The sequence below is a fragment of the Amycolatopsis minnesotensis genome (assembly GCF_039529815.1).
Lineage (GTDB): Bacteria > Actinomycetota > Actinomycetes > Mycobacteriales > Pseudonocardiaceae > Amycolatopsis > Amycolatopsis minnesotensis.
This window is the reverse complement of sequence record NZ_BAAANN010000029.1, coordinates 1-55017: the sequence shown is the minus strand read 5'-3', so window position 1 is coordinate 55017 and position 55017 is coordinate 1. Positions and strand designations below refer to the sequence as shown.

The window sequence follows — 55017 nt, the reverse complement described above, 5'->3', positions numbered from 1 at the left end:
GCTTGTCCTTGTCCGCCGCGTCCGGTGCCGCGATCCACGGGAGCTGGTAGACGTTGAAGGCCATCACAGTGGTGGCGCCCGCCCCCTCCACGGGCGCCACCGGGAACGCGGCGGCCGCGCAAACCGCCGCCGCCGCGACGATGCGGAAGCGGCCCCTCATGAGACGACGAACGCGCGCGAGGTGCCGGAAAACGCCGTGATGCGGCCGTTCCACCCGTTCTTCCAGTCTCCGAAGTGGACGATCCGGTACTTGCCGATCGGGGTGTCCGGCGGTACCTGCCAGCTCACCGTCGCGATGGACGCCGAAATCCCGTCGCGGGCCCACTGGTACCGCGTGGCCCAGTCGCCGTCGTCGGCGTACCGGGACCACTTCCCGTCGACGAGCCGCTGCACCTCGAGGAAAGTGCCGCCACGGCGCGGGTTGTTCTTCGGGTGCCCGGTGGAGAACGCGACGGTGACCCGCTCGCCCCGCCGGTAGGTGCTCTTGGCGTCGGTCAGCACGTCACCGAAGGACTTGAGCAGCTGCGGCGAGTCGAACACCACGCCGGGCTGGAAGGTGACGAGCTTGCCGCGCAGGTCCCTCGGCACCGGCCCGTGCGGCACCGCCGCGCCGGTGCGCATCGCCGCCGCGAGCTTCGCGAACTCCTGCTGGTAGGCGGGCAGCGTGTACCGCCCGAACAACGTCGACGCGCCCTCGTACTGCTGCGAGTCGTACTCCTCCGGCGTGGTGACGTACTGGCTGTAGGCGTTCGAATAGCCTTGCATCAGCACGTTTTCCAGCGGCACGCCCAGTTCCGCGGCCACCGTACGCCGGATCCGCAGGCCCGCCACGATGGTGTACTCGGCGGGGCCCGCGACGAGGTGGAACTGCCCGATCCGGACGATCTGCAGCGGCAGCACCTCCGGCGCCCACGGGTACGGCTTCATCGCGCCGAAGGGCACCGCGACGGCCTTGGGCGCCTGCGCGTCGGCGAGCGCCGCCGGGATCGGCGCGTCGATCCCGCCCAGCCAGTCGATGAACGGGTTCCTGACGCCCTCCGGCAGCGGGAGGCCCGGCCCGTCCTCGGTACTGCCCGCCAGCATCGACACCCCGATAGCGGCGGTGGCCGTGCGATGCGGCTTTCCGTCCGGTGTGTACTTCGCCGCCACGTCCACAGTGGACATGTCCACATAGCACAGCCGGTGGTCGAGCGGCCCGCGCACGGTTTCGGCCGCACCGTCGAAGGCGGTCTTCGCCGCCCTGAACTGGCGCTCGCCGATGATCCTGGTGTTCTCCACCTCGTCGTTCGTCGGCCCGGTGCCCGGCTTGAGATCCAGGTTCGGGGACATGTCACCGGAGTTCGTCTGGGCGAAGCAGGCGACGAAACCGGCCTGGCCGTCGAGGTAGCGGACCCCGGCGTGGTCGTGCTCCCAGGTGTAGGCGGCGTACCCCTTGTTGTCCGAGCTGATCAGCTTGTTGCCGTTGGTCATCGAGGTGCCGTGCGTGGCGAACCAGGTGATCGCGCCGACGTCGGTGCCGCCTTGGGAAAACCGCAGCACGGTGACCGCGGGGTCGATCGAGAGCGGGAAGTGGTCCTTGTCCGGCTGGGGGTTCCGCTCGAACGCGGTGCGCGAGCGGTTCGCGCTGGCGTCGGTCAGCTCAGCTCGTCCGATGTGGATGGTGCCCGGCGCGAGCCGTTCGTGCGCCTGGGAAATCGCCGCCACAATGCCGTCCACCACACCGTCGTAGACCTGCTGCTGGAAGCCGAGGATGGACAGGTCGTACGCGGCGTAGTGCGAGTCGCCGCCGCAGGCCGAATGCGTGTGGGTGGCGTTGAGGAGCACGTTCCGCTCGGTGTAGAGATCGCCGTACTTCGCCGCGAGCGCCCGCATTACTCCCTGGTGCACCGATTGGAACAGCGCGCCCAGTTCCACGGTGACGAACGCGATCCGGGTACTCGGATCGGCGATCACGAACGCCCGCGCCCGCGTCCGCAGGTGAATGCCCGCGGTCTGCTGCTGCGGCATCGAGTAGCCCATCATGCCGTTCTCCGCGGCGGGCCCGGTGACGTCGGCGATGCCGCAGCCCACCAGGTACCCGGAGCCGTCCGCCGCGCTCGCGGACCCCGCCGCGCCGAGCGCGCTCAGCGCGAGCGGGGCGACCGCCGCCCCGGCGAGTACGTTCCTCCGGCTCACCGGCATGCCAACCTCCACAACATGAACTGGTTTCACGTTCACTGTGCCGCGAAGGCTACGTGACCCGGTTCACGCTGCCAACCCCTCGAACGGGGGGTCGGTCAGGAGAGGATTTCGGCGACCGCCGTGAGGGTGCTCGTGTCCCCGCGCAGCAGCAGGGACGTGATCACGGTTTCCTCCCACGCCGCCAGCTCGTCCTTGATCTTCTCGGCAGGCCCGATCAACGCGGTGTCCTCGACCAGGCTGGTCGGGATCGCCGCGACCGCGTCCTTCTTGTGCCCGGCCAAATAGAGCTCCTGCACGCGGTGCGCGGTCTCTTCGTAGCCGAGCCGGACGAACAGGTCGAAGTGGAAGTTGGCCTGCTTGGCGCCCATCCCGCCGATGTAGAGCGCGAGCGAGGGCCGGATGAGGTCCGCCGCCTCCTCCACGTCGTCACGCAGGATCACCGGGATGGAGGCGGGCACCTCGAAGTCCTCCAGCGTCGTGTGGCGCGCGCCCGGTCGCGCGAAGCCCTCCGCCAGCGCCTTGCGGTAGAACGCGTCGCTCTTCGGCGAGAAGAACATCGGCAGCCAGCCGTCGCAGATTTCGGCTGCCAGCGCGACGTTCTTCGGCCCTTCGGCGGCGAGGTGGATCGGCAGGTCCGCGCGCAGCGGGTGGACGGTCGGCTTGAGCGGCTTGCCCAGCCCGGCGCCACCGGGGTGCGGGAGCTGGAAGAAGTCGCCGTCCAGCGTCACCGGCGCCTCGCGCGCGAACACCTGGCGCAGGATGTCGACGTACTCGCGGGTGCGGGCGAGCGGGCGGGGGTAGGGCTGGCCGTACCAGCCCTCGACCACCTGCGGGCCCGACGCGCCGATGCCCAGCACGAAGCGGCCACCGGACAGGTGGTCGAGCGTCAGCGCGCTCATCGCGGTCGCGGTGGGCGTGCGCGCGGCCATCTGCACGATGTCGGTGCCGAGGCGGATCCTGCTCGTCGACGAACCCCACCAGGCGAGCGGCGTGAACGCGTCGGAGCCGTAGGCCTCCGCCGTCCACACCGAGTCGAAGCCGAGCCGCTCGACCTCCTTGACCGTGTCCAGCGCGCCCGGCGGCGGACCCGCGGACCAGTAGCCGAGGTGGTAGCCGAGTTTCATGCTGCTCCTCACTCGCGCGGTGAATAGTGCGTCGGGCTGTCCCGTTCCGCCGGGGGCGGCAGGTTCCGTCGTGGAGTCTGCACCAGCGGCGCGTCCGGCGGGAGTGCCCCGCGCACGCGCCGCCAGCCCGCCCGTGCCCGCGGATGGTAGCGGCGGTCGTGCGGGACGAGCCGGAACACCGCGTCGACGGCCTTGCCGAACCGGCGGTGGCGCGCCTCGTCGCGCGCGGTCCATCGGTAGCCGAGCAGTTCGCGCACCGGCTCGTCGTAGAGGCCGACGGTCAGCCACACGAAGTTGCGCGCCACCAGTACCCGGACGCGGCGCCACACGAAGTCCGGGAGCCACGGCAGGAACGGCGGCTTCGCGATCTCCCCGATTTCGAGCACGTCCCGCGTGGCCTTGTTGTCCTCCAGCACGTTCTGGCACATGTGCGCCCAGTAGGCCTGGAAGTCCTCCCAGGTCTCCGGCACCGGGCGCATGCTCATGCGGTACATCCGGTACCACTGGACGTGTTCGTCGAACAGCCTGCGCTTCTCGGCCTCCCCGATCCCGCCCATGAAGTGGTCCGCGATCAGGATCGTGCTCACGAAGAACGTCGCGTGCGCCCAGTAGAACGTGTCCGGGTCGAGCGCGTGGTACCGCCTGCCCTTGGCGTCGACGCCTTTGACGGTGTCGTGGTAGCCGCGCACTTCGAGCGCGGTCTGGGCGGCGCGCGGCCCGTCGTAGAGGACGCCGCCGATCGGGTAGAGCGACCGGAACAGCCGTTGCCAGCGTTCGGCGAAGAACCGCGAGTGCTGCTCGACACCGGCACCGAGGCCGGGGTGCATGTTCTGCATCGAGCCGGCCCACAGCGCGATCAGCAGCCCGCGCCAGTCGCCGAAGTACTTCCAGGTCAGCGAGTCGGGCCCGAGCGGCTCCGGTTCGGCACCGCGCTCGGCGTCCCTCGTGCTCAGCTCGGTCATCGGCGACCTTCCCTCAACTGACTACGACTGTTGTCAGGTTAGGATCGACCACGACCGCAGTCAACTCAAGGGATCACCTGGACATGCCGACCGGAGGCCGCACCTGGGGCGGCACCACACTCGACGACCGCAAGGCGACCCGCCGCGAACAGCTCGTCGAAGCCGCGCTCGACCTGCTCGGCACCGAGGGCAGCGCGGCGGTCAGCGTCCGCGCGGTGTGCCGCCGCGCGAAACTGACCGAGCGGTACTTCTACGAAAGCTTCGCCGACCGCGAAGAACTGGTGCTCGCGGTCTACGAATTCGTCGGCGACAGGGCGCGAAAGGCACTCGTGCACGCCGTCGCGGCGGCGCCCGCCGACGAACGGGCCAAGGCGAAGGCCGCGGTGCACGCCTTCGTCGAACTGATCGTCGACGACCCGCGCCAGGGCAGGGTGCTCCTGCTGGCGCCGCTGACCGATCCCGCGCTGAGCGAACGCGGGGTCGCGATGCTGCCCGCGTTCACCGAACTGGTCCGCGCGCAACTGTCCGAAAAGGCCGGTGCCGAAGACCGGGAGCTCACCGCGATCGCGCTCGTCGGCGCGTTGACGAACCTGTTCATCGCCTATCTGAACGGGACCGTGGCGGTGTCGCGCGAACGGCTCGTCGCACACTGCGTCCGATTGGTGCTCGGCGCCAACGCGCTCCACTCCTGACCGGCCCCACCCCGCTCGGCCGGATCGAATCCAGGCGGGCCCGGCCACTGTCAACCACCGCTCAGTTCCCCGACGGTGCCCACACCCCGGCGGCGGTGCCGTCGCGGACGTGCTCGCGGTACGCGGTGACCTTGCCGCGGATGATCCCCAGGTTCTCGTGCAGCGCCGCGATCCTCGCCTCGACGGCTCGCTCGTGTTCTTCCAGCAGCGCCAGCCGTTCCCGTTCGTTCCCCGGTCCACTTCGGACGAGCCCGGCGAACTCCTTGATGGTCGCGATCGGCATCCCCGAGTCGCGGAACCGGTTGCACAGCACGAGCCAGTCGACGTCGGCGGGATCGTAGGCCCGCTGCCCGCCCGCGGTGCGCGGGATCTCCCGGAGGAACAGGTTCTCGCGTTCGAAGAAGCGCAGCGCGTGCACGCTGAGCCCGGTCGACTCGGCGACCTCCCCGATGGACAGCCCGTTCTTCGCCATACCGCCGAGCATACCTTGACCTAGACAACGCTCTAGCTCTTAGCGTCGTGGTCATGACAGTGAAGCAGCACAGGATCGGGAGCGGGTTCGGCGCGCACAGCACGGCGGCCGAGGTGCTCCGCGGCATCGACCTCACGGGCAGGACGGCACTGGTCACCGGCGGATATTCGGGGCTGGGGCTGGAAACCACGCGCGCGCTGGCTTCGGCGGGCGTGCGCGTGATCGTGCCAGCGCGCCGGGCCGCCGTCGCCGAGGAAGCAGTCGGGGATCTCGCGGAAGTGCGCGAACTCGATCTCGCGGACCTCGCCAGCGTGCGGACCTTCGCCAGCCGCCTCCTCGACGACGGAACCGCGCTCGACATCGTCATCGCCGGCGCCGGGATCATGGCCTGTCCCGAGACGCGGGTGGGCCCGGGCTGGGAGGCGCACTTCGCGGTGAACCACCTCGGCCACTTCGCCCTGGTCAACCGGCTGCGCCCGGCGCTGACGGCGGACGCGCGCGTGGTGCCGGTCGCTTCGTCGGGGCACTTCCTCTCCGGCCTCCGCTGGGCCGACCCGCAGTTCAGGACCGGGTACGACCGGTGGCTGGCGTACGCGCAGTCCAAGACCGCGAACGCGTTGTTCGCGGTGCAGCTCGACGCGCTCGGGATACGGTCGTTCGCGGTGCACCCCGGCAGCATCCTCACCCCGCTGCAGCGGCACGTGCCGAGGGAAGAGCAGATCGCACAGGGCTGGTTCGGGCCGGACGGCGGACCGGCCGCCGGGTTCAAGACGCCGGAGCAGGGCGCCGCGACGGCGGTGTGGGCGGCGACCTCTCCCCTGCTCGACGGGATCGGCGGCCGTTACTGCCAGGACTGCGATGTCGCCGAACCCGCCACCACGGACGACATGCTCATCGGCGGGGTCAAGCCGTGGGCAGTCGACCCCGGCGGCGCGGCCCGGCTCTGGGACCTCTCGGCCGATCTCACCGGAGTCGGCTGAGCGGCGCGGCGAGCCGACCCGGTGATGGTGCACACTCGGCACCATGTGTCCCGCACAGCGGAACGACGACGGCCAGCTCACGGCGAGGGTCGCGGCGCTGCTCACCGCGTTCTCCCCCGGTGACGACGCGCTCGGCATCTCGGAACTGGCCCGCCGCAGCGGGATCCCGAAGTCGAGCGTGCACCGGCTCGTCGGCCATCTCACCACCGAGGGCCTGCTCGAACGCGACGGCACCGCGATCCGGCTCGGTCTCCGGCTGTTCGAGATCGGCCAGCTCGCGGTCCGCCAGCGCGGGCTCGTCGACGCCGCGCGCCCGTACCTGGCCGACCTGCGCGAAGCCACCCGCAACACGGTGCACCTCGCGGTGCTGGAAGGCACCGAGGTCGTCTACCTCGACGTGCTGGGCGGCCCCGACGCCCCGGCGCTGCCCTCGCGCATCGGCGGCCGTTTCCCCGCGCACGCGACCGGTGTCGGCAAGGCATTGCTCGCGCACTCGCCGGAGTCCACTGTGGACGCCGTGCTCGCCGCGGGGCTGCCCCGCGTCGGCCCGCGCACGATCATCGCGCCCGGACTGTTCCGCAAGCAGCTCGGCAAGATCCGCGCCGACGGGATCGCCTACGAGCGCGAAGAGTCCCGCGCGGGCGTGATCTGCGTGGCGAGCCCCCTGCTGAACCACGCGGGCAGCGCGGTCGCCGCGATTTCGATCACCGGCTGGAGCACCCGGATGCGTGCCGACCGGGTGGCCCCCGCCGTCCGCACCGCGGCGCTGGCCCTGTCGAGAACGCTCCTCGCCGGCCCGAAACGCTAGACTGAGGCATTCGGTTTCGAGGGGGCCAGTCATGCCGTTGTCCGCCAAGGTCCGCGACCGGTGCCGCGCCTATCTCAAGCCGGGTGAGGAAATCCGCTACGTCTTCCCCGGCACCTCGGTGCGGATCGGCGACCTGCCCGGCATGGTCCCCTTCCTCGTGGTGGTCACCGATGGCGGGATCGCCGTGCTGGGCTGCAGCGACCGGTTCCGGAAGCACCGCCCGAACTCCGTGTTCGACCGCCTCCCCCGCGACACCCGGCTCGGGCCCGTGGACATCGACGGCTCGCTCGGCCCGACGGTCGACGTCGGCGGTGTGCTGCTGGAGATCGACGAGGAGTACATCCCCGTGATCAGGGCCGCCGACCTCGAACTCGCGGGCGGCGCGAACCTTCCGCAGGACCCGCTGCCCGAGCTCTGAACCAGCTCAGCGCGATTTCGAGGCACTCACTGGGTTTCCGCTACCGAGTAGTCCGCGCTCAGCGTGACATCGCGCCAGGCGTCGAAGCTGGTTTTGAGCATGCCGAGGCGGGCGGAGGCGATGTCGTAGGCGGCCTTGCCGAGCAACAGTCGCAAAGGCGGTTCGCCCGCTTCGACCGTGGTCACGATCGCCTCCGCCGCGCGGACCGGGTCCCCCGGCTGGTGCCCGTAGGTGGCGGTGGTGGCCGCGCGCCGCGCGCCCGCGGTATCGGCGTAATCGTCGATGCGGACCGGGGACTGCCGCATCGACGGGCCGGACCAGTTGGTGCGGAAGGCGGCCGGTTCCACGATCGTCACCCCGATCCCCAGCGGGGCGGCCTCGGCGGCGAGGGACTCGGAAAGCCCTTCCACCGCGAACTTCGTGGCGTGGTAGTAGCCGGTGGCACCGAACGCGGCGAGCCCACCGAGCGAGGAGACGTTCACGACGTGCCCGGCACGCCGGGCACGCATCCCGGGCAGCACCGCGCGGGTGATGTCCACCAGTCCGAAGACGTTGGTGTCGAACAGCTTGCGAACCTCTTCGTCTTCCCCTTCCTCGACGGCGGCGAGGAAGCCGTAACCGGCGTTGTTTGACCAGCACGTCGATCCGGCCGTAGGCGGCCTCGGCGCGCTTGACCGCGGCGCGGACCTGTTCCGCATCGGTGACGTCGAGCGCCACCGCGAGCGCCCGATCGCCGTGCGCGCGGACGAGATCGGCGACCTGCCCGGGGTCGCGGGCGGTGACCACGGCGCGCCAGCCGCGGCAGAGGACGGCGGCGGCCAGTGCCCTGCCGAGTCCGGTGGAGCAGCCGGTGATGCACCACACCGGGGTCCCTTCGGTGCGCATAGGAGCGACTTCCCTTTTCCCGGTAACGAAAAGGGCGTGCTGAAGCACCGTGGCCAAAGGACACGGTTCGAAGCGCCCGGGTTCAGCCGCGGTGGTTTCGGTGCCGTTCCCCGGACCGGACGGCCTCGGGAGCGGTGAAGCTGCCCAGCAGGGCGAGTGCCTCTTCCGACGGGCTGCCCTGTTCGGCCTGGTACACGACGAGTTGCTGGCCCGGCGCGCTGTTCACGGTCAGCGACTCGTAGTGCAGGGCCAGTTCACCGACCAGCGGGTGCCGGAACCGCTTGGTCTCGTGGGTTTTCCGCCGGATGTCGTGCCGTGCCCACAGTTCACGGAACGCCTCGCTCTTCACCGACAGCTCGCCCACGGTTTCGATGAGCTGGGGGTCGTCGTGGTCGATGCCGACGGCCGCCCGCAGCCCGGCGACGGTGTTGACCGCGACCCGGTCCCAGTCGGGGTAGAAGTCCCGCGCGCTGTCGTCGAGGAAGACCAGCCGCACGAGATCGCGGCTGTGGGCGTGCCCGTCGAACAGCGCGCCGCCGAGCGCGTTGTGCGCGAGCACGGTGAGGTAGCGCCCGAGCACGACGGCGGGCGTGGCAGGCCAGCCCTCCATCATCCGCAGCAGGTTCGGGCTGACCCGCTCCGGCCGCGCGCGGCCGTGACCCGGCGCCGGGCGCGCGAGCTGGTGCAGGTGGGTCGTCGCGTCCTCTTCCAGGCGCAGCGCGCGGGCCAGCGCGTCGAGCACCTGCGCCGACGGGTTCCGCTCGCGGCCCTGTTCGAGCCGCACGTAGTAGTCGGCGCTCACCCCCGCGAGCATGGCGACCTCCTCCCGGCGGAGGCCGGGTACGCGGCGCCACCCGTCGACCGCCAGGCCGGCGTCTTCGGGGCGCACCTGCTCGCGGCGGGCGCGGAGGAACTGCCCGAGGGGGTTCTCACTGTTCATGGTTCCGAGATTAACTTCGGGCGGGCCGGTGCGGGACCGGTGAAGGTGGCCGCGGTACTCCCACGATCTCAGGCCCTGCCATCTCCGGACTGATCAGACAGTCAACTTCGATCGCAATTCCGCAGCTCACCGCCACTATCGACCGGTTATTCCGACCTTCGGGCATTGCGATAAGCGCAAACCGCGTTTACCGTCCTCTGCCATGAGCGCACCGGGCACGGAGCACGACGAACTGCGCGAGCGCGTCCGTGGCCTGATCCGCGCGATGCCGGTGGCGCAGCGGGAGTTCGCCGCCGGCATCGATCTCGACGCGACGAAACTGTCCAAAGCGCTCACCGGAACCCGGCGGTTCTCGCCCCACGAGCTGGTGCGGATCGCCGAGTACAGCGGGGTCACCGTCAACTGGCTGCTGCACGGCAGCGACGACGCGGCGACCGTGACGGCCGTGCCGCCGCCCGCGGCGCGCTCGGCCGGGCACCCGGAGGAGCCCGAACCGCGGCGGCGGATACTGGAAACGGCGTGGCAGCTCATCGCGGACCGCGGCTACCACAAGGTCCGCATCGCCGACATCGCCCGTGCGTGCGGCACCAGCCCCGCCGCCATCCACTACCACTTCCCCACCAAGGCCGACGTGCTCACCGAAGCCTTGCGGCGCAACGTGAAACTCGCGTTCGACCGCCAGGTCGCCGAGCTGCACGCGGTCGGCAGCGCGCACGAACGGCTGCTCAAGCTCGTCGAGCTGCAGCTGCCGGTCGGGCCCGTGCTGCGCGCGGAATGGTCGGTGTGGCTGCAGGTGTGGAACGAAAGCGCGCTCGACCCCAAGATGCGGGAGCTGTACTGGGACGCCTACAACCGCTGGTACCGCACCATCGCGATGACCATCGGGTCCGGGCAGGAGCAGGGCACGTTCGCGCCAGGCGATCCCGACCAGCTCACCGCGCAGCTGACCGCCCTGATCGACGGGCTCGGCATCCAGGTGCTGACCGGGAAACCGGGCAGTTCGGTCGCGACGATGCGCCGCCATCTCCGCGACTTCATCGACCGCGCCATCGTGCACGGCTTCGCGCACGGCGCCCATCCGTCCACTGAGGAGGATCGTGAAGCATGAAGTGATCGTGACCTGCGCACTCACCGGTGCCGGGGACACGACGGGCAAGAGCGGGTTCGTGCCGATCAGCCCGGCGCAGATCGCCGCTTCCGCCGTCGAAGCGGCCAACGCGGGCGCCGCCGTGGTGCACATCCACGTGCGCGACCTCGATACCGGCCAGGGCTCCCGCGACGTCGCGCTGTACCGGGAAACCGTGCGCCGCGTGCGGGACAGCGGCGTCGACGTGGTGCTCAACCTGACCGCGGGCATGGGCGGCGATCTGGTGCTCGACGAGGAAGACCCGCTCAAACCGGTCGACGGCACCGATCTCGTCAACGCGGCCGACCGGCTCCCGCATGTCGAGGAGCTGCTGCCGGATATCTGCACGCTCGACTGCGGGTCGCTGAACTTCGGTGAGGGGCACCAGCTCTACGTGTCCACTCCGGACATGCTGCGCGCCGGGGCGAAGCGGATCCAGGAGCTCGGCGTGAAACCGGAGCTGGAGATCTTCGACACCGGCCAGCTGTGGTTCGCCACCAAGATGATCGCCGAGGGCCTCATCGACGCTCCCCCGCTCTTCCAGCTGTGCATGGGAATCCCGTACGGCGCGCCCGCCGAGCCCGCGCTGCTGCAGACGATGGTGAAGATGCTGCCGGAGAACGCGCAGTGGGCGTCGTTCGCGATCGGGCGCGACCAGATGCCGTGGGTCGCGCAGTCCGCGCTGCTCGGCGGGCACGTGAGGGTCGGCCTCGAAGACAACCTGTACCTGAGCAAGGGCGTGAAGGCGACCAACGGCCAGCTCGTCGAACGGGCGGTCGGCATCCTCGAAAACCTCGGCGCCACCATCGCGACGCCGGATCAGGCCCGGACCCAGCTGAACTTGAAGGGGGCGGCCCGTGCCGAAGCGCACTGACGTGTCCGCAGTAGACACGGTGGCCTGCGTCGGTGCCGGGGTGATCGGCGGCGGCTGGGTGGCGCACTTCCTGGCCAAGGGCTTCCGGGTGCTCGCCTACGACCCGGCTCCGGACGCGGCCGGACGACTCGCGCGGATCGTCGACGCGGCCTGGCCCGCGCTGACCGCACTCGGACTGGCCGAGGGCGCGAGCCGGGACAACCTCACCGTCACCGCCACGCTCGCCGAGGCGGTCGGCCCGGCGGGCTTCGTGCAGGAGAGCGCGCCGGAAAAGCTTGACCTGAAACAGGAACTGCTCGCCGAGATCGACGCGGCCACACCGTCCGATGTGGTCATCGCCTCGTCCACATCGGGCTACGCGATGAGCGAGATGCAGGTCGCCGCGGCAGCCCCGGAACGGCTCGTGGTCGGCCACCCGTTCAACCCGCCGTACCTGATCCCGCTGGTGGAGGTCGTCGGCGGGCGGCTCACCGAGCCGTGGGCCGTCGAGGAGGCCGCCGCGTTCTACCGGCACGTCGGCAAGTCCGTGATCACCATGGCCGACGAGCTGCCCGGGTTCATCGCGAACCGGCTCCAGGAGGCGCTCTGGCGCGAGGCGCTGCACATGGTCGCCAACGGGGAGGCGACCGTCGAGCAGATCGACACCGCGATCACCGAGGGGCCCGGCCTGCGGTGGCCGGTGCACGGGCCGTGCCTCACCTTCCACCTGGCAGGCGGCGAGGGCGGGATGGCACACATGCTCGACCACTTCGGACCGTCGCTCAAGTCGCCGTGGACCCGGCTGGACGCACCCGAGCTGACCGCCGAACTCCGTGACCGGATGGTCGAGGGGTGTGAAGACGAGGCGGGCGGGCGGTCGATCGCCGGGCTGGTCGCCGAACGGGACCGCGCGATCATCGCCGTGCAGCGCGCCGTCGAAGGGGCGCGCGATGCCTGAAGCACTCGAATACCGCGACACCGTCCGTCCGGAGTGGATCGACTACAACGGGCACCTGAGCGAACCGTTCTACGTCATGGTGTTCGGGTTCGCCACCGACCACCTGATGGACGTGACCGGCCTGGACGCGGCCTACCGCACGGAAACCGGGTGCTCGCTCTACACCGTCGAAGCCCACGTGCGGTACCTGCGGGAGGTCGGGCCGGACGCGGACCTGCTCGTCGCCACCACGGTGCTTTCGGTGGGCGCGAAGAAGGTCCGGATCTGCCACGAACTCGTGGTCGGCGGTGCGGTCGTGGCGACGGAGGAACTGCTCGCACTGCACGTCGCCGAAGCACGCGCGGCGCCCTTCCCCGGCGCCGTCGCCGATCGGCTGCGCGGCTACCTGGCCCCCGCCCCCGACTACGCGGGACGCGCCATCTCCTGATCCCCCACCCTCACCGGAAGTCTCCCCCATGAACCCGGAAGCGCGATGGAGTAACGGAAACCTCAGCAGGCGGCGGTTCCTCGGCACCGCCGCGGGCGGCGCGGCGCTGCTCGGGCTGGCGCCCGCGCTGGCGGCGTGCGGCAGCGGGCCGGACGCGGCCGCGGCACCGAGCGGCCCGCCGAGGCGGGGCGGCACCCTGCGCGCCGGGATCACCGGCGGCGGCTCGTCGGACACCCTCGACCCGCACATCCCCGCCACCAACCCCGATATCGCGCGCACGGTGAACCTGTACGAGCCGCTGCTCTACCGAGGGCACGACTACCGGCCGGAAATGCTGGTGGCGCAGTCGCTCACCTCCTCGCCGGACGCGAAGACGTGGACGGCGACCCTGCGCGAAGGAGTGCGCTTCCACGACGGGAGGCCGGTCACACCCGCCGACGTGGTGGCCACCTTCCGCCGGATCACCGACCCGAACGACCCGAAGAGCGGCGCGTCGAGCCTGAGCACGCTCGCCGAGGTGGTGCCGTCGGGTGACCGGCGGGTCGAGTTCCGGCTGAAGGAACCGGCGACCGCGTTCGACGACTACCTCGGCCAGTACAACCTCGGCATCGTGCCCGCGGACTTCGACCCGGCGAAGCCGATCGGCACCGGCCCCTTCCGGGCGGGGTCGTTCACCGCGGGCTTGCAGAGTTCCTTCCACCGCAACGACCTGTACTGGCGCCGGAGCGAACCGTATCTCGACGAGCTGGTCCTGACCGACTTCACCGAGGACGACGCGCGGATCAACGCGCTGCTCTCGTCCCAAGTGGACGTCGTAGACCAGGTCCCGGTGGCGCTGATCGAGGTGCTGCGCAGCGATCCGCGGATCCGGATCCTGCGCTCGGAGACCGGGACCTGGCTGCCGTTCACGATGCGGGTGGACCGCCCGCCGTTCGACGATGTCCGCGTCCGGCAGGCGATGCGGCTCGTCGTGGACCGCGAGCAGATGATCAACCAGGTGCTCAGCGGCGAGGGCAGGGTCGGCAACGACCTCTACGCGCCGTTCGACCCCGCCTACGCCAAGGACCTGCCGCAGCGGAAGCAGGACATCGCCGAGGCGAAGCGGCTCCTCGCCGCCGCCGGGCACGCGGGCCTCGAAGTGGAGCTGGTGACCGCGCCGATCCAGGCGGGCGCGGTCGAGGCGGCACAGGTGTTCCAGCAGCAGGCGAAGGCGGCCGGGGTGACGGTGCGGCTCAACCGCGTCGACACCACCACGTTCTTCGGCGAGAACTACCTGTCGTGGGACTTCGCCCAGTCCTTCTGGTACACCCGCAACTACCTGCCGCAGGTGTCCAACGGCGCGCTGCCCGATTCGCCGTACAACGAAACCCATTGGCACGACCCGGAATTCCTCGATCTCGTCAAAACCGCGCGTGGCACGACCGACCCCGGCGAGCGCGCGAGGCTGCTCGGCAGGGCGCAGCGGATCGAGTACGAACGCGGCGGCAACATCATCTGGGGCTTCCTCAACCAGATCGACGCGCACCAGGTGTACGTCGCCGGGCTGGCACCCGACCGCACCGGGCTGCCGCTGGGCGGGTACCGGTTCTCGCAGGTGTGGCTCGGCACCGGAAGGGCGGCCTGAAATGACCCGGCTCGTCCTGAAGAGGCTGCTGGTCAGCCTCGTCGTGCTCTGGCTCGTCACCGTGCTGGTGTTCGTGGCGACGCTGCTGCTGCCGGGCGATCCCGCCCGCGCGATACTGGGCCAGCAGGCGACCCCGGAGCGGATCGCCGCGCTGCGGCACCAGCTCCACCTCGACGTGCCGGTGTGGCAGCGGTACTTCGAGTGGCTCGGTGGCGTGCTCACCGGTGATCTCGGCACCTCCACCGCGACGCAGGGCTCGGTGAACGCGCTGCTCGGCGACCGGATCATCGCCTCGCTGGTGCTGCTCGCCGCCGCGGCGGTGCTCTCCGCCCCGCTCGGGCTCGCGCTCGGCACCTGGAGCGCGATGCGCCGCGGCCGCACCGCCGACCACGCGGTCTCCGGTGTCACGCTGGTGATCGCGGCGCTGCCCGAGTTCGTCATCGGCGTCGGCCTCGTCGTGCTGCTCTCGACCACCGTGTTCAAGGTCTTCCCGTCGGTCACCCTCGCCGCGCCCGGCGAGGCGGTGTGGTCGAGACCGAGCCAGCTCGTCCTGCCGGTGCTGACGCTGGTACTGGTCGTGACCCCCTACATCACGCGCATGATGCGCGCCACGATGGGCGAGGTGCTCGACAGCGGTTACGTAGAAATGGCCCGGCTGAAGGGAATACCGGAGCGCACCGTCCTTTTGCGACACGCGCTGCCGCACGCCGTCGGCCCGGTCGCCCAGGTGGTCGCGCTGCAGCTCGCCTGGCTCGCGGGCGGTGTCGTGGTGGTGGAGTTCCTGTTCCGCTACCCCGGGGTCGGGCAGGCGCTGATCGACGCGGTCAACAAGCGGGACGTCGCGGTCGTCCAGGCGATCACGCTCATCATCGCCGCGGTGTACATCGTGGTGAACCTGCTCGCCGACGTGGTCGGCATCCTGGCCGACCCCCGGCTGCGGACGGAGGCGCGCGCATGAGTTCCCTCGATCCGGAAGCCCCGACCGGGATCGACGAGGCCCCGCCGGGGAAGCCGGCGGGCCTGCTGCGGCGAGCGTGGTCGTTCCCGCGCGCGAAGATCGGCGTCGCGCTCACCGCGCTGGTGGTGCTCACCGCCGCGGGAGGCCCGTGGCTGGGCCCGCTGCTCACCGGCTACTCCACCACGGAGTTCGCCGGGCGGCCGTTCAAGCACGAGGGCGTGCTCGGCACCGACGGCCTCGGCAGGGACGTGCTCACGAGATTCCTCAGTGGAGGGTCGACGCTGCTGCTCTACGCCGTGCTCGCGACCGCGCTCGGCGTGGTCGCGGGCACCGCGCTCGGCATGCTCGCCGGGTACACCGGCGGCAGGCTCGACGGCGTCCTCATGCGCGCCAACGACGTGCTGCTCTCGTTCCCGCAGCTGGTGTTCGCGTTGCTCGCGATCGCGATGATCGGCCCGGCGGGCTGGCTGCTCGTGGTCGTCATCGGGATCACGCACGCACCCCGCGTGGCGCGGGTGGCCAGGCAGGCGACGGTGGCGGTCCGCGGCCACGACTACGTGAAGGCCGCCCGGATGTACGCGGTGCCGCGCGGGCGGATCCTGCTGCGCGAGGTGCTGCCGAACATCACCGGCCCGCTGATGGTCGAGCTGGGCCTGCGCCTGACCTACTCGATCGGCTACATCGCGTCGCTGTCCTTCCTCGGGCTCGGCGTCCGGCCGCCCGCGGCCGACTGGGGGCTGATGATCAACGAGAACCGGATCGCGCTGGTCATCCAGCCGTGGGGCGTGCTGCTTCCGGTGGTGGCGATCGCGGTGCTGACCGTCGGCACGAACCTCATCACCGACGCGCTCGCGTCGGCCGCGACGGGAAGGGGCACCGATGACTAGCGCCGCGCTGACGGTCTCCGGGCTCGAGATCGGCACGCTCACCGGATCCCCGATCCTGCGCGGGGTCTCCTACGAGATCGCGCCGGGTGAGGTGCTCGCGCTCGTCGGTGAATCCGGGTCCGGCAAGACGACCGCGGGCCTCGCCGCGCTCGGCCACTTCCGGCGCGGCCTGGCGGCCACCGGCGGCGCCGTCACCATCGCGCCCCGCGACGGCGAACCGGTCGACGTGCTCGCACTGTCCGAACGCGACCGCCGGGCGTTGCGCGGGCACACGGTGTCCTACATCCCGCAGGACCCGGCGCTGTCGCTGAACCCCGGGCTCCGGATCGGTGTCCAGATCGCGGAGGTGCTCGAGACCCACCAGCACGGACAGTCCGAAGAGGACAGGGAGGCGCGCGTGGCCGAGGTGCTGGCCGAGGTCGGGCTGCCCGGCGACGCCGCGTACCGGAAGCGCTATCCGCACCAGCTTTCCGGCGGTCAGCAGCAGCGGGTGGGCATCGCGATGGCCTTCGCCTGCCGCCCCGCCGTGGTGGTGCTGGACGAACCGACCACCGGGCTCGACGTGACGACGCAGACGCTGGTGCTCGAAACGATCGGCTCGCTGGCCGCGGAGCACGGGGTCGCCTCGCTCTACATCACCCACGACCTCGCCGTCGTCGCGAAGATCGCGGACCGGGTCGCGGTGATGTACCGCGGCGAGATCGTCGAATCCGGGCAGGCGCGCGAAATCCTGCACCGGCCCCGCCACGCCTACACCCGGCGCCTCGTCGACGCCGTGCCCGATCTCGACGGTGGGGGAACCCCCGGCGAAGAGGGCACCGGCGCACCGCTGCTCGCCGCGAAGGGGCTCTCGGTCGCCTACGGCGGCCACGAGGTGCTGCGGGGCGTCGACATTGCGCTCGCCCCGGGCGAAAGCCTGCTGCTGCTGGGCGAATCGGGGTCGGGGAAGACCACGCTCTCGCAGTGCGTGTCCGGTCTGAACCGGCACTACGCGGGTTCGGTCGAGCTGGACGGGGTCGCGCTGGCGCGCTCGACCGCGGACCGCACCACGGAGCAGCGGCGCGACGTCCAGTACGTGTTCCAGAGCCCGTTTTCGTCGCTGAACCCGCGCCGCACCATCGCGCGGTCGGTCGAGGTGCCGCTCACGAGGCTGACCGACCTGTCGAAGGCGGGCAGGCGCGACCGGATCGAGGAGGTGCTCGACCGGGTGCGGCTGCGACCCTCGTTCGCGCACCGCCTCCCCGACCAGCTCAGCGGCGGGGAACGCCAGCGCGCCGCGATCGCCCGCGCGCTGGTCACCACGCCGAGGGTGCTGGTGTGCGACGAGGTGACCAGCGCGCTCGACGTGTCCGTCCAGGCCACGATCATCGACCTGCTGGCGGAGCTGCGCGCGGAACTCGGCATGGCGATGGTGTTCGTGACGCACAACATCGCGCTCGCACGCCACGTCGCGGACCGCGTCGCGGTGCTCAACGGCGGGACGATCGTGGAGACCGGGAAGGTCGGCGACGTACTGACCGCACCGTCCCACCCCTACACGCGCGAGCTCCTCGAGAACACCCCTAGGCTGTGAGCCGTGAAGATCCACGGCACTGTCGAACCCGGATTCGAACCCGTCCGCGAGGTGTTCGCGCAGCAACTCGCGGACTCGCTCGGCGGTGGCGCGTTCGCGGTGCTGCGCCGCGGTGTCCCGGTCGTCGACCTGTGGGCGGGGGTGGCCGATCCGCGCACCGACGCGCCGTGGCGCCGCGACACGCTGACCCCGTTGTTCTCCGGTACCAAGGGCATCGCCGCGACGGTGGTGGCCGCGCTCATCGGCCGCGGCATGCTCGACCACGACGAGCGGGTGGCCACCTACTGGCCCGAGTTCGCCGCCGCGGGCAAGGGCGACGTGCGGGTGCACCACATCATGGCGCACACCGTCGGCCTGCCCTACGTCGATCCGGAGCCCGACGGCGCGTTCGCGGTGTTCGACAACGACGCGAACGCGGCCGCGCTCGCGCGGCAGGCGCCGCTGTGGGAACCGGGGAGCAAGGTCGGCTACCACGCGCTGACCTACGGCTACCTGGTCGGCGAGCTGGTCCGGCGCGCCACCGGGCGGCGGCTCGGCACGCTGGTCCGCGAGCTGGTCACCGAGCCGTACCAGCTGGACCTGCACCTCGGCACCCCCGCCGAGCTCGACGAGCGGATCGCCCGGGTGGTCCGCTCGCCGGACTACCGGATCAGCACGTTCCTGCACGACGAGGAGCGCCGCGAGACGATCGACCGGATGTACCGGCTGCTGCTGTCCGAAGAGGACTTCCCGAACTCGCCCGAGTTCCGCAGGGCCGAGCACGCCGGCGCCACCGGGATCGGCACCGCGCGCGCGATGGCCCGCCTCTACGACCTGCTCGGCGCGGGCAGGGTGATCCCGGTGGCCGGGCTGGAGAAGGCGATGCGCACCTTCTCCGACGGCTTCGACGTGCTCAACGACCGCCCCGTCCACTTCGGACTCGGGTTCGAGCTGCCCGATGTCGTGGGCACCTACGGCCCGGTGTCCGTCGCGTTCGGGCACTCCGGCGCCGGCGGCGGGCGGCACGGGAGCTGGCCGCTGCACCACGTCGGCTTTTCGTTCGTGACCAGCGAAATGCGCTCGGAGGACCAGGACGGGCGCGCCAGGCTGCTCCTGGAAGTCCTGCACGAGCAACTGCTGGCACACTGACCGTCGCCGCCCCCGGACCGCCGGTGCCGCGCGGTCCCTGCAGGCCACCATGCGGGACAAGGTGATACTGATGCCCCGAAGGACGCCTTCGCGGCATCAGATTCCCTCAAGGGCCCCCTTCAGGGCATCCGCCCTGGAGCGGAGCAGCCCGCGAAGACCACCTTCAGGGGCCACGGCCCCCATACGCCCTCACTGTGACCTTCAGGGACATCCCACCGCCAGCAACCCGATTCCTCGCGTCCTTCAGGGTGCCGGGCACCCTGAAGAATCGAATGAAAGCGGCGCCGTATAGATCGTTATACAGTTTACTGTGCCGAGACGGCTCCTTCGGGGCGCGCGGGTCGCAGGGCCGGGACGCCGTCGAGCAGGCCCCGGCTCGCGAGCACGGGCCGCACCCCTTCGCCGAACCAGTACGCCTCTTCGAGGTGCGGATACCCGGACAGCACGAACTCCTCGACGCCGTGCGCGTGGTACTCCTCGATCAGGTCCGCCACCTCCTCGTGGCTGCCGACGAGCGCGGTCCCGGCGCCGCCGCGCACCAGCCCGACCCCGGCCCACAGGTTCGGGTGGATTTCGAGCCCGCGCACCCCGGCGTCCAGCGCGCCGCCGTGCAGCGCGACCATCCGCCGCTGCCCCACCGATTCGCTCGCCGCGAGCTGCTGCTGCGCCTTCGCGACCTGGTCCGGGCTCAGCGCGTCGAGCATCTTCTGCGCCTCCGCCCAAGCCTCCGCCGAAGTGTCACGGGAGATCGTGTGCAGCCGGACGCCGAACCGGACCGTCCGTCCCTGCGCTGCGGCCAGCTCGCGCACCCTGCCGATCTTCTCCGCGACCTGCGACGGCGGCTCGCCCCAGGTGAGGTAGACGTCGGCATGCCTCGCCGCGACGGGAAGCGCGGCGGGCGACGAGCCGCCGAAGTAGACCTCCGGCACCGGGTCCGGTGCCGCCAGCGCCGTCGCGCCTTCGACCTTGAGGTGCTCGCCTTCGAAGTCGAACGGCTCGCCGGACCACACGCCCCGCAGGATCGACAGGAACTCACCGGTCCGCGCGTAGCGCGCGTCGTGGTCGTGCCAGTCACCGAACCGCCGCTGCTCCACCGCGTCCCCGCCGGTGACGATGTTGAGCAGCAGCCTGCCCCGCGAGATCCGCTGGTAGGTGCCCGCCATCTGGGCGGCCAGCGTCGGCGAAATGACCCCCGGCCGGAACGCGACCAGGAATTTCAGCCGGTTCGTCTCCCTGATCAGCGCGGCGGTGGCCAGCCAGGCGTCCTCGCACCAGGTGCCGGTCGGGGTCAGCGCGCCTTCGAACCCCAGCTGCTCGGCGGCGCGCGCGATCTGGGCCAGGTAGTCGATGTCCGGGGCCCGCTGCGCGGTCGGGCCGAGCGACCGGTTGGCGTGGAAGCGTTCCACGATCGTCCGGCCGTCGCCGGTGGTGGGCAGGAACCAGTGCAGCCGCACGCTCATCTCATCACTCCACAGTAGACGGTCAGGGGTTGCCGGTGGTGGCGAGAGCCCCGGCGTACCGCTTGTCGACGAACGCGGCGAAGTCGACCTTGCCCGGCAGGACCTTGTCGTCGCTGAACGCGTCCGCGAGTTCCTGTTCGGACCGTGTGACCGCGTCGTCGAGCGGTACCGGCAGTTCCACCCCGCGCTCGGCGGCGGCCTTCGCGACCTCCGGTTTGAGCCCGGTCTCGGCGGCCCACGCCTTGGCCCATTCGGCACGATGGGTGTTCGCCCACAGCCGGGCTTTGGCCACGCGCGTCACGTAGTCGCGCAGCGCGGTGTTCCGGCCCGGATCGGCGAGCGCGTCCTTGCCGGCCACGTCGAAGACGTACCCGTTCGCCACGCCGCGCCCGTCGACGAGCGTCCGCGCGTGCGATTCGAGCTGTGCCTGCGCGGTGTAGGGGTCCCAGACCGCCCACGCGTCGATCTGGTGCTGGTTGAAGGCCGCGTACGCCTCGGACGGCTGCAGGAACGACAGTTTGACATCCTTTGTGGACAGACCGGACCTGCGCAGCGAGTACAGCACCTGGCCGTGCGCGGAACTGCCCTTCGCCACGCCGATCGTCTTGCCTCGCAGATCGGCTCCGGCCTTCAGCGGCGAGTCCGCGGGGACGAGGATCGCGTCGTCGTCGACGGGTCCCTTGGCAACGCCGACCGCGGCGATCTTGGCGTTGGCGCCCGCGGCGAAGATCGGCGGCGTGTTGCCGACCCTGCCGACGTCGATCGCGTTCGCCGACGCCGCTTCCAGCAGCGGCGGCCCCGACGTGAAGGTCGACCATTCGATCTTGTACGGCAGGTCGCCGAGCAGGCCCGCCGCGGTGAGCAAGGATTTCGCGCCGCCCTTCTGATCGCCGACCTTCAGGGTCACCTTCGCCAGATCGGCCTTGCTCACCTCCGGCGGTACCGGCGCGGCACCGGATTGGGTCGCACCGCACCCGGCCGCGGCCGCCAGTACGAGCGCCGCGGCGAGGACGGCTGGCCAGCTACGCGAACGCATCTTCGGACACTCCCAGGTCGGTCAGCACGCGGGCACGGATGTCGAAGTGCTCGGCCAGCCGCCGCGGCCGGGGATGGCCGAGCAGGTGCTCGGCGACGATCCGGCCGTCGTCGAGCACGAGTACGCGGTCGGCGAGCAGCAGTGCCTCGTCGACGTCGTGGGTGACCAGCAGCACCGACGGCGAATGGCGGCGCCACAGGTCCTCGACGAGGCGGTGCATCGTCAGCCGGGTGAGGGCGTCGAGCGCGCCGAAGGGCTCGTCGAGCAGCAGCAGATCGGGTTCGCGCACCAACGCCCTGGCAAGGGAAAGCCGCTGCGCCTCACCGCCGGAAAGGGTGCGCGGCCAGTCGTCGGCGTGCTCGGCGAGCCGGACCTCGTCGAGCGCGCGCACCGCTCGCGCCCGGTCCGCGTCCGGCGCGTGCAGGCCGAGCACCACGTTCCGCCAGACACGCCGCCACGGCAGCAACCTCGGCTGCTGGAAGGCGACGGACACCGTGCCGTCCACCTCGACCCCGCCCTCGACATCGCGGTCCAGCCCGGCCAGCACCCGCAGCAGCGTCGACTTCCCGGACCCGCTGCGGCCGAGCAGCGCGACGAACTCGCCGCGCGCGATCGTCAGATCGAGTCCATTGAGGACGGTCCGGTCGCCGAAGCGCTTGCTCAGGCCGGTGACCCTCACGCTCGCCATCGCAACGCCCTCCGTTCGATGAGCCTGACCACCGCGTCGGTCACCAGGCCGAGGATCGCGTACACCACGAGCCCGACCACGATCACGTCGGTGCGCAGGAACTCGCGTGCGTTGTTGATCAGGTAGCCGAGCCCGGCGTCGGCGTTGACCGTCTCCCCCACGATCAGCGCGAGCCAGGCGAGGCCGAGCGACTGCCGGAGGCCGACCAGCACCGAGGGCAGCGCGCCGGGCAGCACCACGTGCCAAAGCCGTTCCAGGCGGGTGAAGCCGAGCACGGTGGTGGCCTCGACGAGCTGCCCGTCGACACCGCGGATCCCGGCGTGGGTGTTGAGGTACAGCGGAAACGCGACGCCGAGTGAGACGAGTGCGATCTTCGGCTCCTCGCCGATCCCGAACCACAGGATGAACAGCGGGATGAGCCCGAGGAACGGCAGCGTGCGCAGCATCTGCACCGGCGGGTCGACCAGTACCTCACCCCAGCGGGAAAGCCCCGCGACGATGCCGAGCAGCAACCCGGCCACCGCGCCGAGGGCGAACCCGGCACCGACCCTGGTGATGGACACCGCGAAGGCGGAACCGAGTTCGCCGTCGGAGACGAGTTCCGCGCCTGCCCGCGCGACCGTCCACGGCGAGCTCAGCTTGTCCGGTGGCAGCACGCCGGTACCGCTGGCCACCTGCCACACCGCGATGAGCGCGATCGGGCTGATCCAACGGCGCAGATCGGGGCGCCATCGCCGGCGCGCACGCGGCGCGGGCGGATCGGCGGCGGTTTCCGGGCGCGCGAGAACGCCCGTGGTGGAAATCGACACGATTTCTCCCGGGATTCGCCGAAGAAAAAGGGGGGACGGGTGAGAAGTCAGCGGAGCGGCGGACAGACCGCGCTCGCCTGCTGCCGGAGGTCGACGTGCAGGCGGGACACGAGGGGAATCCCGTTGCTCATGCCGGAAGTCTTCATCGCCCCGGCGCGCGGAGTCAACAGGCGGAACTCGGCTCCCGGGATGTGAAACGGTAACGACCGCGGCCGCCGACACGACCCCGTGTAGGTAAGGACGAGCCGGGGAGCCGCCACCGATGCCGAGAAGAGCCACGATCGCCGGGAGCGCCGCGGGCATCCTGGTGCTCGCGGGAACGACGGTGGCACTCCTGTCGGCTCGGGGGCCGGATTCGATCTTCACCGCGGCCGGGAGCTGGTCCCTCCGCTGGGGCGACTATGTGCGCGCCGAAGGCGATTCCGCCTGCGGGCCGACGGCGAAGAACCCGGAACTGCGGCCGGGCACCACAGTCACCGTCCGGGACCAGGCGGGCGCCGTCGTCGGCGCGGGCCCCATCCAGCCGGGGCGGGCCAGCGCCACGAAACCCGGCCACTACGGCACCTGCGTGCTCGGGTTCCGCATCCCGAACGTGCGGACGGGCTCGGCGTTCTACACCGTCACACCGGGAACCGGCCCCACCCTGACCGTCACCGCCGAGGCGCTGCTCACCGGCAGCCTTTCGTTCCAGATCCGCCGTTTTCCGCGCCGCTGAGCCGAAAACCAGGCACCATCGAGCGACCTCCGCCTAGGGGAGCCCCTGATTTCAACACTACCGCGAGGCACCGACAGTTCCGGCGCGCCTGCCGGTCAGGCCAGGCCGCGCACGGTGACCGAGGGCGCCCGCCGTCCCGCGATCGAGGCCACCATCTCCAGCACGTGCCGGGTCCGCCGCACCTCGTGCACCCGGAACACGGCTGCGCCGTCGTGCGCCGCGAGCGCGGTCGCGGCCAGGGTGCCGTCGACCCGTTCGGCCAGTTCCACGCCCAGTGTCTCGCCGACGAAGTCCTTGTTGGACAAGGCCATCAGCACCGGCCAGCCGGTGGCCGCGAGCGCGCCGGCGTGGCGCAGGAGGGCGAGGCTGTGCCAGGTGTTCTTGCCGAAGTCGTGCGTCGGGTCGATCAGCACGCCGGCGCGGGGCACCCCGAGCGCGACGACCTCCTCGGCGCGCCGCGTGGTCTCCTCGATGACGTCCGCCACGACGTCTTCGTAGCGGACGCGGAACGGCCGCGTCCTCGGCACCGCTCCCCCGGTGTGCGAGCAGACGTACCCCGCGCCGTACTCCGCCGCGACCGCCGCCAGCTCCGGGTCCGCACCGGCCCAGGTGTCGTTCAGCAGGTCCGCCCCGGCATCGCAGGCGGGCCAGCCGACCTCGTGGCGCCAGGTGTCGACGCTGATCACCAGATCGGGGTAGCGACGGCGGATCTCGGCGACGAAGGGCACCACGCGCCGGATCTCCTCGGCGGCGTCGACATCACCGCCGGGCCCCGCTTTGACGCCCCCGATGTCGACGATGTCCGCGCCGTCGGCGACCGCCCTGTCGACCGCGGCGAGTGCGGCCGGGTCGTCGAAGGTGGCACCGCGGTCGTAGAACGAGTCGGGGGTGCGGTTGATGATCGCCATGATCAGGGCCCGGTCGCGGACCAGCCGCCTGCCGCGGAATTCGAAAGCGTCCGTACTCGTCGTCACGGCAAGAGCATGCCTCACACGGGCCCCCGCGCGCGCAGCCTGGTCATCATGACGGATTTGCCGGCCCCGGTTCCGGCGCCTCTTTCCCATGTCCACGAACGAAGAGGATCCTGCCGCCCTACCTCGGCGCCGCGGCGACCGGGCTGCCCGCGCCCGGCACCTCCGCCGGCCGGTTCCGGGGCAAGGTCGTGCTGGTCACGGGCGCGACCTCCGGGGTAGGCCGTGCCACCGCGAAGCTGTTCGCCGCCGAGGGCCCGAAAGTCGCGTTCTGCGGGCGGCGCGTCGAGCTGGGGCGGCAGGTGGAGGCCGAGATCAGGCAGGCGGGTGGCGACACGACGTGCCTGCGCGTGCCCGAGCAGGTGCAGGGGTTCGTCGACGAAAGCGGTGCGCCGGTACGGGCGGCTGGACGTGGCGATCAACAACGCGGGCAGCACGAAGTCCGCGCCGCTGCACGAAATGAGCCTCGCCGGCTACGAAGACGTCGTGCACACCAGCAGCCGCGGTGTCTTCCTGTCGATCAGGTACGAGGTGCCGCACCTGCTGGCCACCGGGGGCGGCGTGATCATCTGCACCGCTTCCGGATCGACGAGGCCGGGCGGGACCGCCTACACCGCCAGCAAGCGCGATCGACGGTATCGCGCAGGTGGCGTCGCTCGGCTACGGGACCAAGGGCATCCGGGTGAACACGTTCCTGCCCGGCACCACGGACACCGCTTTCGTGCGGCCGAAGGGGCTGCCGAACCTCGTGCGGGCGGCGTTCAAGAAGGCGTGGGGCCCGCTCAACGTCAGCGGGCTCGAACGGATGGCGGCCCCGGAGGAGATCGCCAGGTCGGTCGTCTCGCTCGCGACCGACGGGTTCTCGTACCTGACGGCTCGGCGGTCGAAGTCGGCGGCGGGCCGGGCCGGCAAGATGCACATGCCGCCGGGCTTCCCCGGCCGAGTCACCGGACCCGGCCCTCGGACCAGGCGCGCAAGGATTTCGTCGACGGTCCCCTCGGGCGTTCGCCCGGAGGTGTCCAGCCAGGGTCCGATCGGCCGCCCTCGGAGCCGCGCCGCCATCTCGGTCGGGTGCTCCCCCAGCACGACGGCCTGGTCCGGTATGGAATTTCCCTACGGCAGTGAGGAAAACGAGGAAGACCCCGGCTCGGATAAAGCCGGGGTCTTCCTCGTTTTCTAGCGCGTCAAGCGAGTCTCAGCGACTCACGCACCGCCGGAGAGCTTCTCCCGCAGCGCGGCGAGCTGCTCGTCGCTGGCGAGCGTGCCGCCACCACCCTTCGGCGCGTTGTCGGCCGGGGCGGAGGTGTAGCTCTGCTCGCCACCGTCGACACCGGTCGCGGCGTCCGCGGCGGCAGCCGCGTCGGCCTCGGCGGCCTTCTGGACCTGCTTCATGTGGGCCTCGTAACGAGTCTGCGCCTCGGCGTACTGGCGCTCCCACTCCTCACGCTGCTTGTCGAAGCCTTCCTGCCACTCCTGGGTGTCCGGGTCGAAGCCCTCGGGGTAGATGTAGTTGCCCTCGGGGTCGTACTCGGCGGCCATGCCGTACTGGGTGGGGTCGAACTCGGTCTCCGGCGTGACACCCTCGTTCGCCTGCTTCAGCGACAGCGAGATGCGGCGACGCTCGAGGTCGATGTCGATGACCTTGACCATGACGTCCCCGTTGACCTGGACGACCTGCTCCGGGATCTCGACGTGGCGCTCGGCCAGCTCCGAGATGTGCACCAGGCCCTCGATGCCCTCCTCGACGCGGACGAACGCGCCGAACGGGACGAGCTTGGTGACCTTGCCCGGCACGATCTGGCCGATCGCGTGGGTGCGGGCGAACTGGCGCCACGGGTCTTCCTGGGTCGCCTTCAGCGACAGGGACACGCGCTCGCGGTCCATGTCGACGTCGAGGACCTCGACCGTGACCTCCTGGCCGACCTCGACGACCTCGGACGGGTGGTCGATGTGCTTCCAGGACAGCTCGGAGACGTGCACCAGGCCGTCGACGCCACCCAGGTCCACGAAGGCACCGAAGTTGACGATGGAGGACACGACGCCCTTGCGGACCTGGCCCTTCGCGAGCGCGTTGAGGAACTCGCTGCGCACCTCGGACTGGGTCTGCTCCAGGTAGGCACGGCGGGACAGGACCACGTTGTTGCGGTTCTTGTCCAGCTCGATGATCTTCGCCTCGAGCTCGCGGCCGACGTAGGGCTGCAGGTCGCGCACGCGGCGCATCTCGACCAGCGACGCGGGCAGGAAGCCGCGCAGGCCGATGTCCAGGATGAGGCCGCCCTTGACGACCTCGATGACGGTGCCCTTGACGGGCTCGTCCTTCTCCTTGAGCTCCTCGATCGTGCCCCAGGCGCGCTCGTACTGCGCGCGCTTCTTGGACAGGATCAGACGGCCTTCCTTGTCCTCCTTCTGGAGAACGAGGGCTTCGACCTCATCGCCGACGGTGACAACCTCAGCCGGGTCGACATCGTGCTTGATGGACAGCTCACGCGAGGGGATGACGCCCTCGGTCTTGTACCCGATGTCGAGCAGCACTTCGTCGCGATCGACCTTGACGATGGTGCCTTCGACGATGTCGCCATCGTTGAAGTACTTGATCGTCTTGTCGATGGCGGCGAGGAAGTCTTCCTCCGACCCGATGTCGTTGATGGCGACTTGCTGCGGCGCGGTCGCAGTCGGGGCGGTGGCGGTGTCGATGGTCATTAGGCGGGTTGCTCCGGTATGGATTGGGAATAGTAGGTGTGCGGTTCGCGCGCACCGGGCCCGTGTGACGACCGAAGAGTGAAAGCAAACGTCCTCGAGAACGAGCGCGAACACCACCGCCGACGGTGCGCGACCCGTGTCCCAGCCATGATGTCCGACCGAGGGGGTAGCGCGAACCCACTGCGCTGGAGATATCCTACGCGGCTGCCCTCTCCTGGCACAAACAGGGTCCGCGCGGCAAAACCGGCAGGGCCCGTAGGCCAGGATATCCGGCGTGCACCCCGACGACCGCCACGAACGCGCGCAGGACCGGCTCGGCACCGCCGAAGTCGGCTACCGCCCCGTCGACGAGGGCGAAGCGACGGCGGCGAACCTCGCTTGGTGGGACGCCGACGCCGACGACTACCAGGCTGAACACGGCACGTTCCTCGGCGACGCGGACTTCGTCTGGTGCCCGGAGGGCCTGCGCGAGGCCGACGCCGGTTTCCTCGGCGACGTGGCGGGCAAGCGGGTGCTGGAGGTCGGCTGCGGGCAGGCCGCCTGCGCGCGCTGGCTCGCGGGGGCGGGCGCGCGCGCCATCGGGCTCGACCTCTCCGGCGGCATGCTGCGGCACGCCCGCGAAGGGAACGAGCGCACCGGCGCGGACGTCCCGCTGGTGCAGGCGAGCGCCGAGCACCTCCCCTTCACAGGCGGCACGTTCGACGCGGCGTGCTCGGCGTTCGGCGCGGTCCCGTTCGTCACCTCGATCGCCACCGTCTTCGCCGAGGTGCACCGCGTGCTGGCGCCCGGCGCGCCGTGGGTGTTCGCGGTGACGCACCCGATGCGCTGGATCTTCCCCGACGACCCCGGCCCGCTCGGGCTCACCGCGACGCAGCCGTACTTCGACCGCACGCCCTACGTCGAGGTCGACGACGACGGCACCGCGACCTACGTCGAATACCACCGCACGCTCGGCGACTACGTCCGCGCGCTGGACGCGACCGGGTTCCGGCTCACCGATCTCGTCGAGCCCGAATGGCCGGAGGGCCACACGCGCGTGTGGGGGCAGTGGAGTCCGTTGCGCGGCAAGCTCTTCCCCGGCACCGCGATCTTCCGCTCCGAACGCGATCGATGACCGTCTCCGCCGCCCTGTTCGCCGCGCAGCGAGACCACTTCGCCCGGCTCGACCCGCTGCTGCCCACCGCCGCGGGCGCGTCGCGGGGTGAAGCGCTGCGGGCGGTGACAGCCGCCGGTGACGAGGTGGCCGGGGTCGTGCACCGCTACGACCACCAGCCCGGTTCACCCGATCTGGTGTGGTCCGCCGCGACCGCGTGGCACTTGTTCCCGTTCGTCGGCGGCACCGGGCTCGCCGGGATGGACGCCCTGCTCACGGCATGGCGCTCGCGCATGGCGACCGAGGATTCCGGCGAGGATTCGGCGTGCGTCGTGGCCTGGCCCAGCCGGGACGCCGAAGCCGCGCGCGCGTTCCTCGACCACGGGATGACCCCGTTGACGGTGCTCGCGATCCGGGGGGCCGGCGCGGGCGAGGACGTGCCGAGGACCGGGGTCCGGCTGGCGCGCGGTGACGACTTCGAGCAGGTGCTGGCGATCACCGCCGCCGCGACCGTCTACACCGGACTCACCGGCAGCCGCTACCGCGACGACACGGGCGCGCTGGTCGCGCCCGGCCTGCGCGCGACGCTGGACAGCGGGTCCGCGTACGTGGCCGAACGCGACGGCGCGATCGCGGGCGTCGCGGACTGCCAGTGGGTGCGATCGCTCGAAGGCTCCCCCGCGGGCGAACTGCTTCCCCCCGGCAAATGGGCCTACGTCAACGCGGTGTCGACGGTGTCGCGACTGCGCGGGCGCGGGATCGGGCGCGCGATCATGGCGACCGCGCACGACGAGTTCCTCGCGGCGGGCGCGCGCGGCTCGTACCTCTACTACAACCCGCCCAACCCCCTCGCACCGGTCTTCTGGCACCGGCAGGGTTATCGTCCACTGTGGACGTACTGGGAGACGAGGCCCGCCGCGGCGCTGCGCTGAGCCGTCGCGTCGGTCACTCTGGAGGGTGACATCACACCGGTTCGGCTTGCCGGGCGATCCCCCGAGGGTTACTTTTTGAACTGACCAGTCAGTCTAAAAGGAGCCATTGTGCAGGTACGAGCCGACAAGGTGTCCGTGGAAGGGCCGCACGGCACCCTCCTTCCACCGACCTCGCTGACCGTCGCGGAAGGCGAGCTGGCCGTCCTGCACGGTGATCCCGGCGTGGGCATCACCGCCTTCGGGCTTGCGCTCGCGGGCCGGGTCAAGCCCACCACGGGCACCGTCACCGTCGATCACGCGACCTCGGCCGACAGCGCCGCGAAACTGCGGGACGCCGTCGCCGTGGTCGACTCGCCCGACGTCAGCGAACCGGACGACGCGCTCCCCTTGCGCGTCGTCGTCGGGGAGGAACTCGCGCTCGCGCACCGTCCCGCAGGCAAGGACGCCGTCCTGCGCTGGCTCACCGAGCACGATCTCGCCGGGCAGGCCGGCGTGCGGTTCGAAAACCTCGCACCCGAGGTCCGCACCCGGCTGCTGACGAACCTCGCGGCGGAGCGCCGCGGAGTGCGGATGCTCGTGCTCGACCGGCCCGACCGGCACACGAGCGAGGTCGAGGGCTGGTGGATGCTCGCGCGGGAGCACGCCGAGCGCGGGCTCGCGGTCGTCGTGCTGACCGCGACCGTCCCGGTCGGCGCGCTGCCATCGACCCCGGCGCTGGCCGGCGCGGACCAGCAGCCACCACCGCAGCGGTGCGCCCCGCCGGAGGAACCCGGCGCCACCGCGATCATCACCGGCGAGCACGACACCACGGGGGCCGAAGCGTGAGCAGCATCCGGATCGCACTCAACGAACTGCGCAGGCTCAGCTCGGGAACCCTGCCGAAACTGGCGCTCGCGGCGCTGGTCCTCGTCCCCCTGCTGTACGCGTCGCTGTACCTGTACTCGAACTACGACCCGTACTCGCGGCTGGACAAGCTGCCCGCCGCGGTCGTCACCGGTGACGCCGGGTCGACCGAGGGGGACACGAACCGGAACGTGGGCCGCGAGGTCACCGACGAACTGGTCAAGTCCGGCACCTTCCAGTGGCACGAGGTTTCGGCCGACGAAGCCCGCGAAGGCGTGCGGAACAACAAGTACTCCTTCGCGATCGGCATCCCGGAGAACTTCTCCCAGGCGCTGCTCTCCAGCGGGAAGCTCCAGCCGCAGCAGGCGACCATCACGCTGACCACCAACGACGCAAACAACTACCTGTCCGGCACGATCGCGGACAAGGTCGCCGAGCAGGTGCGCACCACGATCGCGGAGAAGGTGGGCAGCGAGGCGGCGGACCGGTTCCTGGTCGGGTTCTCCACGATCTACGGCAAGATCTCCGAAGCGGGCGCCGGAGCGGCGAAACTCGCCGACGGGGCGGGGAAACTGCGCGATGGGCAGCAGCAGCTCGCCGACGGCGCGCAGCAGCTCGCGACCGGCAGCGTCCAGCTCTCCACCGGGCTCACCACGTTGCGGCAGAGCACCGCGGAACTGCCAGCGAAGTCGAAACAGCTCGCCGACGGCGCCGCGCAGGTGGCCGCGGGCAACACGAAGGTCGCCGAGGTCGGGCAGCTCCTCGCGACCGGGTCCATCGACCTGCAGAACAACCTCAACAGCACCAACGACAAGATCGCGCAGAACCTGCGGGACAAGGGCCTGTCCGAGCCGCAGGTGCAGGACGTGCTGACCGTGCTCAAGCAGCTTCGCGCGCCCGTCGACGCGGCCAACACGAAGATCCAGGGCGCGAACCAGCAGCTCGCTGCGCTCGCCGACGGTTCTCGCAAGGTCTCCGACGGAGCGAGCCAGCTCGCCGGTTCGTCCCCCGCCCTGACCAGCGGGATCGCGAAGGCCTCCGACGGTGCGAACCAGCTCAACGGCGGCGCGGCGAAGCTGAACGAGGGTGAGAAGACCGCGCTGACCGGGACCACCGATCTCGCGAACGGGGCGAACCAGCTCCGCGACGGGCTGAACGAGGGCCTCAAGCAGATCCCCAACCCGGACGACCCGACGCGGGCGGCCACCGCGAACACGATCGCGAACCCGGTGTCGGTGAATTCCGTCGGCGTCGCGTCCGCGGGCACCTACGGCGCGGGACTTGCCCCGTTCTTCATCTCCCTCGCCACCTGGATCGGCGCGTTCGTGCTGTTCCTGCTGCTGCGCCCGCTGTCGACGCGCGCGCTCACCGCGGGCGCGTCGCCGTTGCGGGTCGCGCTCGGCGGCTGGCTCTCCTCGGCACTGCTCGGCATCGCGCAGGTGATCGTGCTCTTCGGCGCGGTGGTGTGGCTCGTCGGCATCCACGTGGCGCATCCGCTCGGCGCGATCGGGTTCGCGATACTCGTGTCGCTGTCGTTCACCGCGATCATCCACGCCCTCAACGCCCTGTTCGGCGCGGTCGGGAAGTTCCTCGGCCTGGTGCTGCTGGTACTGCAGCTGGTGAGCGCGGGTGGCACGTTCCCGTGGCAGACCATCCCGGACGCGCTGTACCCGCTGCACATGGTGCTGCCGATGGGGTACGCGATCGACGGGTTCCGGCACCTGCTCTACACCGGTGCCGATCTGCAGATCCTCGGGGACATCGGGGTGCTGACCGCTTATCTCGTCGGCGGGATCCTGGTGTCGACGCTCGCCGCGCACAAGCGTCGCGTGTGGACGGTGTCGAAGCTCAAGCCGGAGCTGAGCCTGTGAGTGCGAGAGGCGATGCGACGAAGCAGAAGCTGTTCGACGCGACGTTGAAGCTCGCCACGAGCCGCGGTCTGGTCGGGCTCACCGTGGACGAGATCGCGGCGACCGCGGGCGTGGCGAAAGGCACCGTCTACTACAACTTCGCCAGCAAGGACGCGCTCGTCGACGCGCTGCTGCGCTACGGCGTCGGCCAGCTCGCCGACCGGCTGCGCACCGCGGGCGGGGGCAGGGGGGCGATGGCCGCGCTGGAGTCGCAAGTGGACAGTGCACTCGAGTTCATCGCGGAGTACCCCGGGTTTTCGCAGATACTGGTGAGCGAGATGTGGCGCACGCCTGGCCAGTGGCACGAAACGCTGTCGCTGCTGCGCGAAGAGATCATCTCGATCGTGAAGGACACGTTGCAGCGCATCGCCGACGAGTGCGGGCTCCCCGACGCGATCCAGATCCCGACCGCGGCGGCGGGCCTGTTCGGCACCATGCTCGTGGTGGCGCTCGACTGGCGGGTCTTCCAGCCGCAGCGGAGCAAAGCCGAGGTCAGGGACTCGGTGCTGCTGCTCGTGCGGGGCATGGCGAACACCGCGCGCTGAACCGGACGTTTCGGCCGTCGGCGCACGGGGAACCTCCCCTCCTGACACCCGCCACACCGGTGGCGGGTCTGGACACCTCGCGAAGGGGTGGCGCACATGGCACACGTGGAGGGCGCTCGCGTCCGGGTGGCCGGACTTCAGCCGGCCCAGCTGCTCGCGGGCCTGCTCGGGCTCGCACTGCTGGCGGCGGGAATCGTCGGCTCGGTGAAGACGGGGTTCGGGAACTTCGCCGGACACCACGACGCGACACTGCTCGGCTTCATGATCAACCCGTTCCACAACGTGGTGCACATCGTGACCGGCGCGCTCGGGCTGCTGATGGCGCTGGGATCCGGGCTGGCCCGCACCTACGGCTGGCTGATGTTCGCGGCCTACGGCGTGGTGTGCGTGTGGGGCCTGATGATCACCGGCGTGGTGTCCGCGAACCCGGTTTCGGGGCTGGGCAACCCGCTCGACCTCGGCCGTTCGGACACCTGGCTGCACCTCGGCCTGGCGGTGGTGGGCCTGGTGATCGCGGTGCTGCCCGCGCGCAAGGCGGTCCGGATTCCCGCGGATGCCGCCGAGCCGGTCGACTCCGCCGGAGACACGGCGGATGCTCCGGCCACTGGCACGAAGCGGCGGCACGCCTGGCACGGTCGCACTTCCTGACTCCTGGACGCCGCGGCCCCGGTTGGATGCCCTGAAGGTCCCCCTTCAGGGCATCCAACGCCGCGAACTCACCCCTCACCACCCCAGTTCCCGCTCCGCGCGCACTTTGAAGCGCTCCGCCCATGCTCCGAAGGGAGCCTTGAGGGCCTTTGAGTCACTGAGGCTCCCTTCAGGGCATGGGCAAGTCGCGATCAGAGAACCGTGCCGTGTCGAGAAAGGCGCGCCAGGCCGAAGCGGCGAGGGTGAGGTGCCCGGCGGAAGGGGCCTTCGAGTCCCGGACCGAGGTGAGCTGAGGCGCCAGCGCCACCTCGATGCAGTCACTCGTTTCTTCAAGGCCGCTGTGAGTGCTCTTGGTCCAGGTCTGCTCGAAGGCCGCCATCCGGACTACTCCTTCATACGCTCGTACTCCCCCGCCGATCGGGCAAGCCACTGGTGTGACTGTCCCTCACTCAGGGCATCGTGTTCCAGCTGCGCAACAAGTCGGTAGTAGCCCTCGACCGCGGCGCGCGCGTCCATGAACAAGCTCGCCGCAAAGGTCCCGGTATGAGCCACAGCCGGATGGTCGGCAAATGCCATGATTTTGAACGGCTCCACAAAGGTGCGGAAGAACGAGACGGCCTCCGGCACGACTCGGATCGAACAGCGCGGCATCCCATGCGCCAGTTGCAGCCGCAGCACCTGCTCGTGCATGACGCTCGGATCTCCCACCACAGAACGAAGCGCTCGCTCGTGGATGAAGAACGTACAGCTCGGCGGGTTGCGCCGGTCGAGCGGATTCTGGCGGTTCATACGTGCACCGACCAGCACATCAGCACGCTCCGCCGTGTGCCGTGGATTGCTTTCGATCAGCGCACGCGTGTAGGGCTCGATCTGCCGCAGTCCTGGAATCAGCATCGGCTCGAAGCTCACGATCGCTTCGGCCAGGTTCTCTTGGATGATCAGGGACTTCAGGGGGTCGACCAGCTTGTCGAAGTAGGGGCGGACCCAGTACATCTCCGGGCCCGGCCGGGTCAGCTCCAGCAGGCGTTCGCGTTCCTCGCCGGTCACGCCGCAGGTCGCCAGGTAGATCGCGGCTTCCACGGCCGACATCGGCCGCAGCCCGGTTTCCCAGCGGGACACGTTGCTCACTGGCCAGCCCGTCCGCCGCGCCATTTCGTGCCCGCTGGACTCGCGGCCCTGCCGGATGGTCCTCAGTTCGCTGCCCAGTTCGCGCCAGCGCGCGGTGGTTTCCGGTCTCCTGCCCCGACACCAGAACCCCTTGTGCGCCAAGGACCCCAGGCCGCGCGCGGATTCACCACAAAGGCTTGCCCGGTGCACGACTGCACTACAAGTTCTCGGTGCGCGTGAACGCATAGCCGCGATTTACGCGCGCGTACGCGCTTCTCGCGCTGCGTCGCTCAGCCGAATTCGGCGCCCCAGCCCCGTGCCAGCAGGTCGAAGGTCTCGTCGAGCGCGCGCTTCGGGTCCTTCTGCTCCCCGGCGAAGCGGCTCGACTCCAGCGCGAAATGCGCGAGGCTTGTCGCGGCGATGTCGCCGGATGGTTTTCCCACCGCTTCGGCGATCGCGTCGGCGAGCGCGGCCTCGTGCCGCATCCACATCCGGTGCGCGTACTCCCGGAGCACCGGCGTGCTGCTGATCAGTTCGAGGAAGGCACGGATCCCCTTGCCCTTGCGAGCGGTCAGGAGACGGCCCCCGTGCATGAACTCGCGCAGGGCTTCGAGCACGGGCTGCCCCGCGGGGCGATCCCGTACCGCGGCCACGAGCGCGGCTTCGTGCGCGCTGTCCTCGTCGAAGACCATCGCTTCCTTGCCGGGGAAGTGCTTGAACAGCGTGGTCACGGCGACATCCGCGGCGTCGGCGATCTCCTTCACGCTCACCTGGTCGTACCCGCGCTCCAGGAACAACGCGAGCGCCGCCTCCGAGATGGCCTGCCGGGTCTGGGCCTTCTTGCGCTCACGGCGCCCGATTTCTGGTTGCGCGTCCACCCGCCGACCATACCCGATCGCGAACCCAGTGCAAAAGCGTAGCGACTACGTTTATATCACGTCTGGTCCACAGTGGACTGAGCGGTCAGCCGCCGATCGCGTCCAGCTCGGCGAGCGCGTCGTCCGGCAGCACCAGGTCGGCGGCGGTCACGTTCTCCTTCAGATGCGCCACCGAGGACGTGCCGGGGATGACGGCCATCGTCGGCGAACGATGCAGCAGCCACGCGAGCGCGACCTGCTGCGGCGACGCACCGATCCGCTTCGCCACCGCGTCGAGCGTGTCGTGCTGCAACGGCGTGAAACCGCCGAGCGGGAAGAACGGCGCGAATGCGATCCCCTCGCGCGCGCACCGGTCGACCAGCTCGTCGTCGGTGCGGTCGGCCACGTTGTACTGGTTCTGCACGGTGACGACCGGTGCGATCGCCTGCGCCTCGGTCAGCTGCGCGGCGGACACGTCGCTGACGCCGAGGTGCCGGATCAGTCCCTGCTCGCGCAGTTCGGCGAGCACGCCGAACTGCTCGGCGATCGAATCCTCACGGGTGGACTCGGTCGACCGCCGCAGGTTGACGACGTCGAGCGCGTCCACCCCGAGATGCTCCAGGTTCGCGTGCACCTGCGCCCGCAGTTCGTCGGGCGACACCGCGGGGATCCACGACGCGTCGTCACCGCGGCGCGCCCCGACCTTGGTCACGATGCGCAGCCCCTCGGGATACGGGTGCAGCGCCTCGCGGATGACTTCGTTCACCGTGAACGGGCCGTAGAAGTCGCTCGTGTCGATGTGCGTGACCCCGAGTTCGACGACCGTGCGCAGCACCGCGAGCGCTTCATCGCGGTCCTTCGGCGGGCCGAAGACGCCCGGTCCGGCGAGTTGCATCGCACCGAAGCCCATCCGGCTCAGTGAAAGACCTTCGGCGAGCTTCAGCGCACCGCCGGGAACTGTGGTGGTCAAGGTGGTTCCTTCCGGGTTCGGCAAAGATCAGCGCGTGATCGGCGGGCGGACGGTGAGCACCGCGCCGGAGCGGTGGTTCGCGGCGTCGCCGCACCGGAACGCGGTCAGCGGCACCAGGTCCTCCGGCTGGCCAATTCGCCCACCAGGGTAATTCGCGGCACCACGTTCGATTTGGGCGTCCCCGACGATCTCTCGCATCCCCGGAGTGTGCGTCAGGCCGGGCGCCAGCGCGACCGTGCGGATGCCGTCGCCGGCGAGTTCCCGGTGCACGACGTTGGCGAGGATGTTCACCGCCGCCTTCGACCCGCACCGCGTCTTCGTCGCCGACATCGGCTCGACGGCCAGTGCGGCCGATCCCTGCGCGGCACCCGTCACGACGACCTTGTCCGCGACTTCGGTGTTCATGTGCGTCCTTCCGGGGACGAGTCAAAAAGCGCATCTCCAACGTTGGAGTTGGTAATTCGACGATAGCCCACGCTAACGTCAACCGCAACGTTGTGGTTGGAACACGGTTAGGCTGGCCGCATGGCATGGGACACCGAAGGCACGCGGCGGCGGCTCAAGGAAGCGGCGACCGCCGAGTTCGCCTCGCGCGGGCCCGACGGCACCACGATGGCCCGCATCGCCGAGCGCGCCGGGATCAACAAGGAACGGCTGTACAGGTACTTCGGCGACAAGCAGGCCCTGTTCGAGTCGGTGCTCACCGACGAGCTGGCGAAGCTGGCCGCCGCGACTCCCCCGCCCGGCGGCTCCTTCGCCGACATCGGCGAGTTCGCCGGGCAGACCTTCGACTACCACGCGAGCCACCCCGAGCTGGCCCGCCTGCTGCAATGGGAGGGGCTGGCGAGCGGCACACCGGTCGATCAGGCGAACCGGACCGCGCACTACCAGGACAAGGTGCGCGCTGTCGCGGCCGCCCAGCGCGATGGCGTGCTCGACGACGACCTCGATCCCGCACAGCTGGTGTTCACCCTCATCGGGCTGGCCGCGTGGTGGTTCTCGGTGCCCCAGATCGCGAAGATGCTCACCGGGGCCGACGCCGAGGATGACTACGCGCGCCGCCGGGCCTGCGTGGTCAGGGCGGCGCAGCGGCTCGCCCTGCCGCCGGGAAGGCTCTGAGGTCCCCTCAGCGGGCGACCCGGCCCGCCTGGCCGAGTGTGTGCACTGTGGACGGATGACCGTCGAGCGCCCTTGCCACCGCCGCCGCGACGCCACCGACCACTTCGGACTGGATCAGCGAGCGGCCACTGTCGCGTTCGGACACCGATCCCAGCACGATGCCCTGCGTCGGCCTGCCGGTCAGCACCGGGTCCGACCAGCCTCCCTCGCGGACCTCGACCACCGGCGCGCCCGGCGCGAGCAGCGATTCGACCACCCCGAGCACCGACCTGCGGTAGGCCTCGTGCACCCAGGCCACCAGCAGGTCCGCGTGGCCGCCGAGCGCGCCGTCGGCGGCACGGGCCAGCTCGCGCGGGCGCATCCACTCGGCCTCCACCCACACCGCGCGGCCCGCTTCGGTCCTTCCCCGGCGCGACCGGTGGGCCCGGGATTCGACCTGCCGAGCCGCCGGCGGGCTGTACCGGCGGCTCGGCAGCACGACGTACCAGCCGTTCGCGACGAGGTCTTCGGCCACGGCGCTGAGCATGCCGCCGCCCGCGAGGACCAGCGCCTTCTGTTCCGCTTTCTTGGCCGCCATGGCCGGAACCTACCGCGCGTCCGGAACGCCCGCCCGGTCCGCGCGCGAGGATTATCCGCCCCGAAACACCGCGGCCATGTGCGCGAAACGTGCCGCTACGGATCCTCCCCCAGCGCACGGAGAACGGCCGCTCCGCGCGGCCCGAGGTTCTTCGGCTTCCGGATGCCGATCTTCAACCCCGCTTCGCCGCGGCCGAGCAGGTCCGCGACATCACCGGCCCGCCTGCCGGGATGGGTGGCGATCAGGCCGAGCGGCACCCGCGCCCGCGGGCCACGTCCGTCCATTGCCGACAGTCGCATTCGGATCTTCTCGACCTCGGAGGCGCGCACCCCGGTCTCGTAGAGCACGCCGTCCGGGTCCCGTTATCTGGCCGGCGTCGAGGCCCATTCCTTGCCCGGATCGAACTCGGTGCGCTCGGTCAGGCTGAACCAGTTCCCCGAATCGTCCCGGAACAGCGCCTCGATGCCGTAGGGCCGTTCGGCGGGCTTCTGCAGGAACGTCACCCCTCGGGAGGACAGGACCTCGTAGGTCTTCCGGCAGTCCGAGGTCTCCCACGCGCCCGCGCCCAGCGCGCCCTTCGCCACCAGGTCGCGCAGCGCCCGCTCGGTTTCCGGGTCGTGCTGCGGCGCGCCCGGCTCCATCAGGATGATTTCGACATCGGGCTGCCCGGCGGGCCCCACCGTGAGCCAGCGGAAGCCGCCCTCGCCCATCGTCGCGTCGTTGCGCACCTCGAAGCCCAGCTTGTCCACATAGAACTCCTTCGCGGAATCCTGGCTGAGCACGAAGACGCACGAATGCGAAAGCTTGTTGATCACCGTTCCGGTCCTTTCCTCGATCGGTACACCGGTAACGCCAATCCCCCCGGCTTATCCGAATATGCGGGATCGGGCACCGGCCTGGTGTTCATCAGTGACCGTCAGGTTCACCGCGCGCAGCAGGTCCTGCGCGCGCTCGATCCGCCGCCGCGTCAGGTAGGCCTTCGGGCTTTCCCCGTAGGCCGCCGAGAACTCGCGCATGAAGTGGTAGCGCGAGCACCCGGCGACCGCGGCGAGCTGGTCGACGTCGAGCGGCTCCGCGTAGTGGGCGTCCATCCGGTCCTTCGCGCGGCGAAGGTGCACGACCGGCGGGACGCCCGTGCTCAGTGCGCCGCCTCGTTCCAGGACCGGCCGACGCCCACCGACACCTCGAGCGGGACGGCGAGCTGGTACGCCGAGCCCATGCCTTCGCGCACCAGCGCCTCGACGGCGTCGCGCTCGCCCTCGCGGACTTCCAGCACCAGTTCGTCGTGCACCTGTAGCAGCAGCCTGCTCTTCAGGTCCGACTCGCTCAGCGCCTTGTGCACGTTCAGCATCGCGACCTTGATGATGTCCGCCGCACTGCCCTGGATCGGGGCGTTGAGCGCCATCCGCTCCGCCATCTCGCGGCGCTGGCGGTTGTCGCTGTTGAGGTCCGGCAGGTAGCGGCGGCGGCCGAAGATCGTCTCGGTGTAGCCCACCTTCGCCGCCTCGATGACCACGGACTGCAGGTAGTCCCGCACGCCGCCGAACCGCGCGAAGTAGGCCTCCATCTGTTCCTTGGCCTCTTCGGTGGAAATCCGCAGCTGCTGGGCGAGCCCGTAGGCCGACAGCCCGTAGGCGAGGCCGTACGACATCGCCTTCACGCGGTAGCGCAGCTCCGGGGTGACCTCTTCGGCCGGCAGCGAGAACGCCTTCGACGCCACGAAGGTGTGCAGGTCCTCGCCGGTGTTGAAGGCCTCGATCAGCCCCTCGTCCCCGGACAGGTGCGCCATGATGCGCATCTCGATCTGGCTGTAGTCCGCGGTCATCAGCTCGGCGTAGCCGCCGCCGACCACGAACGCGTCCCTGATCCGCCTGCCCTCCTCGGTGCGGACCGGGATGTTCTGCAGGTTCGGGTCCACAGAGGACAGCCGTCCGGTCGCCGCGATGGTCTGGTGCAGCGTGGTGTGGATCCGGCCGTCGTCCGCGACCGCCTTGATCAGTCCCTCCACAGTGGACCTCAGACGGCTCGCGTCCCGATGCGCGAGCAGGTGCTGCAGGAACGGGTGCTCGGTCTTCTCGAACAGCCCCTGCAGCGCGTCGGCGTCGGTGGTGTAGCCGGTCTTGGTGCGCTTGGTCTTCGGCATGTCCAGCTCGTCGAACAGCACGACCTGCAGCTGCTTCGGCGAGCCGAGGTTGATCTGCTTGCCGATCACGGCGTACGCGTCGTCGGCCGCCTTGCGGACCCCGCTCGCGTAGTGCGATTCCAGCTCGGTGAGCTGATCGACGTCGACCGCGATCCCGGCCGCTTCGACGTCGGTGATCACCTCGAGCAGCGGCAGCTCGATCTCGTTGAGCAGCTTCACGCCGCCGATGCCGTCCAGCTCGCCGGCGAGGGCCTCGGCCAGCTCCGCGACCGCGCGCGCCCGCACCAGCTCGGCCTGGACCACCTTCTGGTCCACCCCACCCTCGGCCTCCGCGCCGTCACTGTCCAAAAGGGACAGCTGGCCGTCGTCGGCGTCGGCGTCCGAGCGCAGCTCCCGCTGCAGGTAGCGGAGCACCAGGTCGTCCAGTTCGAACGAGCGCTGCCCTGGCCGCACCAGGTACGCGGCGAGCGCGGTGTCCATGGTCAGCCCGCCGAACCGCCAGCCCCTGGCCAGCACCGCGTGCATCGCGACCTTCAGCGAGTGCCCGACCTTCGGGATGCCGGAGTCGGCGAACCAGGCGGCCAGCGCCTTCTCGTCCGACTCGTCCATCGTGGCGACCTCGGCGTAGGCGCCTTCGCCGTCCGCCGTCGCGAACGAGATCGCTTCGACGTCGGCCGCGACGGACGCGCCGGTCGTGCGGAACGACAGGCCGACGGGCTTGCCCGCGGGCGAGTGCTTCGCCAGCCACGCCTCGAGCTGCCCGGTGGCCAGCGCCTCGCCCGAGACCTCGAAACCCTCGTCCGCCTCCGGCTCCGCGCTCGACAGCGTCGCGAACAGCCTGTCCCGCAGGACGCGGAACTCCAGCTCGTCGAAGAGGCGGTGCACCGCGTCCCGGTCCCACGGCTTCAGCTCGAGATCGCCGGGACCCGCCTCCAGCGGCACGTCCCGCACCAGCTCGGTGAGCTGGCGGTTGAGCATCACCGCGTCGAGATGGGCGCGCAGCGCCTCGCCGACCTTGCCCTTGACCTCGTCGACCCGGTCGATCAGGTCGCCGAGCGAGCCGAACTGCTTGATCCACTTCGCCGCCGTCTTCTCCCCCACCCCGGGGATGCCGGGCAGGTTGTCCGACGGGTCGCCGCGCAGCGCCGCGAAATCGGGGTACTGGACGGGCGTCAGGCTGTACTTGTCCTCCACCGCCGCCGGGTCGAACCGGACCAGCTCCGACACGCCCTTCTTCGGGTACAGCACGGTGACCTGGTCGTTCACCAGCTGCAGGGCGTCGCGGTCGCCGGTGCAGATGAGCACCGAGTAGTCCTCGGCGGTCGCCTGCGTGGTGAGCGTGGCGATGATGTCGTCCGCCTCGTAGTTCTCCTTGGTCAGCGCCGGGATGCCGAGCACGCTCAGCACCTCCTGCACGAGCGCGACCTGGCCCTTGAAGTCGTCCGGCGTCGCCGAGCGGGTGGCCTTGTACTCCGCGAACGTCTCGGACCGAAAGGTCTTGCGGGAGAGGTCGAACGCCACCGCGAGGTGGGTCGGCTGCTCATCGCGCAGCAGGTTGATCAGCATCGAGGTGAACCCGAACACCGCGTTCGTGACCTGGCCCGTCGACGTGCGGAACCGGTCCGCCGGTACGGCGAAGAAGGCGCGGTAGGCCATCGAGTGACCGTCGATGAGCAACAGGCGTGGTCGCTCCGCGGTCTCTGTCGCGCTGGCTGTGGTGTTCGCTACTGAAGCGTTCTCGGCGGGACTCACGGGGGCGAGTCTAGGGTGATGCACCGACACTCTTTCGTGAGTGTCGCCTGAGTGACCTCACCGGAGAGGAGCAGGACTTGACCGAGGAGCTGACCGAGAGTGTCCGCGCCCAGTTCGCGGGCATCAACCCCGCGGTCGCCGACCAGCAGCTGAACGCGAAACTCGGCATGGAGCTGGTGGAGGTGACCCCCGAGCGGGTCGTCGGCACGATCCCGGTCGAGGGCAACCTCCAGCCGTACGGCCTGCTGCACGGCGGCGCGAACGCCGTGCTCGCCGAGGCACTGGGTTCGATGGTCGCCGCGCTCAACGCGGGCGAAGGCCGGGTCGCGATGGGGCTCGAACTCTCGTGCACCCACCACCGCGCCGTCCGCGAAGGCGTCGTGACCGGGGTCGCCACCCCGCTGCACGTCGGCCGCGGCACGGTGACCGTGGACATCGCCCTGCACGACGACCAGGACCGGCGAACCTGCACCGCCCGCCTCACCTGCGCCGTCCGGGACCGGCCCCCGGGCGCCTGACGCTTCGCCTCGGGTGGCCGGATACCGGTGCGGCCGGGTTGACGCTCCTGGCCGCCGGGTGGTGCGAGTGCCCCGAAGGACGCTCCGCTGCGCATTCCTCGAAGGCCAGCTTCGGGGACCTTCGAGCAGCCGCGAAAACCGCCCCCGCGACCGTGTCGCGGGGGCGGCCTTCGAACGGGGTCAGCCGACTCCGAGGTAGGCCTCCTTGATGCTGTCGTCGGCGAGCAGTTCCTTGCCGGAGCCGGAGCGGGTGATCGACCCGGTTTCCAGCACGTACGCCCGGTGCGCCCGCGAAAGCGCCTGCTGGGCGTTCTGCTCGACGAGCAGCACCGTGGTCCCCTGCTGGTTGATCTCGGTGATGATGCGGAAGATCTGCTGGATGAACTGCGGGGCGAGCCCCATCGACGGTTCGTCCAGCAACAGCAGCTTCGGCTTCGCCATGAGCGCGCGCCCGATCGCGAGCATCTGCTGCTCGCCGCCGGAAAGCGTGCCGCCGGTCTGCGACTTGCGCTCGCGCAGCCGGGGGAAGAGCTCGAACACGCGCTCCATCTCCTCCCCCAGCGTCTTGCGGTCCTTCCTGGCGTAGGCACCCATGTCCAGGTTTTCCAGGATCGTCATGCCGGGGAAGATCCCACGGCCCTCCGGCGCCTGCGAGATCCCGCGCACCACGCGGAGGTCCGCGCGCAGCTTCGTGATGTCCTCGCCGTCGAAGGTGATCGTGCCGGCGGAAAGCGGCCTGATCCCGGAGATCGCCCGCATGGTGGTCGACTTCCCGGCACCGTTGGCGCCGATGAGGGTGACGATCTCGCCCTCTTCGACCTTGATGGACAGCTCCGAAACGGCCTTGATCCGTCCATAGTGGACGGATACGCCGGACAGCTCAAGCAACGTCATCGTCGGGCACTCCCAGGTAAGCGGCGATCACAGCGGGGTTCTCCCTGATCTCGGCCGGCAGTCCTTCCGCGATCTTCTTGCCGAACTCCAGCACCACGATGCGATCGGTCACGCCCATGACGAGTTTCATGTCGTGCTCGATCAGCAGGACGGTGTAGCCGTCGTCGCGGATCTTCCGGATCAACCCCATGAGCTCTTCCTTCTCCTGGGGGTTGAACCCGGCGGCGGGTTCGTCGAGGCACAGCAGCTTCGGCTCGGTCGCCAGGCCCCTCGCGATCTCGAGGCGCCGCTGATAACCGTACGGCAGGTTCTTCGCCTTGTCCGCCGCGCGATCGGCGATGCCGACGAACTCCAGCAGCGCCATCGACCGGTCCACCGCGTCCCGTTCCTCGCGGCGGTGCCGTGCGGAACGCACCAGCGCGCCGAGCACGCCGGTCTTGTGCCGGGCGTCCGTGCCGACCACCACGTTCTCCAGCGCGGTCATCTCGCCGAAGAGCCGGATGTTCTGGAACGTCCTGGCGACCCCGAGCTGGGTGATGCCGTGCTTCGACACCTTGCCCAGCGCTTCGCCCTCCAGCCGGACCTGCCCCGACGACGGCCGGTACACCCCGGTCATCGCGTTGAAGCAGGTCGTCTTCCCGGCACCGTTCGGCCCGATCAGCCCGAGGATCTCCCCGCGCCGGATCGAGAACGACACCGCGTCGAGCGCCACCAGCCCGCCGAAGCGCACCGTGACGTCGTCGACCTCGAGCAGCGTCTGCCCGACCTCGGCCTGGATCTCGCGGTCCGGGGCGACGGCTTCGGCCACTTCGGCCTGGTGCTCGGCGAGTTCCGCCTCGGTCATCTGCTCCAGCTCGGCGACGAGCCCGCCTTCGGCCGGCACGTCCGGGTTGTCCGCCCCCGCCATCAGTGGCTCCTCTCCGGCTCGTCGGTGACCATCGCGCCGTCGCTGCTGATCTGCTCGCCCTTGCCGAGCAGCCGTTGGTAGGCCTGCCTTCCGTAGGTGAGCAGCCGCTGGCGCGCGCCGAGCAGGCCGCCCGGCCGGAAGATCATCAGGATGATCAGCGCGAGGCCGAAGATCAGGTACTTGTAGTCGGCGATCACCAGGAACCGCAGCGGCACGTAGGCCACCACGATCGCGCCGACCAGCACCCCGACCTTGTTACCCGAGCCACCGAGGATCACCGCGGCCAGGAACAGCATGGACGTGACCACGTCGAACTTCTGGTTGTTCACGAACCCGAGCTGGCCGGCGTAGAGCGCACCGGAAAGCCCGCCGATCGCGGCACCGCCCGCGAACGCCCAGATCTTGAACTTGAACGTCGGCACGCCCATGATCTCGGCCGCGTCCTCGTCGTCCCGGATCGCGACCCACGCCCTGCCGACCCTGGACCGCTCCAGGTTCCCGACCAGGAACAGGATGAGAATGATGATCGTGACGCACAGCCAGTACCACGGGATGCCGTTGGTGTTGTTGAACAGCGAGCTGCCGTCGGCGTTCGTGCCTGGCGGGTGGCCGACCTCCTGGAAGCCGCGGTTGCCGCGCAGCGGGTCGATGTTGTCCGCGAGGAGCCGGACGATCTCGCCGAAGCCCAGCGTCACGATCGCCAGGTAGTCCCCTCTCAGCCGCAGCGTCGGCGTGCCGAGGATGACCCCGAAGATCATCGTGACCACCATCGCGATCGGCAGCACGACCAGGAACGGCAGTTTCGACAGGCTCGAATCGGGGCTCGTGAACAGCGCCGCGACATAGGCGCCGATCGCGAAGAACCCGATGTAGCCGAGGTCGAGCAGACCGGCCTGGCCGACCACGACGTTGAGCCCGATGGCGACGAGCGCGTAGCGCGCCACCTCGAACATCGCGATCGGGAAGTCGTAACCCGGCTCGGTGCTCAGAATCGGCGGATTCAGCACCGGCAGCAGATAGACCAGTGCGACCAGCGGGATGAGCACACCCCATTGCTGCACGCGGCTGAGGTTGTTCCACCACTCCCCGAGGGGACGGCGCTTGCCAACGGCCGTTTTCGTACCCTCAGTCATACTCGTGCCTTTCCGAGCGATTCCCCGAGAATTCCGGTCGGGCGGAACATCAGGATCAGGACCAGCAGTACGAACGCGACCACGTCGCGCCAGTTCCCGCCGAAGAACGCCTGTCCGTAGTTCTCCACCAGCCCGAGCAGGATTCCGCCGAGAAGGGCCCCTCGCAGGTTCCCGATCCCGCCGAGCACCGCCGCGGTGAACGCCTTGATACCGAGGATGAAACCACCCTGGTAGGACGCGCCCTGTGGATTCTTGATCATGTAGAAGAACGCCGCCGCACCGGCCAGCAGTCCGCCGATCAGGAAGGTCAGGATGATGATGCGTTCCTTGTTGACGCCCATCAGCGTCGCGGTGTCCGGGTCCTGCGCGACCGCGCGGATACCGCGGCCGAACTTGGTCCGGTTCACGAACACGTCGGCGAAGACCATCAGCACGACCGACGCGATGATGATGATCAGCGTGACGTTGGTGATCTCCGCGCCGAAAATGGTGAACTGAGCTTCCGGCTTCATCAGCCGGATGCTGCGCTCCGCGTTACCGCCCCTGGTCAGGAACAGGATCTGCTGGAGCACGAACGAAGCACCGATCGCGGTGATGAGGAACGCCAGCCTCGGCGCCCCCCGTTTCCGAAGTGGACGGTAGGCGACTCTCTCCAGCACCACCGCCGTGCCACCGGAAACCAGCATCGACACGACCAGCGCCAGCAGCAGGAAGCCGATCAGCTCGAAAACCGGGAGATCCGGGGTGGAACCGGGCCGGAAACCCAGCCCGTAGAAAGTGAACCAGGTGGCGTACGCGCCGTAGATGAACACTTCGGAATGGGCGAAGTTGATGAGCTTCAGAACGCCGTAAACCAGCGTGTAACCCAGCGCGACCAAGGCGTAGATACTGCCCTGCGACAGGCCGTCGACGGTGTTCTGCCAGAACTGGTCGACGAAGGCCCCTGGATCGAACTTGATGTCGGCGAGGACATGGGTGGTCAACTCGTGGTGTATGAGCACACTCGTTCTCCGTATGGGTCCGGGGTGCGCGGACGGCGGGATCGAGCCGCCGCACGCGCACCCCGGTTACAAGAGCTGAAAAGGGAACGGACTACTTGATTTCGGTGTTTCGGACGATCTTTCCGCCCTCAACCTTGTAGGTCCACACGGTGGTTTTGGCGAGTTCGCCCTTGTCGTCCCACTTGAAGTGCTTGGTCAGGCCCTGACCGTCGTAGGTCTTGACGAAGTCGAGCAGCGAGGCACGGTCCTTCTTGCCCGCGTCGATTCCCTTGAGCAAGATCGTCGCGAGGTCGTAGCCCTCGGGCGAATAGGTGCCGGGGTCCTTGCCGCTCGCCGCCTTGTAGGCGGTGCTGAAGTCGGTGAACTGGTCCGCGGGAACGCACGGGCAGGTGAAGTACGCCTTGGCGGCGGCGTCACCGGCGCCCTTGACGAACTCGTCGTCCTTCACGCCGTCGGGACCGACGAACTTCGCGTCCACGCCCGCGTCGGAAAGCTGCTGCGCGAGCGGAGCGGCTTCCTGGTAGTAGCCGGAGTAGAAGATCGCCTGCGGCGACTTGCTCTTGATGTCGTTGACGACCGCGGCGAAGTCGATCTGCTTCGTCTTCACCGTCTGCTGGCAGGTGGCCTTCTCACCGAGCGCCTTGGTGATCGCGTCGGCGAGGCCGGTGCCGTACTCCGAGTCGTCGCGCACGACGCAGACCTTGTCCGCCTTCAGTTCCTGCGTGATGAACTGCGCGGCGGCGGGGCCCTGCGTGTTGTCGTTGCCGAGGCCGCGGAAGAAGGTCTTCCAGCCGTTCTGGCTCAGCGTCGGGTTGGTCGCCGACGGGGTGAGCTGCACAAGACCCTTGTCGTTGAAAATGTTGCCCGCGGCCTTCGACTCACCGGAGAACGGAAGGCCGACCACACCGATGATCGAGTTGGTGTTGGCGATCTGCGTGACGATGCCCGGCGCCTTGTCCGGGGTGCCCTCGGTTTCGAACTTCTCCAGCTTGACCTGGCAACCGGGGTTCGCCTTGTTGTGCTGGGTCACCGCGAGGTCGACACCGTAGAGAATGTTCTGGCCGAGCGCGGCGTTGTTGCCGTTGATGGTGCCCGCGTAGGCGATAGAAGTGGGGGCACACTGGGCCTTGCCATCGCCTGCCGGGTTGGCCGCGTTGGATGCCTGGGCGGGGGCTGCCGCCTGCGACTGCGGCGGAGTGTCTCCGCCGGAATCGCTCTCGTTACGCGCTGAACACGCGCCGAGGGCGACTGCGCCCACCGCCGCCAGCACGATGACCCGTGAGAGTCGTGCCTTCTGCACTCGTTCCTCCAAATGCCGACAAGCCGCTGGTGGGCGGCAGTCCCCGCAACAGGGACCTGATCTGGTCGCTGAACGTAGCCGCCCGGCGGGGCGTTGCACAGCGTCAGTCAAGGTCTTGTATCCACATCGTGACGGGGGCCACGAGGGTTAACCCATGGTTCACACCCATTAGCGTGAATGCAACGGAGGAATGGGCAGCGAAGAGTGATCAAAAGGACGACGAGGTAGCGGAGGAACTACAGAAAGTCAGCGAGTGCCGATGCTTTCCACGACCGCCTCGGCGACGGCCTTCATCGTGGTGCGGCGGTCCATCGCCGTGCGCTGGATCCAGCGGAACGCGTCCGGCTCGCTCAGGCCCTGCTCGCTCATCAACAGGCCCTTCGCCCTGTCGATGACCTTGCGGGTCTCGAGCCGGTCGGTGAGCCCGGCGACCTCGGACTCCAGCGCCTGCAACTCGGCGAACCTGCTCACCGCGAGTTCGATCGCCGGCACCAGATCCCGCTTCGCGAACGGCTTCACCAGGTAGGCCATCGTTCCCGCGTCACGCGCGCGCTCCACGAGGTCGCGCTGGCTGAACGCGGTCAGGATGACGACCGGCGCGATCCGGTCACCGGTGATCTTCGAAGCCGCCTCGATGCCGTCGAGCTTCGGCATCTTGACGTCGAGGATGACGAGGTCCGGCTTCAGATCCGAGGCGAGCGAGATGGCTTCCTCGCCATCACCGGCTTCGCCGACCACCGAGTAGCCTTCTTCGCGCAGCATCTCGACGAGGTCGAGGCGGATCAGTGCTTCGTCTTCGGCGACGAGCACCCGACGCTGCGGCGTGGCGACTGTCTCGCCGGCCTCGGCAGCCTGTCCGGTCACCGGGGTCCTCCTGGGTGGCTCTGTGTGGTCAACTGGGTTCGGAACGCGGCGGGCCGCGAATCAAAAGCCTACCGGGAACGATCCAGTCCGACAGATGGCGTTCACCACGTCGGACGCATCGACCCCCGGACACACAGCGCGACCCCCGCCACGAGCGCCCGGCGACGTCTGAGTAAAGTTTCGCCGCACGCCCCCGTAGCCCAATCGGCAGAGGCAGCGGACTCAAAATCCGTCCAGTGTGCGTTCGAGTCGCACCGGGGGCACTCGAAACGCCAGGTCAGCGACCTGGCAGTGAGTACCTACCAGCGGGTAGCCTGGCTCTTGCCACACTTAACTCCCTCCCTTGAGCACCGAAGGGTGAGGGGCATGGCCAGACAGCGGCGTTGCGCGCTGTCGCCGCGGCTTCACCTGCCTCGGCCGCGTCTTGGGCCGCGACAGCGGCGGAGTAGGCCGCCTCGGCGAGGTAGCGGTCGATAAGCCCGCGACCTTCGAGCACGCGCCGATTCGCACGACCCGAGTGCCGGGCGTCGGGCCAGCGATGCCGGGCGCAGTGGTGGCAGGCGATGTTTACGTGGTGGGTACGGGTTTCCACTGACGACGTGGGTGTGGCTGGCAGCGGACTATCGGGCGTCCCTACTGCCAAGGAAGGCACCCATGAAGCGCATATGTCGTCGTGTTTCGGCGTTCGCTATCGCCACCGCCCTCACCTTCGGATTGGCCGCGCCCGCAGTGGCGGCGACGCCTGCCGCTACCTCCTTCGCCAACGGCAGGAACCCGGTGATCTTGGTGCACGGGTTCATCGAGAACGGCACGATGTGGTCGGCGCTCACCCAGGCGCTGCTGGCCGAGGGCTACCAGGACGACCAGATCACCGCCGTCACCTACAACACGATCACGCAGTCGAACGTGGTCACCGCCGACCAGCTCGGTCGAACGGTACAAGACCTTCTTCGCCGTACCGGCGCATCCAAAGTAGACATCGTGTCGCATTCCATGGGCAGCCTCAACAGCCGGTACTGCGTGAAGTTCGCCGGCTGCGCCGGAAGGACCGACCACTGGGTCTCGATCGCCGGCGCCAACCTGGGAACGCAAGGCGCCTCGCTGTGCTCGTTCCTGATCACCTGCCGCGAAATGCTTCCCGGCTCCACAGTCTTGACCAAGCTCAACGCCGACCCGGTACTCCCGGCGGGAACCAAGTGGTCGACGCTGTGGACACCCAGCGACGGCGTCATCATCCCGGCCACGAACACCGTCCTGCCGGGCGCGACCAACACCGAGTTCGACAACCTCAACCACCTGAACATCTTCAAAGACCCCAGCGTGATCGGAAAAGTCAAAGAACTGCTCGCATCCTGACCACCGTGTGCTGCCGGTGCCTGCCGACCGGCAGGCACCGGCAGCACCTCCGCGGTGTCGATCCGTCGCACGGTCTCGGGCGAAGCCAGCGCGACGGCTAGTTCACCGGTGTGCCGGAACGCGTCAGGTACCAGGTCGCGACCTGAGTGCGCGTCGTGGCACCAAGCCTGGTCATGATGTGCCGGACATGAGTCTCAGCCGTGCGGACCGAGATGACCAAACGCGCCGCGATTTCCCGGTTGGAAAGGCCTTGCGCCACCAGTTCGGCGATCTCGTGCTGGCGTTGGGTGAGCCTCACCGTTTCCTCCGGAGGGTCCGGGGACGTGTCCGCGTTCTCCTCGAGCGCGTACTGCCGTGCTTCGGTTGCGGTGAACCCGTGTCCGGCGGTGTAAGCACGGTCGAAGGCCGGGCTGCCGAGCGCGCGTCTGGTGTCGTCCAGGTGGTGTTGGTGTGGTCTGGCCACCAGTGGTGTGTGCGCGGATCCGAGGGACTCCCACGCCGTGGCCGCGGCGCCGTACAGCGTCGCCGCTCGCCAATGATGTCCTTGCAGGGTGGCGATCCAGGCCAGCGCCTCGATGTGGAAGGCGTCGCCGAACCTGCTGTCGAGCGCACTGGTCGAGGCGAGCGCCGTACGCGCCGCGTCCGCGGCGGTGTCGACGTCACCGAACTGGGTTTCGATCAGGGCGAGGCCGAACAAGGCGATGTCGCGGTAGTAGCGATCCGCGTGGTCTTGCGCGAACGCGACGGCGTCCCGCAATCTCGCACGCCCGGCGCCGATGTCGCCGAGGTAGGCTTCGACGCCACCGAGGATCGTCAAGGTTCGGAGCGTGCGGCGGTGGTCCCCGTGGCGGCGGAGCACGGGCAGGACGCCGGTGGCGATCTCGCGGCAGCGCGCGTCCCGCTGGGCCTGCGCTTCCAGCACGCGCGCATAGGCGACCCGAGCGTGCAGGAGTTCGTCGTCGACGTGCACGATCAGGCTCTCCGCCTCAGCCACCCTGTGTGAGACGGCCGGGAGGTCAGAGAGCCACCAGGAGTGCGCGGCCGCGGTGACGAGCGCCAGCGGACGGTCAGGATGATCCGGCGGCGCGGCCGCGAGGGCCCGATCGAGCCAGAGTCTGGCTTCCGCGTGGGCGCCGCGCAAAGTCCAGTACTCCTCCACGCGGGCCGCCATCCGCAGCGCGACCCCCGCTTCCCCGGGTTCGGACAGCGACCAGCGCACCGCGGCACGCACGTTCGCGTGCTCCTGCCAGAGTCGGTGCCACCACGCCGATTGCCGGGGCCCCAACCATTCCGCGTCAGCACGGGCGGTCAACTGGTCGTACCAATCCCGGTGCCGCCGCGCGGCGCTTTCTCTCGTGGCCAGTAGCAGAAGCCGTTCGTGGCCGTATTCCCGCACCGGTTCCAGCAACCGATACCGGACGCCTTCGTCGCGGCCGGTTTCGCTCAGCACCACGGACTTGTCCACGAGGCCATCGATCGTGTCCACCGCGTCGCCCGTGGCGCAGACGTGCTCGACGGCGGGCAGGTCGAACGATCCGGCGAAGACCGACAGGTGTGCCCACAGTCGTTGCTCGTCGTCCGAGCACAGGGCGTAGCTCCAGTCGAGCGTGGCGCGCAAGCTGCGCTGCCGTGGTGGCGCGGTGCGGCGCCCGGTCGTGAGCAAAGTCAAGCAGTGGTCCATTCGTTCGGTGATCTGGCGCGGTGTCAGCGTTCTGAGGCGCGCGACCGCCATTTCGATCGCCAGGGGCACCCCGTCCAACCGCCGGCACAGCCGGGCGATGTCGGCGCAGTTGCCGTCGGTGATCCGGAACCCCGGCTGTACCGCCACGGCACGATCGGCGAACAGTTCGATGGCCTCATAGCAACCGGCCTCATCCGAAGTCAGCACCACGTCGGCACCAGGAACCTGAAGGGGCAACACCGGAAATTGCTGTTCACCCGCGATCCCCAGCGAGTGCCTGCTCGTGCCCAGCACGACCACGCGCGAGCACTCGGCCAGAATCGCGTGGACGAGCCGCGCGCAATCGGCCACCAGGTGCTCGCAGTTGTCCAATACCACCAGCACTGCGCGATCTCGCAGGTGCTCAACCACGCACTCGCTCACCGACGAGCGGCTCGGGCCGTGGGCGCCGAGAAGATCCGCCACGTGCGTCGTGAGCAGAGCACCATCACTGACCGCGGCCAACTCGGCGAACACCACCCCGTCGGGGTAGGCCCGCGCGACGTCGCGCATGACCTGGCGGGCCAGCCGGGTCTTGCCGATCCCGCCGGGGCCGGTCAGCGTGACCAATCGGTTCGCCCCCAGCAGCCGACGCACCACGGCCCGTTCGCGAACACCGCCGATGTACCGAGTCACTTCCGTACCGGGAGACTCCCGCTGCCGGGCTGTGCTGACGAATGTGCCCACCGGTCAGCCACCACCCCGGCCGTCCCGATGGGGTGAGGACGGCCGCAGCATGCGGATCGCCAGTTCGGCGTAGGCGTCCGCGAGTTCGGCGGGTCCGTAGGCGGGGGTGGGGATGAACCAGTACGGCGCGCGCACGCCCATGCTCGCGATCGCCGCCGTCGTCGCGACGAGTTCAGTGCCGTCGAACACCCCTTGTTCAGCGCCGCGCCTGCCCGCGTCGAGGGCGATCTGTTCGGCGCGTTCCCGCAGGGCGAGGACGTCCGCCGCGCGCGCCGGGGACAGGTGGTGCAGTTCGTCGTTGGCCACGATCGCCAGCAGCGGGTAGGTGACGTGGACGAGCACATCGGTACGGACGAGTTCCCGGACCTGGCTGACCGGGTCGGGACCGCAGCCCGCGATCGTCCGCTCGAACGAGGCCAGCAGTGCTTGGTGTCCGATGTGGACGATCCGCGCCAGGATGTGCTCCTTGGTGGGGAAGTGCTCGTACAGGCTCGGTGCTTTCACCCCGACCGCGGCCGCGATGGCGCGCACGCTCGTGGCCGGATAGCCGTGATGGGCGAACAAGCGCAACGACTCCAGCAGGATCCGCGACTCGGTACCCGTGCTCGTGCCATCGGGCAGCCGCGGATCCACCGCGCGAACCCTGGCCAGCGCGGTGAGATCGCGGATACCGCGGTTCTCGCTCAGCGGTCGGATCCTTCCCGCGCGACAAGGTAGTTCCCGGCCTTGTCGTTGCGGCGCACCTCGCTCCACGCCGGATCGGTGCACAGCCCGCAGGACGGGCCGGTGAACTCCGCCTTGGCCCGCTCGTCACCGGTGAGGCGATAGGCGAACCACGCCGTGAGGACACCACGGAACCGGCCGCCGTCGTGCGCCGGTTCAAAATGACCCGCGCCCGCCAGTTCCGCGTACACCGCGGGAACCTGCGAAGCCGACTCGTAGAACGGCAGCACGATCGCACCGGGATCGACGATCTTGTCGTCCTGCCCCGCGAGGAACAGCGTCGGCCCGTGCAACCGGCGCGCGTCGGCGAGCGGTCCCGGTTGCAGCGCGATGGTCGCGGTGATCATCGGGTCCGCTCCCGCGTTGATCGCACCCGCCCCACCCTGCGAATGCCCCGCCGCTCCGATCGCCCCCGTGTCGATCTTGTGGTAATACCGGCTGCCCGCCCGCTCGTTCTCCCCGATGAGCCACCGGGCACCGTCCAGCATCGCCTTCCCGTCGTTGGCGAACGGGGTGTCGGCCGCCGCGACGATGAACCCGAACGAGGCCCAATGCCGCAGCAACTCGTCATAGGCCGCCGGACTCACCCCGGTGCCGTTGCCCCACACGATCACCGGATAGCCGCTGCGGTCATCGAGCACCGCCGGCCGGTAGAAGGTGTGTCCGTCCCCGGCATCCACCACGACCTCGAACGGCCCCGGAGCCACCCACCGCGGATCGACCGACGACACCGCCGGACCGCTGGCCTCGGCAGCGGCAGGTGTGGTCGGCGCGAGCACACACGCCGCGAGCACGCTCACCGCGGCCACGAGAACCGTACGACGAAGGAAATGCACCATTGCAACCTCCCTAACGAGTGTTAGGGAGAATGACAGCGCTCCCTCCGACTGTCAATCGGACGGACGCCGGGCCTGGGCGCCCCACTCGTCGCCGCGGAATGGATCTTCAGAACGGATACGTGTGCATCTACGTGATTCGACTGACGCCGTCACCGGGCAGCCGGGCCACACTGCGGCTCTGAACATGAAGGAGGCTTTCATGCGTTTCGCACGATCACTGGTCTGTGCCGCCACGGTCGCCGGAATCGCCGCGGCCGGTGCCGTGCCGACGGTGGCCGCTGACGGCGACTACGTCGCGCTCGGTGACTCCTACTCGGCGGGAACCGGCGCGGGCGACTACGGGTCGAGCGGATCCTGCCTTCGCAGCACCCACGCCTATCCCGAGCTCTGGGAGAAAGCGTACCCGACGGCGTCCTTCACGTTCGCCGTCTGCGCCGGCGCCACCACCGACGATGTGCTCCGCACCCAACTCGGCGCGCTCACCGCGTAGACCACGTTGGTTACGATCTCCGTCGGCGGCCACGACATCGGGTTCGCCGGTGTGATGACCACCTGCACGCTCGGCACCGAAAAGCAGTGCACCGACAAGATCGACAAGTCGAAAGCCACCGCGACGGCCGACTCCCCGGCAAACTGGACAGGACCTACGCCGCGATCAAGGGCCGGACGCCGAAAGCTCGGGTCGTCGTGCTCGGTTACCCGAGGATCTTCGCCTCCGGCCCGGCGCCGCCGGACTGACCTACCAGGACGTACGAGACGACTTCGACGGCCATGGACAGTGCACCGCCGCCCCCTGGATCAACGGCCTCACCCCGCTCAGCATCGCCGGCTTCTACCACCCCAACGCCCGAGGCCAGGACAACGGTTACTACCACGCACTGACCACCTGGCTCGGCTGAGCCCACAACACCGTCCCAGCCCCACGAACACGAGGAAATTCCACCAGAAATGCCGGACCCGAACACACCCGGAGACGAAGTCGACCGGGTGCGCGAACAGGCCGACGAAGCACTGGCCGCGGTTGCCGAACTGCACCGGCTAGCCACGGCGACGATTCTGCTCAGCCCCGACACCACCGGCGAGCCGGAAGCACCGGTCACCGACATCGGGTACTGAGGCCGCGTTCCCACAGCAGGGGGTTGAGCACCGTGCCGGGACCGACCTGGTCCACCGTCAGCGGGCGGCGGGTGGCCGCGATGGTGCC

59 protein-coding genes, 1 tRNA gene and 3 pseudogenes (1 of these 63 only partly in view) are annotated in these 55017 nt (G+C 69.7%); 30 read left to right on the top strand and 33 right to left on the bottom strand.

What is annotated here, in order from left to right:
- The 4 genes from ABD256_RS30685 to ABD256_RS30670 all read right to left on the bottom strand — a co-directional run.
- A protein-coding gene (locus ABD256_RS30685; RefSeq protein ID WP_344426793.1) for a sphingomyelin phosphodiesterase crosses the window boundary here: on the bottom strand, positions 1-160 show its 5' end (the start). It extends 809 nt beyond the left edge of the window; the window shows 160 of its 969 coding nt (coding positions 1-160); the start codon lies at positions 158-160; its stop codon lies off the left edge, out of view.
- On the bottom strand, positions 157-2181 hold the full coding sequence (locus tag ABD256_RS30680) for a neutral/alkaline ceramidase (protein ID WP_344426790.1): 2025 nt from the start codon (positions 2179-2181) through the stop codon (positions 157-159). Before ABD256_RS30680 ends, ABD256_RS30685 begins: the two co-directional genes overlap by 4 nt.
- Before the next feature lie 95 nt (positions 2182-2276).
- Positions 2277-3305 carry an LLM class F420-dependent oxidoreductase gene (locus ABD256_RS30675; protein WP_344426787.1) on the bottom strand — a complete coding sequence of 343 codons (1029 nt, stop codon included), beginning with the start codon at positions 3303-3305 and terminating at the stop codon, positions 2277-2279.
- A gap of 8 nt (positions 3306-3313) precedes the next feature.
- Entirely contained in the window at positions 3314-4267 is a 954-nt protein-coding gene (locus tag ABD256_RS30670) for an oxygenase MpaB family protein (protein WP_344426784.1), read from the bottom strand.
- Between the two features lie 83 nt (positions 4268-4350).
- On the opposite strand from ABD256_RS30670, the gene ABD256_RS30665 reads away from it, so the two are divergent.
- Positions 4351-4959 (top strand): TetR/AcrR family transcriptional regulator, encoded by a 609-nt coding sequence (locus ABD256_RS30665; protein ID WP_344426781.1) that lies wholly within the window; start codon positions 4351-4353, stop codon positions 4957-4959.
- Positions 4960-5020: 61 nt separating this feature from the next.
- On the opposite strand, the gene ABD256_RS30660 is transcribed toward ABD256_RS30665, so the two are convergent.
- On the bottom strand, positions 5021-5431 hold the full coding sequence (locus ABD256_RS30660; protein ID WP_344426780.1) for a MerR family transcriptional regulator: 411 nt from the start codon (positions 5429-5431) through the stop codon (positions 5021-5023).
- Positions 5432-5484: 53 nt separating this feature from the next.
- Between ABD256_RS30660 and ABD256_RS30655 the strand changes: the two genes are divergently transcribed.
- Genes ABD256_RS30655 through ABD256_RS30645 form a run of 3 tightly spaced genes read left to right on the top strand, consistent with a single transcriptional unit; the run spans position 5485 to position 7637 of the window.
- Positions 5485-6411 (top strand): oxidoreductase, encoded by a 927-nt coding sequence (locus tag ABD256_RS30655; RefSeq protein ID WP_344426779.1) that lies wholly within the window; start codon positions 5485-5487, stop codon positions 6409-6411.
- A gap of 43 nt (positions 6412-6454) precedes the next feature.
- Positions 6455-7219 carry an IclR family transcriptional regulator gene (locus ABD256_RS30650; RefSeq protein WP_344426777.1) on the top strand — a complete coding sequence of 255 codons (765 nt, stop codon included), beginning with the start codon at positions 6455-6457 and terminating at the stop codon, positions 7217-7219.
- A gap of 31 nt (positions 7220-7250) precedes the next feature.
- A complete protein-coding gene (locus tag ABD256_RS30645; protein ID WP_344426775.1) occupies positions 7251-7637 on the top strand; it encodes a hypothetical protein in 387 nt (128 codons plus the stop codon).
- Between the two features lie 26 nt (positions 7638-7663).
- On the opposite strand, the gene ABD256_RS30640 is transcribed toward ABD256_RS30645, so the two are convergent.
- The 3 genes and pseudogenes from ABD256_RS30640 to ABD256_RS30630 all read right to left on the bottom strand — a co-directional run bounded on the left by ABD256_RS30640 (position 7664) and on the right by ABD256_RS30630 (position 9462).
- Complete coding sequence (locus ABD256_RS30640; protein WP_344426773.1) at positions 7664-8335, bottom strand: SDR family NAD(P)-dependent oxidoreductase; 672 nt, start codon at positions 8333-8335, stop codon at positions 7664-7666.
- Positions 8328-8522: pseudogene (locus ABD256_RS30635) on the bottom strand (SDR family NAD(P)-dependent oxidoreductase); the annotation flags it as partial. The pseudogene ABD256_RS30635 and the gene ABD256_RS30640, both read right to left, overlap by 8 nt.
- Positions 8523-8604: 82 nt before the next feature.
- The gene (locus ABD256_RS30630; RefSeq protein ID WP_344426770.1) at positions 8605-9462 is read right to left on the bottom strand and encodes a helix-turn-helix domain-containing protein; all 858 of its coding nucleotides are present in this window, start codon (positions 9460-9462) and stop codon (positions 8605-8607) included.
- Between the two features lie 202 nt (positions 9463-9664).
- Between ABD256_RS30630 and ABD256_RS30625 the strand changes: the two genes are divergently transcribed.
- The 9 genes from ABD256_RS30625 to ABD256_RS30585 are packed head-to-tail and all read left to right on the top strand — an operon-like array spanning position 9665 to position 18996.
- Positions 9665-10570: a TetR/AcrR family transcriptional regulator gene (locus ABD256_RS30625; protein WP_344426767.1), complete on the top strand. Its 906-nt coding sequence runs from the start codon at positions 9665-9667 to the stop codon at positions 10568-10570.
- A complete protein-coding gene (locus tag ABD256_RS30620; RefSeq protein ID WP_344426765.1) occupies positions 10560-11462 on the top strand; it encodes a beta-keto acid cleavage family enzyme in 903 nt (300 codons plus the stop codon). The genes ABD256_RS30625 and ABD256_RS30620 overlap by 11 nt, the downstream gene beginning before the upstream one ends.
- Positions 11446-12399, top strand: a complete 954-nt coding sequence (locus tag ABD256_RS30615; RefSeq protein ID WP_344426762.1) for a 3-hydroxyacyl-CoA dehydrogenase NAD-binding domain-containing protein — start codon at positions 11446-11448, stop codon at positions 12397-12399. The genes ABD256_RS30620 and ABD256_RS30615 overlap by 17 nt, the downstream gene beginning before the upstream one ends.
- Complete coding sequence (locus ABD256_RS30610) at positions 12392-12826, top strand: thioesterase family protein (RefSeq protein WP_344426759.1); 435 nt, start codon at positions 12392-12394, stop codon at positions 12824-12826. The genes ABD256_RS30615 and ABD256_RS30610 overlap by 8 nt, the downstream gene beginning before the upstream one ends.
- A gap of 28 nt (positions 12827-12854) precedes the next feature.
- Positions 12855-14450, top strand: a complete 1596-nt coding sequence (locus ABD256_RS30605) for an ABC transporter substrate-binding protein (RefSeq protein WP_344426756.1) — start codon at positions 12855-12857, stop codon at positions 14448-14450.
- 1 nt (position 14451) lies between these two features.
- Positions 14452-15408, top strand: coding sequence for an ABC transporter permease (locus ABD256_RS30600; RefSeq protein ID WP_344426753.1), 957 nt, complete (start codon positions 14452-14454; stop codon positions 15406-15408).
- Complete coding sequence (locus tag ABD256_RS30595; RefSeq protein ID WP_344426750.1) at positions 15405-16295, top strand: ABC transporter permease; 891 nt, start codon at positions 15405-15407, stop codon at positions 16293-16295. Before ABD256_RS30600 ends, ABD256_RS30595 begins: the two co-directional genes overlap by 4 nt.
- Positions 16288-17868: an ABC transporter ATP-binding protein gene (locus ABD256_RS30590; protein WP_344426747.1), complete on the top strand. Its 1581-nt coding sequence runs from the start codon at positions 16288-16290 to the stop codon at positions 17866-17868. Before ABD256_RS30595 ends, ABD256_RS30590 begins: the two co-directional genes overlap by 8 nt.
- Before the next feature lie 3 nt (positions 17869-17871).
- Complete coding sequence (locus ABD256_RS30585; RefSeq protein WP_344426744.1) at positions 17872-18996, top strand: serine hydrolase domain-containing protein; 1125 nt, start codon at positions 17872-17874, stop codon at positions 18994-18996.
- Between the two features lie 305 nt (positions 18997-19301).
- On the opposite strand, the gene ABD256_RS30580 is transcribed toward ABD256_RS30585, so the two are convergent.
- Genes ABD256_RS30580 through ABD256_RS30565 form a run of 4 tightly spaced genes read right to left on the bottom strand, consistent with a single transcriptional unit; the run spans position 19302 to position 22989 of the window.
- The gene (locus ABD256_RS30580; protein WP_344426741.1) at positions 19302-20456 is read right to left on the bottom strand and encodes an LLM class flavin-dependent oxidoreductase; all 1155 of its coding nucleotides are present in this window, start codon (positions 20454-20456) and stop codon (positions 19302-19304) included.
- 22 nt (positions 20457-20478) lie between these two features.
- Positions 20479-21492, bottom strand: coding sequence for an ABC transporter substrate-binding protein (locus ABD256_RS30575; protein ID WP_344426738.1), 1014 nt, complete (start codon positions 21490-21492; stop codon positions 20479-20481).
- Entirely contained in the window at positions 21479-22180 is a 702-nt protein-coding gene (locus ABD256_RS30570; RefSeq protein WP_344426735.1) for an ABC transporter ATP-binding protein, read from the bottom strand. The genes ABD256_RS30575 and ABD256_RS30570 overlap by 14 nt, the downstream gene beginning before the upstream one ends.
- Complete coding sequence (locus ABD256_RS30565) at positions 22168-22989, bottom strand: ABC transporter permease (RefSeq protein WP_344426732.1); 822 nt, start codon at positions 22987-22989, stop codon at positions 22168-22170. Before ABD256_RS30565 ends, ABD256_RS30570 begins: the two co-directional genes overlap by 13 nt.
- Positions 22990-23251: 262 nt before the next feature.
- Between ABD256_RS30565 and ABD256_RS30560 the strand changes: the two genes are divergently transcribed.
- Positions 23252-23704 carry a hypothetical protein gene (locus ABD256_RS30560; protein ID WP_344426729.1) on the top strand — a complete coding sequence of 151 codons (453 nt, stop codon included), beginning with the start codon at positions 23252-23254 and terminating at the stop codon, positions 23702-23704.
- Positions 23705-23799: 95 nt separating this feature from the next.
- Here ABD256_RS30560 and folP read toward each other — a convergent pair whose 3' ends face one another.
- The gene (gene folP / locus ABD256_RS30555; protein ID WP_344427016.1) at positions 23800-24612 is read right to left on the bottom strand and encodes a dihydropteroate synthase; all 813 of its coding nucleotides are present in this window, start codon (positions 24610-24612) and stop codon (positions 23800-23802) included.
- Positions 24613-24866: 254 nt separating this feature from the next.
- Here folP and ABD256_RS30550 point away from each other — a divergent pair.
- The 3 genes and pseudogenes from ABD256_RS30550 to ABD256_RS30540 all read left to right on the top strand — a co-directional run.
- Positions 24867-24962: pseudogene (locus ABD256_RS30550) on the top strand (SDR family NAD(P)-dependent oxidoreductase); the annotation flags it as partial.
- Between the two features lie 40 nt (positions 24963-25002).
- Positions 25003-25239 (top strand): annotated as a pseudogene (locus tag ABD256_RS30545) (SDR family NAD(P)-dependent oxidoreductase); the annotation flags it as partial.
- Between the two features lie 82 nt (positions 25240-25321).
- The gene (locus ABD256_RS30540) at positions 25322-25855 is read left to right on the top strand and encodes an SDR family oxidoreductase (protein ID WP_344426726.1); all 534 of its coding nucleotides are present in this window, start codon (positions 25322-25324) and stop codon (positions 25853-25855) included.
- A gap of 23 nt (positions 25856-25878) precedes the next feature.
- On the opposite strand, the gene rpsA is transcribed toward ABD256_RS30540, so the two are convergent.
- Positions 25879-27375: a 30S ribosomal protein S1 gene (gene rpsA / locus ABD256_RS30535; protein WP_344426723.1), complete on the bottom strand. Its 1497-nt coding sequence runs from the start codon at positions 27373-27375 to the stop codon at positions 25879-25881.
- Between the two features lie 274 nt (positions 27376-27649).
- Here rpsA and ABD256_RS30530 point away from each other — a divergent pair, with 274 nt between their 5' ends.
- The 6 genes from ABD256_RS30530 (at position 27650) to ABD256_RS30505 (ending at position 33346) form a co-directional block, all read left to right on the top strand.
- Positions 27650-28489 carry a class I SAM-dependent methyltransferase gene (locus ABD256_RS30530; protein ID WP_425546546.1) on the top strand — a complete coding sequence of 280 codons (840 nt, stop codon included), beginning with the start codon at positions 27650-27652 and terminating at the stop codon, positions 28487-28489.
- Positions 28486-29400 (top strand): GNAT family N-acetyltransferase, encoded by a 915-nt coding sequence (locus tag ABD256_RS30525; RefSeq protein WP_344426720.1) that lies wholly within the window; start codon positions 28486-28488, stop codon positions 29398-29400. The genes ABD256_RS30530 and ABD256_RS30525 overlap by 4 nt, the downstream gene beginning before the upstream one ends.
- 108 nt (positions 29401-29508) lie before the next feature.
- Complete coding sequence (locus tag ABD256_RS30520; RefSeq protein ID WP_344426718.1) at positions 29509-30225, top strand: ATP-binding cassette domain-containing protein; 717 nt, start codon at positions 29509-29511, stop codon at positions 30223-30225.
- Positions 30222-32114 carry a YhgE/Pip family protein gene (locus tag ABD256_RS30515; RefSeq protein ID WP_344426715.1) on the top strand — a complete coding sequence of 631 codons (1893 nt, stop codon included), beginning with the start codon at positions 30222-30224 and terminating at the stop codon, positions 32112-32114. The genes ABD256_RS30520 and ABD256_RS30515 overlap by 4 nt, the downstream gene beginning before the upstream one ends.
- Positions 32111-32698, top strand: coding sequence for a TetR/AcrR family transcriptional regulator (locus ABD256_RS30510; protein WP_344426712.1), 588 nt, complete (start codon positions 32111-32113; stop codon positions 32696-32698). The genes ABD256_RS30515 and ABD256_RS30510 overlap by 4 nt, the downstream gene beginning before the upstream one ends.
- Before the next feature lie 96 nt (positions 32699-32794).
- Positions 32795-33346 (top strand): DUF4383 domain-containing protein, encoded by a 552-nt coding sequence (locus ABD256_RS30505; RefSeq protein ID WP_344426710.1) that lies wholly within the window; start codon positions 32795-32797, stop codon positions 33344-33346.
- A gap of 169 nt (positions 33347-33515) precedes the next feature.
- On the opposite strand, the gene ABD256_RS30500 is transcribed toward ABD256_RS30505, so the two are convergent.
- The 5 genes from ABD256_RS30500 to ABD256_RS30480 form a co-directional block, all read right to left on the bottom strand.
- Complete coding sequence (locus ABD256_RS30500) at positions 33516-33725, bottom strand: DUF397 domain-containing protein (protein WP_344426708.1); 210 nt, start codon at positions 33723-33725, stop codon at positions 33516-33518.
- Positions 33726-33730: 5 nt separating this feature from the next.
- Positions 33731-34615: a helix-turn-helix domain-containing protein gene (locus tag ABD256_RS30495; RefSeq protein ID WP_344427010.1), complete on the bottom strand. Its 885-nt coding sequence runs from the start codon at positions 34613-34615 to the stop codon at positions 33731-33733.
- Between the two features lie 128 nt (positions 34616-34743).
- Positions 34744-35331, bottom strand: coding sequence for a TetR/AcrR family transcriptional regulator (locus ABD256_RS30490; RefSeq protein WP_344426705.1), 588 nt, complete (start codon positions 35329-35331; stop codon positions 34744-34746).
- An 85-nt stretch (positions 35332-35416) separates the two neighbouring features.
- Entirely contained in the window at positions 35417-36280 is an 864-nt protein-coding gene (locus tag ABD256_RS30485) for an oxidoreductase (RefSeq protein ID WP_344426702.1), read from the bottom strand.
- A 27-nt stretch (positions 36281-36307) separates the two neighbouring features.
- Entirely contained in the window at positions 36308-36685 is a 378-nt protein-coding gene (locus tag ABD256_RS30480) for an SDR family oxidoreductase (RefSeq protein ID WP_344426699.1), read from the bottom strand.
- 120 nt (positions 36686-36805) lie between these two features.
- Between ABD256_RS30480 and ABD256_RS30475 the strand changes: the two genes are divergently transcribed.
- Positions 36806-37399, top strand: a complete 594-nt coding sequence (locus tag ABD256_RS30475) for a TetR/AcrR family transcriptional regulator (protein ID WP_344426696.1) — start codon at positions 36806-36808, stop codon at positions 37397-37399.
- Between the two features lie 7 nt (positions 37400-37406).
- Here ABD256_RS30475 and ABD256_RS30470 read toward each other — a convergent pair whose 3' ends face one another.
- The 5 genes from ABD256_RS30470 to polA all read right to left on the bottom strand — a co-directional run bounded on the left by ABD256_RS30470 (position 37407) and on the right by polA (position 41871).
- Complete coding sequence (locus tag ABD256_RS30470) at positions 37407-37976, bottom strand: hypothetical protein (RefSeq protein WP_344426693.1); 570 nt, start codon at positions 37974-37976, stop codon at positions 37407-37409.
- Positions 37977-38071: 95 nt separating this feature from the next.
- On the bottom strand, positions 38072-38275 hold the full coding sequence (locus ABD256_RS30465) for a hypothetical protein (RefSeq protein WP_344426690.1): 204 nt from the start codon (positions 38273-38275) through the stop codon (positions 38072-38074).
- A gap of 63 nt (positions 38276-38338) precedes the next feature.
- Positions 38339-38791, bottom strand: a complete 453-nt coding sequence (locus tag ABD256_RS30460; protein WP_344426687.1) for a VOC family protein — start codon at positions 38789-38791, stop codon at positions 38339-38341.
- A 51-nt stretch (positions 38792-38842) separates the two neighbouring features.
- Positions 38843-39067, bottom strand: a complete 225-nt coding sequence (locus ABD256_RS30455; protein ID WP_425546545.1) for a helix-turn-helix transcriptional regulator — start codon at positions 39065-39067, stop codon at positions 38843-38845.
- 47 nt (positions 39068-39114) lie between these two features.
- Positions 39115-41871 carry a DNA polymerase I gene (gene polA / locus ABD256_RS30450; protein ID WP_344426682.1) on the bottom strand — a complete coding sequence of 919 codons (2757 nt, stop codon included), beginning with the start codon at positions 41869-41871 and terminating at the stop codon, positions 39115-39117.
- A 77-nt stretch (positions 41872-41948) separates the two neighbouring features.
- Between polA and ABD256_RS30445 the strand changes: the two genes are divergently transcribed.
- Positions 41949-42389, top strand: a complete 441-nt coding sequence (locus ABD256_RS30445) for a PaaI family thioesterase (protein WP_344426679.1) — start codon at positions 41949-41951, stop codon at positions 42387-42389.
- A gap of 180 nt (positions 42390-42569) precedes the next feature.
- Here the strand turns inward: ABD256_RS30445 and ABD256_RS30440 are convergent, their stop codons facing one another.
- The 6 genes from ABD256_RS30440 to ABD256_RS30415 form a co-directional block, all read right to left on the bottom strand.
- Positions 42570-43283: an ABC transporter ATP-binding protein gene (locus ABD256_RS30440; RefSeq protein ID WP_344426677.1), complete on the bottom strand. Its 714-nt coding sequence runs from the start codon at positions 43281-43283 to the stop codon at positions 42570-42572.
- Positions 43270-44190 (bottom strand): ABC transporter ATP-binding protein, encoded by a 921-nt coding sequence (locus tag ABD256_RS30435; protein WP_344426675.1) that lies wholly within the window; start codon positions 44188-44190, stop codon positions 43270-43272. The genes ABD256_RS30440 and ABD256_RS30435 overlap by 14 nt, the downstream gene beginning before the upstream one ends.
- Positions 44190-45323: a branched-chain amino acid ABC transporter permease gene (locus tag ABD256_RS30430; RefSeq protein WP_344426672.1), complete on the bottom strand. Its 1134-nt coding sequence runs from the start codon at positions 45321-45323 to the stop codon at positions 44190-44192. The genes ABD256_RS30435 and ABD256_RS30430 overlap by 1 nt, the downstream gene beginning before the upstream one ends.
- Complete coding sequence (locus tag ABD256_RS30425) at positions 45320-46318, bottom strand: branched-chain amino acid ABC transporter permease (RefSeq protein ID WP_344427007.1); 999 nt, start codon at positions 46316-46318, stop codon at positions 45320-45322. The genes ABD256_RS30430 and ABD256_RS30425 overlap by 4 nt, the downstream gene beginning before the upstream one ends.
- A 97-nt stretch (positions 46319-46415) precedes the next feature.
- Positions 46416-47594 (bottom strand): branched-chain amino acid ABC transporter substrate-binding protein, encoded by a 1179-nt coding sequence (locus ABD256_RS30420; protein WP_344427004.1) that lies wholly within the window; start codon positions 47592-47594, stop codon positions 46416-46418.
- A 276-nt stretch (positions 47595-47870) separates the two neighbouring features.
- Positions 47871-48488 carry an ANTAR domain-containing response regulator gene (locus ABD256_RS30415; protein ID WP_344426669.1) on the bottom strand — a complete coding sequence of 206 codons (618 nt, stop codon included), beginning with the start codon at positions 48486-48488 and terminating at the stop codon, positions 47871-47873.
- A gap of 189 nt (positions 48489-48677) precedes the next feature.
- Here ABD256_RS30415 and ABD256_RS30410 point away from each other — a divergent pair.
- Positions 48678-48751: transfer RNA gene (locus ABD256_RS30410), tRNA-Leu, on the top strand.
- Positions 48752-49091: 340 nt separating this feature from the next.
- A complete protein-coding gene (locus ABD256_RS30405) occupies positions 49092-49844 on the top strand; it encodes an esterase/lipase family protein (RefSeq protein WP_344426666.1) in 753 nt (250 codons plus the stop codon).
- A gap of 97 nt (positions 49845-49941) precedes the next feature.
- Here the strand turns inward: ABD256_RS30405 and ABD256_RS30400 are convergent, their stop codons facing one another.
- The 3 genes from ABD256_RS30400 to ABD256_RS30390 are packed head-to-tail and all read right to left on the bottom strand — an operon-like array spanning position 49942 to position 53813.
- Positions 49942-52200 carry an ATP-binding protein gene (locus ABD256_RS30400; protein WP_344426663.1) on the bottom strand — a complete coding sequence of 753 codons (2259 nt, stop codon included), beginning with the start codon at positions 52198-52200 and terminating at the stop codon, positions 49942-49944.
- Positions 52201-52254: 54 nt separating this feature from the next.
- Positions 52255-52884: a TetR/AcrR family transcriptional regulator gene (locus ABD256_RS30395; protein WP_344426660.1), complete on the bottom strand. Its 630-nt coding sequence runs from the start codon at positions 52882-52884 to the stop codon at positions 52255-52257.
- Positions 52885-52934: 50 nt separating this feature from the next.
- The gene (locus ABD256_RS30390) at positions 52935-53813 is read right to left on the bottom strand and encodes a poly(ethylene terephthalate) hydrolase family protein (RefSeq protein WP_344426657.1); all 879 of its coding nucleotides are present in this window, start codon (positions 53811-53813) and stop codon (positions 52935-52937) included.
- 199 nt (positions 53814-54012) lie between these two features.
- Between ABD256_RS30390 and ABD256_RS30385 the strand changes: the two genes are divergently transcribed.
- The 3 genes from ABD256_RS30385 to ABD256_RS30375 all read left to right on the top strand — a co-directional run bounded on the left by ABD256_RS30385 (position 54013) and on the right by ABD256_RS30375 (position 54929).
- On the top strand, positions 54013-54303 hold the full coding sequence (locus ABD256_RS30385) for an SGNH/GDSL hydrolase family protein (protein WP_344426654.1): 291 nt from the start codon (positions 54013-54015) through the stop codon (positions 54301-54303).
- 86 nt (positions 54304-54389) lie between these two features.
- Positions 54390-54551, top strand: a complete 162-nt coding sequence (locus tag ABD256_RS30380; RefSeq protein ID WP_344426652.1) for a hypothetical protein — start codon at positions 54390-54392, stop codon at positions 54549-54551.
- A gap of 210 nt (positions 54552-54761) precedes the next feature.
- On the top strand, positions 54762-54929 hold the full coding sequence (locus ABD256_RS30375) for a hypothetical protein (protein WP_344426649.1): 168 nt from the start codon (positions 54762-54764) through the stop codon (positions 54927-54929).
- Positions 54930-55017 lie beyond the last annotated feature (88 nt).

Coding starts and splice junctions, on each gene's coding strand:
- ABD256_RS30640 (WP_344426773.1), bottom strand. CDS start 8,335: ATGCGGAACAGGTCCGCGCCGCGGTCAAGCGCGCCGAGGCCGCCTACG.
- ABD256_RS30560 (WP_344426729.1), top strand. CDS start 23,252: ATGCCGAGAAGAGCCACGATCGCCGGGAGCGCCGCGGGCATCCTGGTG.
- ABD256_RS30440 (WP_344426677.1), bottom strand. CDS start 43,283: ATGACGTTGCTTGAGCTGTCCGGCGTATCCGTCCACTATGGACGGATC.
- ABD256_RS30390 (WP_344426657.1), bottom strand. CDS start 53,813: ATGGTGCATTTCCTTCGTCGTACGGTTCTCGTGGCCGCGGTGAGCGTG.
- ABD256_RS30630 (WP_344426770.1), bottom strand. CDS start 9,462: ATGAACAGTGAGAACCCCCTCGGGCAGTTCCTCCGCGCCCGCCGCGAG.
- ABD256_RS30655 (WP_344426779.1), top strand. CDS start 5,485: ATGACAGTGAAGCAGCACAGGATCGGGAGCGGGTTCGGCGCGCACAGC.
- ABD256_RS30660 (WP_344426780.1), bottom strand. CDS start 5,431: ATGGCGAAGAACGGGCTGTCCATCGGGGAGGTCGCCGAGTCGACCGGG.
- ABD256_RS30575 (WP_344426738.1), bottom strand. CDS start 21,492: ATGCGTTCGCGTAGCTGGCCAGCCGTCCTCGCCGCGGCGCTCGTACTG.
- folP (WP_344427016.1), bottom strand. CDS start 24,612: ATGGCGATCATCAACCGCACCCCCGACTCGTTCTACGACCGCGGTGCC.
- ABD256_RS30475 (WP_344426696.1), top strand. CDS start 36,806: ATGGCATGGGACACCGAAGGCACGCGGCGGCGGCTCAAGGAAGCGGCG.
- ABD256_RS30435 (WP_344426675.1), bottom strand. CDS start 44,190: ATGGCGGGGGCGGACAACCCGGACGTGCCGGCCGAAGGCGGGCTCGTC.
- ABD256_RS30590 (WP_344426747.1), top strand. CDS start 16,288: ATGACTAGCGCCGCGCTGACGGTCTCCGGGCTCGAGATCGGCACGCTC.
- ABD256_RS30650 (WP_344426777.1), top strand. CDS start 6,455: ATGTGTCCCGCACAGCGGAACGACGACGGCCAGCTCACGGCGAGGGTC.
- ABD256_RS30665 (WP_344426781.1), top strand. CDS start 4,351: ATGCCGACCGGAGGCCGCACCTGGGGCGGCACCACACTCGACGACCGC.
- rpsA (WP_344426723.1), bottom strand. CDS start 27,375: ATGACCATCGACACCGCCACCGCCCCGACTGCGACCGCGCCGCAGCAA.
- ABD256_RS30385 (WP_344426654.1), top strand. CDS start 54,013: ATGCGTTTCGCACGATCACTGGTCTGTGCCGCCACGGTCGCCGGAATC.
- ABD256_RS30570 (WP_344426735.1), bottom strand. CDS start 22,180: ATGGCGAGCGTGAGGGTCACCGGCCTGAGCAAGCGCTTCGGCGACCGG.
- ABD256_RS30605 (WP_344426756.1), top strand. CDS start 12,855: ATGAACCCGGAAGCGCGATGGAGTAACGGAAACCTCAGCAGGCGGCGG.
- ABD256_RS30580 (WP_344426741.1), bottom strand. CDS start 20,456: ATGAGCGTGCGGCTGCACTGGTTCCTGCCCACCACCGGCGACGGCCGG.
- ABD256_RS30480 (WP_344426699.1), bottom strand. CDS start 36,685: ATGAACACCGAAGTCGCGGACAAGGTCGTCGTGACGGGTGCCGCGCAG.
- ABD256_RS30610 (WP_344426759.1), top strand. CDS start 12,392: ATGCCTGAAGCACTCGAATACCGCGACACCGTCCGTCCGGAGTGGATC.
- ABD256_RS30505 (WP_344426710.1), top strand. CDS start 32,795: ATGGCACACGTGGAGGGCGCTCGCGTCCGGGTGGCCGGACTTCAGCCG.
- ABD256_RS30595 (WP_344426750.1), top strand. CDS start 15,405: ATGAGTTCCCTCGATCCGGAAGCCCCGACCGGGATCGACGAGGCCCCG.
- ABD256_RS30525 (WP_344426720.1), top strand. CDS start 28,486: ATGACCGTCTCCGCCGCCCTGTTCGCCGCGCAGCGAGACCACTTCGCC.
- ABD256_RS30645 (WP_344426775.1), top strand. CDS start 7,251: ATGCCGTTGTCCGCCAAGGTCCGCGACCGGTGCCGCGCCTATCTCAAG.
- ABD256_RS30675 (WP_344426787.1), bottom strand. CDS start 3,305: ATGAAACTCGGCTACCACCTCGGCTACTGGTCCGCGGGTCCGCCGCCG.
- ABD256_RS30670 (WP_344426784.1), bottom strand. CDS start 4,267: ATGACCGAGCTGAGCACGAGGGACGCCGAGCGCGGTGCCGAACCGGAG.
- ABD256_RS30680 (WP_344426790.1), bottom strand. CDS start 2,181: ATGCCGGTGAGCCGGAGGAACGTACTCGCCGGGGCGGCGGTCGCCCCG.
- ABD256_RS30470 (WP_344426693.1), bottom strand. CDS start 37,976: ATGGCGGCCAAGAAAGCGGAACAGAAGGCGCTGGTCCTCGCGGGCGGC.
- ABD256_RS30455 (WP_425546545.1), bottom strand. CDS start 39,067: ATGGACGCCCACTACGCGGAGCCGCTCGACGTCGACCAGCTCGCCGCG.
- ABD256_RS30600 (WP_344426753.1), top strand. CDS start 14,452: ATGACCCGGCTCGTCCTGAAGAGGCTGCTGGTCAGCCTCGTCGTGCTC.
- ABD256_RS30430 (WP_344426672.1), bottom strand. CDS start 45,323: ATGACTGAGGGTACGAAAACGGCCGTTGGCAAGCGCCGTCCCCTCGGG.
- ABD256_RS30375 (WP_344426649.1), top strand. CDS start 54,762: ATGCCGGACCCGAACACACCCGGAGACGAAGTCGACCGGGTGCGCGAA.
- ABD256_RS30625 (WP_344426767.1), top strand. CDS start 9,665: ATGAGCGCACCGGGCACGGAGCACGACGAACTGCGCGAGCGCGTCCGT.
- ABD256_RS30465 (WP_344426690.1), bottom strand. CDS start 38,275: ATGCGACTGTCGGCAATGGACGGACGTGGCCCGCGGGCGCGGGTGCCG.
- ABD256_RS30500 (WP_344426708.1), bottom strand. CDS start 33,725: ATGGCGGCCTTCGAGCAGACCTGGACCAAGAGCACTCACAGCGGCCTT.